The sequence below is a fragment of the Psychrobacter piscatorii genome (genome assembly GCF_904846415.1).
GTDB lineage: Bacteria > Pseudomonadota > Gammaproteobacteria > Pseudomonadales > Moraxellaceae > Psychrobacter > Psychrobacter piscatorii.
The window spans coordinates 1-40,994 of the sequence record NZ_CAJHAR010000032.1 but is presented as its reverse complement, the minus strand read 5'-3'; the positions used below and the strand labels follow the sequence as shown (position 1 = coordinate 40,994).

Here is a 40,994-nt window from a genome sequence, read left to right as displayed (position 1 = left end):
TTTAGACTAAGACTGTGACAGTCGGGGCAATTGATCTGTATTTGTGTCTTCATAACCTCAAATATATCATCTTGCTTTGACTGTCACCCTTCCTTTATTACCCCAGCATACTTTTTGATACACCACCCGTTTTTTTAATATATTAGTGGCTACTGTCGCTATTTTGGGGCAAAGTGTTCAAGGTAGACACAACTCATCCACTGCCTTAGGCAACCCTACGTAGGCGCTTTATATTATATTTCTAATGGGTTTTTAATCGTCCTATAACCAATAGTAATGAGACCTTATACAAATTATGGCTGATGAATCGATAGAAAAGACTAGATTTTTTGTGAATCATTAACTAATATAACTGTGGGCGACGTTCTGTATAGTTATCGTAAAAAACTATTATTAAACAAGCATTTAGTAACAAATCAACGATTTATAAGGTGTGTTGCTAAGGTTTGTTGTCTCAAGCGCGGCTACTTACTGACTATGTTAAAGTGCTTGTAAGTGACGCAACCTCTCTTATTGTCACTCTTTTTAGAGTGGATAAGGCGCTTGAATACAGAGCGTCAGATATTCAAGACGAACCACATGCACGGTTATTAAATGGTTGGATGTCCAGCTCTCATTGCTAGATATAACGACATAACAAACGATGCTTAAACGAACGACATAACGTATTACTGACTAAGCAATTGGCATTTAGGAGTATAAATTACTCTGTTTCAAAGCGCTGCCATTCACTGTCTTTAATATACGACGCATATGTCACGACATTATCTGATGACCAGGAGGGTCAAAGGTTTACTTGCTTTTATAGCATGATGTCGATTGAGCCTCGCACCATTTACTAATTCAACTATCCGAATATCCACTATCAGCCCGTTCTGCTTACGGGTACCAGCTTATGCTCCGCATTGGAGATGTAAGTTGCCCGTCTACTTAAAAGGACAAGCTATGTCAATGATTTCCTCGCAAACACACCTGGCCACGCCAGATGATTTTTCTGATAATTGCGGTTTTGGTTTAATTGCTCATATTAAGGGTGAAGCCAGCCATAATTTGGTAAAAACCGCCATTCATAGTTTAAGTTGCATGACACACCGTGGTGGTGTGGCGGCCGATGGTAGAACTGGTGATGGTTGCGGTCTACTATTAGCGACCCCTACCGACTTCTTTAAACAGATCGCCAATGAGCAGCAATTCGCAATTACAGACAACTTTGCCGTTGGTATGGTGTTCGTCAATTTGGATGATGATAAAGCCAAGCATAGCCAGCAAGTATTGAGCGATGAAATTACCGCCCAAGGATTAGAAGTCGCTGGCTGGCGTGATGTGCCACTTGATTTGAGTATTGTGGGTGAGATCGGCCGTGAGACATTACCAGATTTTAAGCAGGTATTTGTCAATGCGCCAGATGACTTGGCTGCTGAAGATTTCAACCGTAAGCTGTTTGTTGCACGCAAAAAAGCAGAGCAGCGTCTGGTTGATGATGAGTTGTTTTATGTATGTTCATTAAGCTGCCAGACCATTATTTATAAAGGTCTGGTCATGCCATCAGACTTACCAGCATTTTTCTTGGATCTGCAAGACGAGCGCTTGGCGTCACACATCGTGGTTTTCCATCAGCGTTTCTCCACCAATACTTTGCCACGATGGCCATTGGCACAGCCGTTCCGCTATCTGGCTCATAATGGTGAGTTGAACACCATTACAGGTAACCGCAACTGGTCTAAAGCACGTACGCCAAAGCTAAAATCAGACAAATTGCCGAACTTGAATGAATTGACGCCGCTTGTAAACAGCACAGGTTCTGATTCATCAAGCTTAGATAACATGCTTGAAGTGCTAATGTCTGGCGGCATGAACTTGTTCCATGCGATGTCGATTTTGGTTCCACCAGCGTGGCAGAACGTCGATAGCATGGATATGGATTTGCGAGCGTTTTATGAGTTTTACTCACAGCATATGGAAGCGTGGGATGGTCCTGCAGGGCTTGTGATCCAAGATGGACGCTATGCTGTCTGTATGCTTGATAGAAACGGTTTACGCCCATCACGTTGGGTGACGACCAAGAACGGTTATATCACCGTCGCATCAGAAGTTGGTGTTTGGGACTACTCACCACAAGATGTGTTGGCAAAAGGTCGTGTCGGCCCAGGCCAAATGCTGGTTATTGATACGTTGACAGGTCAAGTGATGGATACGACTGCTGTTGCAACGTTGCTGAAAAATGCGCACCCCTATCGAAAGTGGCTGCGTGAAGAAGCGACACGTGTCCGTGATGATGAGCGCTTAGAGGAAACCTTAGCAGCGCAAGCGTGCCGCGGCGATAAGCTAAAAGCCTTACAAAAAATGTATCACATCACCAATGAAGAGCGTACAGAGATCATCCGCCCTAATGCGGAAAACGGTCAAGAGCCAGTAGGCTCGATGGGTGATGACACGCCAATGGCAGTGCTATCGCAGCAAATCCGCCATGTCGGTGATTTTTTCCGTCAGCAATTTGCACAGGTGACCAACCCGCCAATCGATCCATTACGTGAGTCCATTGTGATGTCGTTGCAGACCTGCCTAGGTGCTGAGACTAATGTATTTGCGCCATCTGCGAGAGATGCTCATCGTATTATTTTGTCATCGCCAGTCCTGTCAGCTAGCAAAATGCAGCAGCTTGAAACCTTGGATGATCCAGCATTTAAGATGGCTCGTATCGATCTGAACTATGACCGTACTCTAGAGCTATCTGATGCTATCGTCGCTATTTGTGAGGAAGTGGCAGATAACATCCGCTCGGGCAACACGTTGATTGTACTGTCTGATAAAGATATCGATGCAGAGAAAGTACCCGCCAATGCCATCCTGGTCACAGGAGCCGTGCATCACTATCTAATCGCGCAAGGCATCCGTACCGATGCTAACTTGGTAATTGAGACAGGTCTGGCGCGCGATTCGCATCAAATAGCGGTATTGATTGGCTTTGGTGCGACTTGTGTGTATCCGTATCTGGCATATGATGTGATTGATGATTTGGTGGCTACTGGTGAGTTGCTTGGTGATCCGATCCAAGCTCGCGTTAATTTCCGCAAAGGCTTGGATAAAGGTTTGCTAAAAATCTTATCAAAAATGGGTATCTCTACCATTGTGTCGTATCGCGGGGCGCAGCTTTTTGAAGCGGTTGGTCTCTCTGAAGAAGTCGTGAGCTTATGTTTTAAAGGTGTACAAAGCCGTATTAAAGGCGCTACCTTTGCAGATCTTGCCGCTGACCAAGCGCAACTGGCTGCCAACGCGTTTAAGCGTCGTGCGCCACTAGATCAAGGTGGTTTGCTCAAATTCGTCTTCAACAAAGAGTATCATGCCTTTAACCCTGACGTGATTAACAGCCTGCATACGGCCGTACGTACGGGCGATTATGAGAATTATCAGAATTATGCCAATCTAGTCAATAGTCGCCCAGTTGCGACTTTGCGTGACTTGTTGCAACTAAAGACTGACAACAGTATCGATGTCGATGATGTTGAAGATATCTCTGAGATTTTGACGCGTTTTGACTCAGCTGGCATGTCGCTAGGCGCGCTGTCTCCTGAAGCACACGAGTCGATCGCGATGGCCATGAATACCATCGGTGGTCGTTCAAACTCTGGTGAGGGTGGTGAAGATCCTGCGCGTTATGGAACATTGCGTAACTCAAAGATCAAGCAAGTGGCCTCTGGTCGTTTTGGGGTGACGCCTGCGTATCTACGCTCAGCAGAAGTCATGCAGATTAAGGTCGCTCAAGGCGCCAAGCCTGGTGAAGGTGGACAGCTTCCTGGTGGTAAAGTGAATGCGTTGATTGCGCGCTTGCGTTATTCGGTGCCAGGCGTGACCTTGATTTCACCGCCGCCGCATCATGATATTTATTCTATCGAAGATTTGGCGCAGTTGATTTTTGATTTGAAGCAAGTCAATCCAGATGCATTGGTATCGGTTAAATTGGTTTCACGCCCAGGTGTTGGTACGATCGCCACGGGTGTTGCAAAAGCTTATGCCGATTTGATTACGATCTCAGGTTATGATGGTGGTACAGCAGCATCTCCGCTATCGTCTATCCATCATGCAGGCTCGCCATGGGAACTAGGTCTGGCTGAAACCCATCAGTCTCTACGAGTGAATGGATTACGTGATAAGGTACGTGTTCAGACCGATGGTGGTCTGAAAACAGGACTGGATGTCGTCAAGGCCGCTATTCTTGGTGCAGAAAGCTTTGGCTTTGGTACCACGCCGATGATTGCAGTTGGTTGTAAGTACCTACGTATCTGCCATTTGAACAACTGTCCAACAGGGGTTGCTACCCAAAAAGCCAAGCTACGCGATGAGCATTTCATTGGCGAAGCAGAAATGCTGATTAACTTCTTTAAATTTGTCGCAACTGAAACACGTGAATGGTTAGCAGCGCTAGGTGTTCGTAGTATGGAAGAGCTAGTCGGTCGTACTGACTTGCTAGATATCTTAGAAGGTAACACTGATAAGCAGCGTCATCTTGACTTAACGCCATTGCTATTTAGTCACCCAGCCAGTGTGGGCAAAGCCCAAACGTGTCAGGTGGAGCGTAACGAGCCATTTGATAAAGGCTTGCTCGCTGAGCAAATGATTAGCGATATGCTTGTGAATATTCGCCAAGGCTCAGGCGGCGATTATAGCTATTTCGTTGGCAACTGTGACCGCTCTATTGGTGCTCGTATCTCTGGTGAGATTGCGCAAGTATGGGGCAACCTTGGCATGAGTGATATGCCGATCAAGCTTCGTCTGACAGGTACTGCAGGGCAAAGTTTAGGCGTGTGGAATGCGGGCGGCTTAAATATCGAGCTTGAAGGCGATGCCAATGACTATGTGGGTAAAGGCATGGCTGGCGGTGAGATTGTCATTTATCCACCTAAAGACTCAAACTTTACGGCACAAGAAACCGCTATCATCGGTAATACTTGCCTATATGGTGCAACGGGCGGTAAGTTATATGCTGCCGGTACCGCAGGTGAGCGTTTTGGCGTCCGTAACTCTGGCGCACATGCAGTCATTGAGGGTACAGGCGACCATTGCTGTGAATATATGACTGGCGGTATCGTCACGATTCTTGGCCGTACTGGACTCAACTTCGGTGCTGGTATGACGGGTGGTTTTGCGTATGTACTCGATATGGAAGGCGACTTCTTTGACCGTTGCAACCATGAGCTAATCGATCTAAACCGTATCTCAAGCGAGCAAACAGAAGAGCATCGCATTCACTTACAGCAAGTGATTGAAGCTCATGTAGATAAAACAGGCAGTGCGTGGGGTCAGACGATACTGGACGACTTCGAGCACTATGTTCGTAAATTCTATTTGGTGAAGCCAAAAGCGGCGAACATTGCAAGTCTTCTTAAAACTACCATGGCCGACCCACAATAGCCGATTTGTCATTGTCGGTCGTATCAATGGATTGTATTGAGGAATCGACAATGACTTTGATTAGGGTAGCCAGCGTTCCGTTTTTAGAGACGTTTTAACTCACAGGTTTTCAGCAGGTACGTGACAGCAGCGATATATGTCTTAGATTTTAGACAAACAACACATCGCTTGACTGTCGCCACCCACTGCAAAAGAGCCTTATATAAAAGAGATAGCACCATGGCAAAACGCTTAGAAAATAATTTCCAGTTTTTAGATATACCGAGATTTGATCCAACCAAAAAAGACATTGCAACGCGCTCAACAGAGTTTGTTGAGATTTATAAACCTTTCGAAAACGAAGCTGTTGCCCAGCAAGCGCATCGTTGTCTTGAGTGTGGTAACCCGTACTGCGAGTGGAAATGTCCAGTACACAACTATATCCCTAACTGGCTAAAACTGGCCACCGAAGGACAGATATTTCAAGCGGCTGAATTGTGCCACCGTACCAATACCTTGCCTGAGGTCTGCGGCCGAGTTTGCCCACAAGATCGTTTGTGTGAAGGCGCTTGTACATTGAACGATGGCTTTGGGGCAGTGACGATTGGTAATGTTGAAAAGTACATCAACGATACCGCGTTTGCACTTGGCTGGCGTCCGGATATGTCTGAAGTCGTTTGGACAGACAAAAAAGTCGCTATCATTGGCGCAGGACCAGCAGGTCTAGGTTGTGCGGATATTTTGGTCAGAAATGGTGTCAAGCCTGTCGTCTTTGACAAGCGTCCTGAAATTGGCGGCTTATTAACCTTTGGTATCCCTGAGTTTAAAATGGAAAAAGATGTCATGCGCAATCGCCGTGTGATCTTTGAAGACATGGGTATGGAATTCCGTCTAGAGACAGAGATCGGTACAGACGTTACCATTGATGAGCTGTTGGCTGAGTATGACGCGGTCTTTATGGGTATGGGTACATACACCTATATGCGCGGCGGCTTCGCTGGTGAAGAGTTGACAGGCGTCTATGATGCGCTAGATTACCTGATTGCCAACGTCAACCGTTGTAATGACTGGGAAAAAGACGCTGAAGAGTATATCGACTTTAAAGGCAAAAGAGTTGTCGTACTAGGTGGCGGCGATACGGCGATGGACTGTAACCGTACCAGTATTCGTCAAGGTGCTGAAAAAGTCGTCTGTGCTTATCGCCGTGATGAAGAAAATATGCCTGGCTCACGCCGCGAAGTAGTCAATGCTCGTGAGGAAGGGGTTGAGTTTTTATTCAACCGTCAGCCTACTGAAATCATTGGCTTAAATGGCAAGGTCAATGGAGTAAAAGTAGTCACGACGCACTTGGGTGCGCCAGATAACCGCGGACGTCAGCGTCCTGAGCCGATTCCTAATTCTGAAGAGATTATCCCATGTGATGCCGTGATTATGGCATTTGGCTTTAGACCAAGTCCTGCTGATTGGTTCGAGTCGCAGCAAGTGGCAATGGACAGCTCTGGTCGCGTATTGGCTGCAGAAAAACAGACCTTTAAGTTCCAAACGCAAAATCCCAAAATTTTTGCAGGTGGTGATATGGTGCGTGGCTCTGATTTGGTCGTGACGGCTATTTGGGAAGGCCGCGAAGCAGCGGAAGGTATACTAGACTTTTTAGAGGTTTAGTGAGATTGATTCAAACTTAGCTATTCATCAGCAGGGTTTGAGTTTGAACGTCTTTTGTCTTTTAATAGACAAAAGGCGTTTTTTTGATTAATACTTTGTAAATCGAGGCTCGACTGCTAGCATGTTTGTGCGTAACCTATGTGCGTTACCATTTATCTCGCTTATTAACCAAAAAGAGTAGCCTTGCGTGAAATCAACCCTTTACCAGCGTGTTACTGCTCCATTTACTGAGCCTTATGTTCGCTATCAACATGCCGACGTCTTGCACGCCATTCGCTTAGGAACGGCTGTCATACTGGCGCTACTGGTCAATAAACTCACCAATCTGCCACATGGGGAATGGACGACCATTACGGTTTTTATTATCTTGGGATTATTGCAGTATCAAGGCGCTATCTATACCAAAGCCAAAGAGCGTGTCTTGGGTACGCTATTAGGTATAGGTACGGCCCTTGGGGTGCTGTGGTTCATTCAAAATGCAGGTGCATGGCCATGGGTGGACTACGCGCTCATCGGTCTATTAAGCGGCATCATTGGCTATTTAGCCGTCAGAAAGCTCGGATATACAGGGCTGCTAACGGGTATCACTATGTTGATGATTGTCTCTGATTTGGGACACAACAGCATCGGTCAAGATGGTATCTACCGCGCGCTAAATATTTTACTGGGTACAGGCGTTTCGGTAGCAGTGACGCTGATTTTACCACTCAAATCAACGTTGATGTGGCGGTTTTTATTGAGTAGTAATCTTGACGCTTGTAGCAGTCTCTATGCTGGCGTGGGTCATCATATTGATGCAGCGGATGGGGTAATGGACAATGCTATTCAAAAATCAAACCCAATCGCCTTTCCTATTAAAGAAGTACCCGTTGATAGGAAGTTGGTAACAGCGCTACAACAGATCAATAAACGCCTGCTGGCTGTACGTCCACATATCGCTGCGACAGCAAGTGAGTCAGGAATCGAAAAAGAGACACTAGAGACAATTCAGCGTACCCATCGTAATATCATTGGCACAATTGACTTATTATTAAGTGCTGCTCCGCGTTTGGCGAATATCGAAATCGATGAAGAAAACCATGTGTTGTTGATACATTATCAGCACGAATTGACGCAAGCCATGCAGCATATGGCGGCGGTACTCCGAAGTCCAAGCGATGAAGTATTTCGCCCGATTACTCGTATTGCTGTGTCAGAATATCCAAGCGTGCAGCACTTAGCATTTGAGTGGCAGGGGTATTTTTGGTTAACACAGACGTTGCAAACGCAGTTGCAGCAATTGAGTGATCTGTTACAAACCTCTAAGCTACACTGGTTTGCTGCATCTGGGCTGGGTTATCAGCGCCGTGAGCAGCGCCGGATGAAAGAGCAGGGCGGCGAGACGGATTTGCATTTATAATGCATAAAAAAACGCTGACCATTTAGGATCAGCGTTTTTTTTCTTAAATATCTACTTTATTTTAAAAATATTAAACCATGGCTATTAGCGACCCGTTTTTAGCTTATCCCAGTATTGTTGATACACTTGTAGTGCCTCATCGCCCACATCTTCTTGGAACTCAGCTTTTGCTAACACGTCTTTAGATGGGTAAATCGTTGGGTTGTTGCGAACGCTTTCATCCATTAGCTCTCGTGCTGCCAGATTTGGTGAGGCATAACCAATTTCTTCACTCACGATTTTGGCGTTTTCAGGGCGTAGCAAGTAATCAATAAATTTGTGTGCTGCATCAACTTGTTTGGCATTTTTTGGAATGACAAAGTTGTCCATCCACAAGATAGCGCCTTCAGTTGGATATTTATAAGCTAGGCTCGTTAGACCTTCGTCATTCGCCATGACCGCTTCGCCATTCCACGTCATGCCAAGAGACGTCTCACCTTCGATGTACGGCATACGTGTCGCATCAGAGTTAAACGTTTTGACGTTCGGCATTAACGTTGTAAGCTTGTCGTAAGCCGCTTTGATTTCATCAGGATTGCTACTGTTGCCTGAGTAGCCTAGCGTCAGTAACGCCATACCAAACACTTCACGCACATCGTTGGTAAGCATCACCTGACCTTTATACTTAGGATCCCATAGGTCGTTCCAGCTATTCACAGTTGCAGGATCGACACTATCACCATTGATCGCGAGACCGGTGCTACCCCACATGTACGGTATAGAGTATTTATTGTCAGGGTCGACTTTGGTGTTGGTAAATGACGTATCGAGGTTTTTAAAGTTACTTAATTTAGACTTATCTAACTCTTGCAACAGTCCTTCTTTGGCCATCTTTTCGACATAATAAGTCGATGGAATGGCCAAATCATACTGGCTAGAATCATCGAGCAGTTTGAGCTTGGCGTACATCGCTTCGTTTGAATCAAACGTCGTGTAATTGACCGCGATGCCAGTTTCTTCTTCAAAACCATCCAAAATCTCTTGTGGCATATATTCTGACCAGTTATACAAATTGAGCGTCTCATTGCTCGCCGCAGCGCTGCCATCTGCCGCATTGTCAGAGTTACTACAGCTAGCTAACGCTAGGCCAATAGCTGCCGCTAATAATGCTTTTGGTACCATACGACCGATACGAGCTGGGTTATCTGGATGGGACGATGATAAATGGGTCAAAATATCTCTCCTAAATAAAATAATGCAAATCAAAAAGTTGATAAAAATAATCAGGCAGTCAATGCTTCATGTCGCTAATAAAACTATTATGGTTATTACTTTATACAATTTAAAGGGCTATTATCAAAACGATGCTTAGTTATGCTAATAAAGGTCGCTAATAATACTAATCAAATTAGTAATGAAAATTAGTTTAAAGACAGTCAATGCTGGGTGAGTTTTCTAGAGCATTGATAAGGATGAGGCAAATAATGGCCGTATAGACCTATGCTATTACAAGTATAAGTATAAGAGAAGATTCAAGCGTCGAATAGCGCCAAGCCCTTAGAACTTAAGATAATAATTAGCCATACCAGAATAGCAAAGGATGCGGCGCGATGACTGAGCGCCGCTATCACCGAAGATTCAATGACTGTTGATGGTAGTTCAACGATGCTTTGGTAGAATATTGATAGGTACGTAGTACATGCTCAAATAAGATTTTTATTTGGTTGACGAAGTGGCGTAGAACGGTTCAAGCACTGTCTGTATGCCATACTCTTCGATCGTCCCAGTGACGAAATCAGCACGCGCTATCAGATCAGGCTGCGCATCACCCATCGCCACGGCAAACCCCACCAAATCAAACATTTCTAAGTCATTCATACCATCGCCAAATGCCATACACTCGCTGACATCTACCCCATAGTACTCACAGACATCTTTGATCCCGCGCGCTTTTGATGCTTCTATTGGCAATATATCTGCACCGATTTGATGCCAATGCACCAGTTTTAAATCATACTGCGCAAAGTCGATATCTTGCATTTTTTCTTGTTGATTATTAAAAAATACTGAGCACTGATAGACGGTATTTGACTTGTAATACTCAGAGTCAAGAATAGAGTTGGGTGTGACAGCATTGAATTCACGCAAACGATCATTTTCACCTGACCAAGCGATATGAGTGGCGGAGTCAAACTTGTGAATTAAGTCGCTCTGCTGGCACAGACGCACGATTTTATCTGTTTGCTCACCAGACAATGGATAGTGGCTGATTCGGCCATTTTTATCAAAGCTATACTGTCCATTCATACAAATAATGGCATCCAATATATCTGCATCAAGCAATGCTAAAATATCCTCAGGCAATATGGCCTTGGAGCGCCCAGTTGAAATCACCAACTTGATATCAGTGTCTGCCAGTTGCTCAAGGGTTGCTTTATTATGTTCGGCAATGACGCCGCTGCGGCTCAAGGTATCATCGATATCGAAAAAGATGATTTTAGGTGTAGAAACTTTGGTATTCATACTTTCTTGAGCAATTTTATCTTCGATAAACATGTTTGTCCTTTACATTTTAAGCGCTGCTATTAAAGCTAATAGTAGCTGATTACTAATACCTGAGCGACTTTATTATTTGTTTTATCCTACAGGCTCATCAGCCAAAAACGATGAGAGTTTTGACTAGGTTGTGTAACGCATGGGTCTTACGCTATTAACTTTGATGATTCATAAAATTGCTAACGTATTACCGAAGATACTGTTGATATTTTATGTTTACACTATATATAGACTACACTTGCGTTGAATATTTTTTAGTTTATCTAATGAATTTTATCTAGTGAATTATTATTTTGTTTTCTGAGCTAAGTTCTTGAAAGAGGGTTTATTTATAACGACTTAAGCATTTATAGAGAAAACTGAATAAGCAAAATAATTTATGGGGACAATATTATGACTGCTTCCGCTCAAAACTCAAACGCTAAAGATGTATCAGACGAGGGGCTGCTTGCTCCGACTCCACGCCATTCTGACAGTCGGTTAGAGGCTGATTGGCTATTTTTATACGAGAAGCTACCGCCCAATCAGTGGCTCAGTGCAGACTATATTTATAAGACATCGTTTTGGTTAAGTATTCACGCTGATATACGTAAACGTCAACACGTTCTCACCCAAATCAGTGACGCCTATCATGCCGGTGATATTGAATGGTCAGAATACCGCTCACAAATCTCACCACGGATTAATCAATATATTTTTAAGTTACATCAGCACCATAGTATTGAAGATACAGGCTACTTTCCACAGTTCATTCGCATGTATCCTCAACTAAAAGCAGGTTTTGAGATATTAGATCGTGACCACGTACATTTGGATGCACTACTTAATGAGTTGCAAGTGCTAAACAGTAGGCTAGCATCAAGCAACACTGAAGATAAAGCACTGGGTGAGCAATTGCATCAGCGCCTAATTGATGCCAGTGAGCTACTGTCGCAACACCTCACTGATGAAGAAGACTTGGTGATTCCTATTTTGGGACTGAATTAGTGCTATAAGGAAAAATAGTTCAGCTTTATTTTTTTATTAGATAGGACTACCGCACTGAATGTATCGAAATCTATAGTACTACGATGTGGCGATAGGAGCGGAGTACGCTATCTTATTGAAACTGCAATGTTATCTCTCTAGAAAATAATGATAACGGGTAAAAACCTACTAAAAAATACAAAATGTTGTTGATTGTACTTTAGATTAAAGGGTATCTTAATTTAAAGCGGCTTTTGATCATTGAAATTCTTTATGCACAACGTTATTGATGACATCTTAGAATCTGGTACCGAAGTTTTAGAGGAGGGAGATAAAGACGGTGCAGATATTCTGGTTAGCCTTACATATATCGATAATAATCGTGAGAAAGATAATGGCATAAAGCTGACTCGTGCCTTTGAAGCGGCACGAAAAAATACTAAAAAAGCGATGTCACTCAAGCGCTTGTCATTAATGGTTATTATTTTATTCAAAACATCGAAAACTCGAGATTTTCGATCAAGGAAAGCTTAGTTATTGTTATTTTGGGATTAAACAATAGTAATTATAGTCAAATATAGATTAGGCTTTTAAGCTATTAGAATAATACAATCACACAGTTTTTACCAACATTTGTAGTAAAATTCGCGGCAGTAAATATTGATGTCCTATCTCATCAAAAAGGTCATGTCATAATTTAAAAAAATAATAATAGATGGTAAAAATTCGGTCAAAACGTAACAATTTCATTGATTATATTTTATAATAAAGTGTATCTTAATTTAGACAAGTATTTTGTAAATAGGGTTCTTTATGAACATTACAACGATAAGCCATACTCCTGAACATAAAAAAAGAAATGGTGAGCATATTCTTATTCACATGACATATATCGCCAAAAATGTCGAGCTAAATTCAGGAATCGAGCTGACTCGCGCACTTGAGCATTGGCGCAGATATTTTGAAGAAAACGATATCGTTTCAGCTTTAGTTATTAGTGAAGGTTATTTTGTTCAAAGTTTTCAAGGGACAAGGCCTGCTATCAATACTGCCTTGGCAAAGATATTTGACGAGCATTCAACCATCTTTCCAAATATCGTTAATATAGAGGAAATAGAATCGCGCCAATGGAGTGGTTTTTTAATCAAACATCTCACCTCAAGCGCTGAAGATGAGGAATATACTTTAAAGAGCTTCTCAGCAGGTTCTGACTATAATCCATATCTAATGACAAGTGCGCAGATTGAAAATTTTCTGAAAGCAATTTTTGATGAGAAAAAACCACGAATTCATGATGTTATTTGACTTTGATTTTCTGTAATTAAGGGTTTGTTAGGCAATAGAGCAAGCACTTAATTGATGTGAGTGAGCTGTTATTGTAATTCTGATCGATCAGCAAGATTTGGAGATGAATAACTTGAGTTTAAAATTTGTTTTAGTTTAGAAAAATGTTTTGCAAATAAGGTTGCTTATGCATATAACGACGAGCCATACTTCAAAAAATAATAATAGAAATGGCGAGCATATTCTTCTCAGTCTCACTTATATCGGAAGAAATAGCGAAGAAAATAACGGAATAGAGTTAACTAGAGTTCTTGAGCGATGGCGCAGAAACAATGAGAAAAGTGATATAACCTCTGCACTTGTTATTAATGATAATTACTTAATTCAAAATATTGAAGGCTCAAGGCCTATTATCAATGAAGTCTTAGCAATATTGATTAATGACTATCCTCATTTATTGCCTCATATCATTGGAGTTGAGGAGATAGAGGTGCGAAGATGGAATGGGTTTTTGATCAAATATTTAACATCAAGCACTGAAGATGAGGAATATACCTTAAAGAGCTTCTCAGCAGGTGCTGACTTCAATCCTTACCTCATGAAAAGTACTCAGATTACAAGCTTCCTAAAAACGATCTTTGAAGATACTGAATTTAATAAGTTTTAAGTAAGTTCTCTATTTTGATTAGCGTAAAAAAGCCGCCTATACATTTGTGTAGGCGGCTTTTTTATACATTGGTGTGTGAAATAAACTTTCTTGCTTATTGATAAGAAAGAATATGATACTTTCAATTATTATTTCAGGAGTTACTCACCTGATAGTAGGTAGAACGCACTCTAGGTCAATCAATTGTGCTTCTTAATCACTTTGACAAAGTCGCTTATATAAACGCTTATCTACTGCATCAGTAAATTCAAGAGGGCGAGTAGATTTATCATTTGTTTCCAACTCAAACGTATCGAATATGTCAGCGAAAGATCCTGAAGGTTCAGTCTTTGCGAAAAGTCGTTGAGAGTGAGTAGTGACCGTTTGTTCTGTACACTCAATAATATAAGAAGCAGTTATATAAGGTTCATAAAGTGCAATTGAATAATTAGAGAAATGACTCTGAGGCCAAGTACTGGTCTTCATAGGTACTTGGTATTGCGAATCACTTAAATTCTTAGCCTCATGAAAATCAACATAGATTTCAACAGGATCAGTTGGATCATTTTCATTTACTAGTTGCCATTCAGCAAAGCTTGATTGTGAAAGGATCAATACAAACAATAATGAGGTTGATTTTTTCATTACTCACCCAACCTCAACACTCGTTACATTCTGAAAGCCTCGTGGCAACTGCCCACCGCGATTACCACGACTGCCCGTATAGTTTGCCAGATCATTCGGTTTTAGCGTCACATGACGTTTGCCAGCAGTAATGACGAGGCTGTTTTGCTGACTAAGTGGCGTGATGGCGAGCACTTCTTCATCGTCTTTTAATTTGATCAGTTTGTTACCTTTACCGCGAGCCTGTTCAGGCAAATCATCAAGGGAAAATATCAATAAATATCCCGCATTGGTCACCACAGCGACATGGTCAGGCGCTACATTTGTATTAGTCGTTTCACCGTCGGCATTGACAGTCGTATCTATTGGAGCATCAATGCGCGCAACAGGAAGTAGACGACCATCAGCTGCCAGGTTAATGATATTTTTCCCTGCTTTTTGGTTGCTATCAAGATTACCTAGTGTATTGATAAAACCATAACCGGCGGAGCTAGCGAGGATGATGCGCTGATTGTTGTCACCCGTTAATAACTGCTCAAAGCTCGCACCGGCTGACGGTTTCAACACACTGGTCAGTGGATCGCCTTGACCACGCGCGGAGGCGAGATTGTGCGCATCGATACTATAGCTACGTCCCGTACTGTCGAGTACATAGATTTTTTCATTAGATTTACCGCGCACGTGCGCCTGATAACTGTCGCCTGAGCGATAACTCATACCAGCGGCATCGACGTCATGACCTTTGGCCGCGCGAATCCAGCCTGCTTTGGACAGGATAGCGGTGACTGGCTCACTCGGCACCAGATCAGATTCTTTTAATGCTTGTGCTTCTTCGCGTTCTGCCAATGGTGATACGCGCTCGTTGCCGTGCTCTTTCATATCGGCAGTGAGCTCTTCAATCATCAAGTTGGTCAGACTATCTGGATTGTCCAAGTATTCTTGAATAATGGCGCGTTCGGCAGCCAGTTCGTCCTGCTCGCGGCGTAGCTCAATTTCCTCTAACTTTGCCAACTGACGCAGACGAATATCCAAGATAGCATTGGCCTGAATGTCAGTCAGGTCATAATCCTGCATCAATGTTGCTTTTGGATCGTCTTCTTCACGAATGATGCGTATCACTTCATCGATATTGAGATACGCAATCAATAAGCCTGCAAGGATGTGCAAGCGCTTATTAATTTTATCAAGGCGATATTGCAGACGACGCGTGACGACTGAGCGGCGACAAATGAGCCATTCCTCTAAGATTTCTTTTAGGTTTTTGACCTGCGGCTTACCATTTAGGCCAATCATATTCATATTGACGCGATAGTTGCTCTCAAGATCAGTACTAGCAAACAGATGACTCATAACCCGATCGACATCGACGCGCGTTGATCGCAATTCTAATACGATACGACAAGCGTTCTCATGATCTGACTCATCATGAATATCGGTAATCCAAGGCAGTTTTTTGTCCGTCATGAGCTTGGCGATTTGCTCTTGGATTTTGTTGCCTGAGACTTGATAGGGCAGCGCGTCGATAATGACTAAATTCTTCTCTTTGGGGTCGATATGAAAAGTCGCGCGCATTTTGTAACTACCACGTCCCGTCTCATACATCGCTTGTAAGTCTTTTTTGCTAGTGATGATTTCAGCTGGTGTTGGCAGGTCAGGTGCTGGTATCGACTGAGTGAGCTGCTTCACTGACAGCTCTGGGTTCTTGAGCAAGCGAATGGCCGCGCGTACCACTTCGTTAAGATTATGTGGTGGGATATCGGTTGCCATGCCAACCGCGATACCTGTGGTACCGTTCAATAAAATATTGGGCAAGCGGGCGGGTAGAGTGGTTGGCTCCTGCATCGTACCGTCAAAGTTGTCTTGCCAATCCACTGTACCTTGTCCTAGTTCTGCGAGCAATGTATTGGCATAAGCAGACATTTTGGCTTCGGTATAACGCATGGCCGCAAAGGACTTAGGATCATCAGGGCTACCCCAGTTACCTTGACCCGTGATGAGTGGATAGCGATAGCTGAACGGCTGTGCCATCAGCACCATAGCTTCATAACACGCGCTGTCACCATGTGGGTGGTATTTACCGAGTACATCACCGACCGTACGCGCAGATTTTTTCGCCTTAGCAGAGGATTTTAGCCCAAGCTCGCTCATGGCGTAGACGATACGGCGCTGAACAGGTTTGAGGCCATCAGCGATATTTGGCAATGCCCGATCCATGATGACGTACATGGCATAATTGAGATAGGCCTGCTCAGTGAACTCTGCCACTGAGCGAGTATCCATCGGCTCATTAGGAATGATTGGGGCAATAGTAGGATCAATAACATCAGACATAAAATAGACTTCGCTTATGAGTTTTAATTAGTATGGTTTATATAGTCAGGCATAGTATGAATGTGAATCGCACCGTATGTTCATTTAGGTTCGGCGCGATATTCACGTAAAAATAAGATAGTGCTATCGTAAAGGATATTGATCCAATTAAAAAGACATGTATCAGAATATACGACAGCTCATGACGTGCTTATGCTGGCTTTTATAGACTTTACTTACTATGTCCTCGTACGTGGCTTTTATAGATGAAATTAAGTATAGTAAACCTAACATTTGTTTTTTATTTTTAATGAATATCTCAGAGTGACGGTGCCGAATTGGTGACAAGAACCAGCGCAGCTAAACCAAGCAGTGACAAAGATATAGCTTGCCGTAACTTTATGCTGCTCACTAAGCCAGTCGATGCCCTTGAGAACACGCGCGAAGGCAGTTTTATTATGTAAATGTTGTGACTAAAATAAAAGAGATACCGTGGGTAAAATTCCGTGACACGGCCAGTTTTTGTTAATATAAATAATTGATATTAATGAAAATATCAGTCGTCAAGCCAGTTTGAGAACTCGTGTAACAATCTTTTGTATTGAGTAGTCTATATAAAGTGTGTATGTTAATGAACAAAGGGCTATTTACCACTGCATTGTTTGCTCATCACCTTACGACTATATCGCAGCCTTACTTACCATCACAATGGTGAGACTGCGCTCTGATTTTTCGTCTGTTTATCACACTGTGATTTGTATGAGTTAACGGTAATGTATTATTACTAGGAGAGAAAAGATTATGGAAAATCAAGGTAACCTTATTCGTCGCAACGACAAAGTATGGCTTAAAACATACGAAAAACTTGGCATTCAGTATGATATCGATATGCCACCAGCCAACACCTCATTGATTGATATCATTGAGCAAAACTTTATCAATCATGCAGGCAAAACGGCGTTTGTCTGTATGGATGTTAAGCTATCTTTCGAAGAGTTGGATATCTATAGTAAACAAGTTGCCGCTTACCTTCAGTCATTAGGACTACAAAAAGGCGATAAAGTGGCAGTGATGATGCCTAATATTTTACAGCTACCAGTTGCGGTGCTAGGGGTGCTACGTGCTGGCATGACATTGGTCAACGTCAACCCACTTTATACCACCAAAGAGCTGTCACACCAGTTAAAAGATTCAGATACCAAAGTTTTGATTTTACTTGAGAACTTTGCCAAAACTTATGAAGATATTGGTCAAGACCTCGTCGATCATGTCGTAGTTGCCTCAATGGGTGACATGATGAGTCCGCTCAAGGGTTTTATCGTCAATGCCGTGGTACGTCACGTCAAAAAAATGGTGCCTGATTATCATATCAAAGGCAGTGTTAAGTTCAAAAAAGCAATGAACCGCTTTTCTGCTAAAAGCTATAAACGTCCTAACAACATCAGCCTCGATGATGTCGCTGTACTTCAGTACACGGGCGGTACGACAGGGGTAGCCAAAGGCGCTATGCTAACGCATGGTAACTTGGTGGCTAACTTGATCCAAAGCGATACCTATCTAGGCGATGCTTTTGATAAGTTTGAGAAGAGTAATGAGCAGCCAGTGATTATGACGGCTCTGCCGCTATATCATATTTTCTCGTTTACGGTCTGCGGTATGTTTGGCCTATACCGTGGTTGTATCGGTCTGCTAGTACCAAACCCACGTGACCTACCAAGCCTTATCAAAGCATATAAAGACTACCCACCTGCGTTTTTCCCAGCAGTAAATACCTTGTTTACCGCGCTTGCCAATAACGAAGAGTTCCAATCGCTAGATCATAGCAAGCTTGAGATGTCTATGGGCGGCGGTATGGCAGTACTCAAAGACACAGCGACCAAATGGGAACAAGTAACAGGCAATATCATCGTTCAGGGTTATGGTCTGTCAGAGACCTCGCCGGTTGCCTCAGCGAACCCACATGGTACGGGCGAGTTTTCAGGAAACATCGGTCTGCCAATGCCTGCCACTGATATGGCTATCTTGGATGAAGAAGGCAATGAAGTGGCCTTGGGTGAGCGTGGTGAGATTAGTATCCGTGGCCCGCAGGTGATGAAAGGCTACTGGAAGCGTGAAGATGCGACCGCTGAAGTCATGACTTCGGATGGTTACTTCCGTACTGGCGATATTGGCGTGATGGATGAAGACGGTTACTTTAAGATTGTCGATCGCAAAAAAGACATGATCTTGGTATCTGGCTTTAACGTCTATCCAAACGAAGTAGAAGACGCCATGTCGACACATCCAAAGATTTTGGAATGTGGTGTGATCGGTATTGATGATGAGAAGAGCGGTGAAGTACCGAAGATTTACGTGGTACGTAGTGACGCCAGTCTGACTGCTGATGAAGTCATTGCTTACGGTAAAGAAAATTTAACTGGCTACAAACGTCCTCGCCACGTTGAGTTTATTGACGAGCTACCAAAATCTAACGTCGGTAAAATCTTACGTAAAGACCTACGAGCGCTCGAAGAAAAAAACCACGGTTAATCTACGAAGGCTTATCTTTAGATAGGGTTTTATCACTGGCTATTTATAAATACCTCTATGATTGATTGGTACTTGTAATATGCTGAGTAAATAGATTTAGTTATTGTTATAACCAAAATGATAAGGTTGCCTCGTGCTGCCTTATCATTTTTTGTCTTTGTGCTTGTTGTGAATAGTGGGGCATAAGGAGTATAGATAGAGAATTTTTAGTAAAACTGCTATAGTGCCAGCCAAGAGGTTTTTGCATTTATTTATAATAGAGTGATGATTTTACTCAATATGACTTGCAAAGCGATTATGATAAAAACGATATAGCTACGTTGACCTGTGAGCTTATTTAATACGATTTCACTATGCTGCATCAAACATTACACAATCAAAAAAACAGAGTTTTTATATAAAGTATTCTATGTTTTTAACAGTAATATTTAGGGAAAATTATGACGGACAATATCAATAAAGAGACAACAGACAACAACGCTGGCACCAGTGATAAAGGCAATGCATCTGAATACATTTATCAAGACAATGCATTCCCTACTATGCCGACCATCGCCAGTGACAGCCCATGGTTGAGCGCTTATGAGCGTTATAGCATCGATGCTACGATTGAGATGCCAGAGGACAGTACCTCTTTACTTGATGTGTTTGAGCGTAATTTTAGCCGTTATGGCCAAAAAACGGCCTATATCTGCATGGGCGCTTCGATTAGTTTTAAGCAATTAGACCTATATAGCCGCCAGATTGCCAGCTATTTGCAGTCGCTAGGGTTGGTTAAAGGCGATAAAGTTGGGGTCATGATGCCCAACCTCTTGCAGTATCCGATCATCGCGTTAGGTGTCATTCGCGCTGGTATGATACTCGTCAATGTAAACCCTTTATATACCAGTCGCGAATTGTCTCATCAGCTCCATGACAGTGGTGCCAAAGCCTTATTCATCGTTGAGAATTTTGCGAAAACCTATCAAGATGCCGAAGACAAAGGACAGATTGAGCATGTTGTCGTCTGTAAGATTGGCGATATGCTGGGTGCGGTCAAAGGGGTTGTGGTCAACCTCGTCGCTCGTCATATCAAAAAAATGATTCCTCCTTATCGAATCCCAAATAGCGTGAGCTTTAAGGAGGCATTGGGCGCAGTCTCTGCCAGTAATTATGAGCGTCCTGAGTTGAACTTGAGTGATGTGGCATTACTACAATATACAGGCGGGACGACAGGCGTGGCCAAAGGAGCAATGCTGTCTCATGGTAACTTAGTCGCCAATATGCTACAGGTTAGTGCACTGATGAATAGTGCGTTTGAAGATGATATAGACAGCAGAGATGTCATCTTGACGGCACTGCCGTTGTATCATGTGTTCTCATTTATGGTATGCGGTATATGTAGTATGTATCAGGGTTATACAGGCTTGCTTATTCCTAATCCGCGCGATCTCGATGGGCTTATTAAAGAGATGGGTAAATATAAACCTTCTTTTATCCCAGCTGTGAATACGCTATTTAACGGTTTGGTACACAAAGACAGCTTTGCAGACCTAGACTTCTCTAATCTAAAAGCCTCTATCGGCGGTGGTATGTCCGTATTGCCGAGCGTTGCCAAAGAGTGGCATAAGATCACAGGTCTACCTATCGTTGAAGGCTATGGTTTATCTGAGACGTCACCAGTCGTCGCTTTCAACCCAATGACCATCGCAGAGTTTACTGGCAAGATTGGTATTCCTGCACCTAGCACCGATGTCGTGCTCATTGATGAAGAAGAAAACGTCGTAGCGCTGGGTGATCGCGGTGAGATATGCGTCAAAGGTCCACAGGTGATGATCGGTTATCAAAACCGTCCAGAAGAAACGACCGAGTCCTTTACCGCTAGTGGCTACCTAAAAACCGGTGACATTGGCATCATGGACGAAAAAGGCTTTATCAAAATTGTTGACCGCAAAAAAGACATGATTTTGGTATCTGGTTTTAATGTGTATCCAAATGAAATCGAAGAAGCCATGAGCGAGCATCCAGCTGTGGTAGAGTGCGGTGCTATTGGTGTGCCTAATGATGAGCGCGGTGAGGAGCCAAAACTATTTGTGGTCAAAAAAGGCGACGTCACCGAAAAAGAGCTGCTTGAGTACGGCAAAAAACAACTGACTGGCTATAAGCGTCCACGTCACATACAGTTCGTCGACGAATTACCAAAGTCGAACGTTGGCAAAATCCTACGTAAAGAATTGCGTAAGATGGAAGGCTTAGAATAGATTACATCGTCCATTATTGCCTAACTGACGGCGCGATGGCGGGTGTGAATATTGCTATTGCGCCGCTGCCACGTTAGGATATCTTAAGATTTTAGTCTACCAAATACCTGTCGGTCTGCTCATTAGCCACTGATAGCGTACTTTTATGACACTGCTTTTATAACATTGTACTAGGAATTTTTATGCGTATTGACAATCGTGAGCTTGACCAACTTCGCTCTATCAGCTTTGAGCGCCACTATACTAAGCATGCTGAAGGGTCAGTATTGGTCAGTTTCGGCGATACCAAAGTGCTATGTACGGCCAGTGTCGAATCTGGTGTACCGCGCTGGCTCAAAGGTAAAGGTAAAGGCTGGATAACCGCCGAATACGGTATGCTGCCACGTGCGACTAATACCCGCAATCAACGCGAAGCAGCTCGCGGTAAACAGTCAGGTCGTACGCAAGAGATTCAGCGTCTGATCGGTCGTAGCTTACGTGCCATGATTGACTTAAGTAAACTTGGTGAAAACACCATCTATCTTGATTGCGATGTGTTGCAAGCGGATGGCGGTACTCGTACGGCCAGTATCACTGGTGCGGCAATTGCACTGATCGATGCATTAGAGACTATCCAAAAGAGCAAAAAACTCAAAGCAGATCCACTGATTGGATTGGTTGCTGCGGTTTCTGTTGGTATGAAAGATGGTGAAGCCTATCTGGATCTGAACTACGAAGAAGACTCTAGCTGTGATACCGACCTAAACGTTGTGATGACTCAAAAAGGTGAGTTTATTGAGCTTCAAGGTACTGCTGAAGAAAAGCCGTTCACTCGCGCTCAAGCAGACGCTATGCTGTCATTGGCTGAAACAGGCATTGCTGAATTGATTAAAATGCAGCAGACTGCACTTGGCTGGTAGTCTGGTATTTAGATAAAACTTGCTGTCTTTATTTTTAGTTTTAATAACTGCCTGTTAGTCTCTGATAGGCAGTTTTTTCATAAAAAACACTTTTTACATCTCGCAATAGGTAATAATGCATGCTCAAGCTGACTGATGATGGCGCTAAAATCACCTTACAGGGTCAGCCAAATAATGCTGACAACGGTATGTTTTGGTTTGGATCTGCATTACTGATAGGGGCGGTGGCAGTCGCTATGGCAATGAGCTTATTGTCTGAGCGGTTGGCTATTGGTGCGTTGGCACTACTTATCATTGGTAGTTTTATTTTTAATAAAAAGCGCCAGCAGCATAAAAAAGCCATGAGTGGCATGATTAGTAGCGGTACATTATGGGTGCGAGCTGATGAATTGGTACATGACAATCTAGGCAAACGTGAACACATTCATTTGACTGACGACGATAAAGTTGTGCTTATCGGTGATGGGCTGCAGATTGTCGGTAGTAGTGAGGCACGCAAATATCATATTACTGGTTTTGAGAGTGCCCAAGAGGCGAAAGTAACTAAAGCCATATTAGAAGGGCAAGCACTGACAAAACGCCACGTAAACATCAAAATGAGTAGTGACTAGTATTTTTACGCCCCAATCGCTTTATTCATCAAAAATTCACACCAGTCTCTATCCTATCTAGTATCACCGCGCTTTATCTTATTTGACCCTTCTTAACGCTCTTCTTTATTATGACCATTCGTCATGATTTTTATACCGTCTATCGCCTATCTAAGGTGAATAGTTCTTGCAGATGCCTGTCTAAATGGTTTATAAGTAAGATTACAAAATTCAGTCTTTACTATTATCCATACTGTCATTGATACTTTTTTGATCAGGAGTTAGTCATGTCGCGTTTGCCTATGTCGTCAGTCGCAGCGTCGTGCAGTTTATTATTATTCACTTGCAGCATCATCGGACAAGCCCATGCAGATAGTATGAGTGCACTCATCGCTCAAAAGTCTGTCCAGTCTAACTCTAGTGCTCACTATACATCTGCTTATCCAGCAGTTCCCTCCGTCAAAGTCAGTACACACTCTACCATTCAACGTGCTAACTCATCTCGAAGCTATGCAGCAGTTTCGCCAACGTATAACAATTACTCTAATATAAGTAATGATGGCAATCAGTCAACGATGAACAGCGCCTATCGTTACCCTGAAGTGCAGCGTCAATCACCTGCCGTGTTACCAGCATTTTTATCAGGGAGTTACGACAATGTCGATAGCGAGTATTTACCGCTACTGAGTAGTGCGGAGACGCAAAGCAGTATGGCTGCCCGCGAAGTGGTCAGCACAGCACGTAAAATGGCACTGAACGAGCGGACGATTATCAAAGGCGGCTGCTGGGATTATTTGAATGCCGTGTTTAATCGGGCGGGAGTTTCGCGTAATACCATACATAAAGGCACGTATGCGCAAGGCCCTTATGCTAGTAGCAGTGAGATTGAGGCAGGTGATTGGCTTTACTATATCAATCATGGCTACAATGGCATTGAGCACAGTGGACTGTTTGTCGGTTGGGTCGATGAGCGTGCGAAGCAAGCATTGATATTAAGCTATGCTGGTGAAAACCGCCGTGAGCCGGCGCGTTATCGTGTTTATGATTTGAGCAATGTCTATCAAATCATGCGCCCTAGTGTTTGATCTATAATATTTGGTAGAAAGTCCAAGAAACAAATAAAAAAGCGTCCGTCACTTATGGAAGTGGCGGACGCTTTTTATTGGTAGGTCATCAGTCATAAGCATTTCGACTAAATTTTAGAATGGTTTAACGACCACTAAAATGACGATAATCACCAAGGCAAAAACAGGTACTTCATTAAACCAGCGCCAAAACTTATGGGATTTGTAGTGAGGGTTATCAATCAGTTTTTTGCGATAAAAGCCGCAAGCGCCATGATAGCCTGATAGCAGTACGACCAGTAATAGCTTGACATGTAGCCAGCCTTGGGTTTTGTAAACATCCCAGCCCAGTCCTAACATCCATAGACCGAATATCCATGTCGCTATCATCGATGGCGTCATAATACCTCGATACAGCTTGCGCTCCATAATAGTAAAGCGCTCTTGGCTGATGCTATCGTCACTCATCGCATGATAGACAAACAGACGCGGCAAATAAAATATCGCCGCAAACCAGCAGACCATCGAGATGATGTGTGCAGCTTTAATCCAGTTAAAATAATCTGCCATTACTTAATCTCTTATTATCAGCCGTATGATATCAGGCTTATTTTCATACATTTTTGTTAGCCGCACACAGTCAAACTAATCGGCCAATACCACCTGCGATTGATGACCACTCATCGCATCCATCACAGGCAATACTTTTGGCGCTCTTGGTGCGGCAAACTGCTTGGTGAGACCAAGCTCACGCATGAGTCTGTCGTCGCCTGATTGACTGGCATTTCCCGTCGTCAATAACTTATCGCCATAAAAGAAAGAGTTAGCACCCGCCATAAATGCCAAGGCTTGCTCTGAATCTGATAAGCTTTCACGGCCAGCAGACAACCGCACATAACTAGTCGGGCAGCAAATACGTGCCACAGCAATGGTGCGAATCCACTCTAGCACTGATAACTGGCCTTCTGCCAATACTTTATCACCAATCGGTGTGCCCTTAATCGGGACTAGCAGATTGACAGGAATCGACTCAGGGGCTTTAGGCATTTTTAGAAGCTCATGCACCCAATCAATACGATCATCACGGCTCTCACCCATACCAACGATGTTACCACTACAAACATTGATACCAGAGTTGCGCACGTTTTCGATGGTATCTAAGCGCTCATCATAGCTACGCGTGCTGACGACTTGCTCGTAATAGCTGCGTGAGGTGTCTAGGTTATGATTGTAATAATCCAGTCCTGCATCCGCGAGTTGCGTCGCTTGATTGGTATCGAGCATACCTAACGTCATGCAAGTCTCAAGTCCTAACGCTTTTACTTCTTTGATGAGCTCGACCACATAAGGCATGTCTTTGGCGCTTGGGTGTTTCCATGCAGCACCCATACAGAATCGAGATGAACCGGTTGCCTTGGCACGTTTGGCCGCAGCGATGACTTTATCCACTTCTATGCGTTTTTCTGCCTGCAGTTTCGTCGTATCGCGATGATGACCTGATTGTGAGCAATAGCCACAATCCTCAGGACAGTTACCTGTCTTAATAGACAGTAGCGTACTGATTTGTATTTCGTTGGCGACAAAGTGCTCTCTATGAATGGTTTGGGCTTTTAACAACAAGTCCATCAAGGGCAAATCGAACAACTGAGCGATGTCGTCACGACTGTATGTGTGAGCGGCTGTGTGAGGATCAGGCTGGTTGAGTAGGTCAGTTGTGCTATCGGCGTTTGGTTCAGAGATGCTAAGCAATCCTGCCATAAGGTAAATCCTTTTATAAAATTAAATGGTATCAGGTTATATCAATGTATGTGTCTATTGTCATTTATAAGGTAATAAAAAAGGTTGCCGTATAGTATACCGCAACCTTTTTAGAAAATCAGAACACTGCTAGAGAGTATGTATAAATGTCACAGTAGCGCACATAAATAGTAACTATCTATTTGATCCTATTTCAGCCATTTTACCAGTGAATATCATGCAATGCATTACTCGTTTATAAGAAAGGGTCAGCTATTTACTTGCCCAATTTATGCTTAGCAAAACCTACCCAGTGCTCAGCAAACTTCTGTGCTTTATACGCATAAGGCTTGGCTTTTTGGAGGTATGGCTTACACTCTTCTGGTACGGCTGGCACGATATGCTTAGCAAGTTTATTAAACCACATCATTAGGCTGTAGTCACCCTCGATGCTTAATTTGCCTTCTTGCACGGCAGTCATAAATGCAGGTAGGCTGCCTTTGGTCAATAGCTTGACGCCTGTCATAGAATCTTTGAAAGTAATGGTCAAATCTGCTGCTTTTGCATGACCACTTTGTTGACTAAACTGTCCGTTATCAAAACGAAAAGAACGCGCGATATCAGATTCGGTGCTGGCAAATTCAATCGTAACATTACGATCAGCAAAGAGTGCTTTGACGTCTTCGTTTTCGCTATCAGCGAGCATAGACAGACGATAGCCAACCACGGCCAACAACGCATCTAATGGGTCAGATTTGATATCTAATACAGGAATAGTAAACATAGTGGAACTCCTAAAGGTAGGGCATAAGAATAAAGCGTACTTTATACCAGTTTTTATGATAAATATATAACTAGATTATAAACTACTGAGTGGTTTCAACTCTTTAGGAGTTAAGTAGAGAGCGTTAAGTATCTTGTAACATTAAATGTCACTATTATGGGTAGGGTATTCATATCAATATGGCAGTATCAATGAAAGCGCGGCTTATAATCATCATCGTAAACAGGCGTATGTTCGACATAGCGAGCCGCTTCCAATTCGCGCTGCCGACTGACTGCATGACTCACATCCTCGTAGCGCAATGCTCGGTATAGTACCCAGCCTGCCAAAGGTAACCAGCTGATTCCCATCGCGATGACATAACGGTGCCATTCCGAAAGCGCAGACAGCATCGGACGACCTACCAATATATTCTGTATCATCTCAACAGCCAACCAGTAGACCATACCACCAAACAGATATAGCAACAGCCAACGCTGCGATGATAGAGCGAGCGCCACGATCATACCTGCTAGCAAGCTATAGCCTATCCATGCCGAGCTGCTCCACGTTTCTACGCCAATAAAAGAAAAAATAGTCATTGCCATCATTCATCTCGCTATTCATAAGGTGAATTCCAATGAGACTATTATGAAAGGTTGCTGAGCAAAGCTAAAGAGGCGCTAGGCGACTTTGCGACAACCGTTGACGTTTGATTTTTTAGATTAAAGTTGCTTTTTTTTGGATAGCTTTTACGATTTTTAATCGTTAGTTGGTAGGCTAAGCGCCGCAAGAAAGGGCGCTTATATTGGGGAGGGTAGGAGCCGTTGTAATGGTTTACACAGAGGCTTTTTAATCAGGTATTTAAACGAGGATAACCAACAGCTAAGCCTTATTGGTACGTCTGCCCCACCAAGACAGTAACGACACCAAAATAGCACCGAGTAGCATAAGACCAATTGTGGTCAGCCAGTGCGGACCAGTAGGATACTGCCATGGCATGACGTTATTGACCGCTTCGCTGTTAAGAGCACCTAATACATCTACTTTCCACGGCCATACCTTGACTAAAGAGCCGGCAATAAAACCGGTCAGCAATGCCAAGGTGGCTTGATAGTAGCGGGCTAATAACCATTTTAGAGCACGGGTGAACAATAACAATCCAGTTGCCATGCCCGCCATTACAGTTAATAGTACCGTAAAGTTAAGAGTATGCACGGCTTCCAATACAGTGTCATATGCACCTAGTAACAGCAATATAAAAGATCCTGAGACCCCAGGCAGTATCATGGCGCAAATCGCAATTGCGCCTGCAAAAAATAAGTACGGTAAGCTAGGTGTCGCCGCGAGTAATGGCAGACTACTGATGACCACGGCAGCAATGAGTCCTGCAGCAAACAACGCCACACGTCCTATATTCCAGCGTTTAATCTCACTTAATAAGATAAATACTGTTGCGACGACCAATCCAAAAAAGAATGACCAAATAAGCAGAGGCTGATTGTCCAGCAAGTACTTGATGATACCGGCCAAGGTAGCAAAACTCGTCGCAATACCAAGTATCAAACACAATAAAAATGTCGCATCAACCTGCCGCCAAACCGCAATCAGTCCTTTGATTCCGCCGTCTTGTCGAAATATCTGCCAAAGGTTGGGGCCAATGCTACCGAGTGCATTAATCAGGCGTTCATAAATCCCCGCAATCAATGCAATAGTGCCACCAGAGACACCAGGGACGATATCAGCAGCGCCCATTGCCATGCCTTTGACATAAACCCCAAGCAGCTCTTTTGGGTTATCCGTATGCACAGGGACAGAGACAGGGACCGTGCTTGCGTCTAATGGCTGCGCTGCTGACGGCTGGTTTGGCCGTGGAGATTGTGGTGCCGTCATGAACAGTCCTTTATTATCTGAGAATAAGTGTTATCTAAAAATAAATATCTGGCGTTATTGCAACTAAACGTACTTAGAAATCAAAGCAACATCATCCTATGAAACATGTGCTAACGCATAAAAGCTGGATTAATGAGACAGACATTAACCCAGCTTAGCGGATAATCTAGAATACTTAGCGATTACTGAGTAGGAGCGAGGGCTGGATAGCCAAGTGCATAAAGCGTCCCTTCAAGTCCTGTCACATTGACCGCCGCATCGGCACGTGCTTGCACGATGGGCTTGGCGTGATAGGCAATACCTAAATCGGCAAGCGCCATCATCGGTAAGTCATTGGCACCATCACCGACACAGACCACTTGAGACATCTCGATACCTAAGCGCTCAGCAGTGTGCTCGACGATAGCGGCTTTTTTGGCACCATTGATGATGGGCAGCTGTATGTGCCCGGTCACTTCGCCTTCTTCAATGTCTAAGGCATTGGCATGAACTTCGTCGATGCCCAATTGCTCAGCGATATAACGGGCAAAATAAGTGAAACCACCTGACACCAGTACAGTATGATAGCCTAATGCTTTTAACGCACTGATGGTGGTACGCGCACCGACTGATAACGTCAAACGGCTGCAAATATCATCAAGCACATCGGTAGAGATACCTTTTAATAAAGCCACACGCTGAGCAAATGATTCATCAAAGTCAATTTCACCGCGCATCGCCGCTTCAGTAATGGCCTCAACTTGCTCACCAATACCAGCCGTTTTTGCCAGCTCTACAATGACTTCTTGTTCAATCAACGTCGAATCCATGTCAAAACAGGCAAGCTTGTGAGTACGTAGCATATGACCGACCGATAGGATGTGACAATCGACGATGTCTAGATTGCCTGTACTGTCCTTGCTGCGTGTGCGGTTGTATTCTTCAGACAAATCATGGCGCAGACGAGTGGTCAGCTGATCATCAATGATGTGAGCGGCGGCGGTTTTTTTGCCAGGGTGCATCAGCGTGTCTGTCACGGGCACCAACAAATAGCGGTATACTTGAGCATTGGTAAAGGGTAGACGCTGTGCATCGGCTGCCGTTGGCTCTGTATCAGAAACCGTAATATTAACAAAGCTCGCCTCAGTATCCTCAGCGACCGTCACCAAATGCCAGCTTGGCTGTTCATCGACCCAAGACTGAACATATTGATGAATGTCCATCGCTGATACTTGAGTCGGTAGCACGACGATGAGCGCAAAAACAGGCAGCGACTGTAGCGCATCAAAATCTCGCAGATTGGTATCATCAGGTAATAATTCTGCAATAGAGTCGACGGCTTGTTGCCATGCTTTGCTGTCTTTTGGTAACGAATAAGATGTATTTTTTGGCATGGCTCAATTGTCCCTTGTATGCTCATATAAGATTGGGAATAATAACAGTTTTACTGAGTATCGCCTATAGATGACGCGCAAAGTATCATGGGTGTCAAAAAATGCTTATCAGCGCTTAAAATCTGCTGAAATGCAACAAAGTTATTATGATAAATTTATAAACCGACTAACGCTATAAGACTTATTATGGTGATATAGTAGATGACCTAAACTGACCACTTGGTAACGATGCTGTGGCAAAAATAGCAGCGATAATCATGAGGCAGAGCGCGATAGTATCATCATTAAAATTTAGCTCAACGAATGGATGTCATTTTACGTAGTAGCATTTTATATGATGACTGATTTCGATGAAATACTATCGATTTTCCGTGAATATCGATCAATATTCGCGCATTACAATTGTTTAAAAATTAGCCAAAAAATGAGCAACAGACTCGTTTTTTAATTTCTTTTCTCCAAAAAAGTTTAACATATCATGACGTATTTAGCGCCGCGGCAAGGGTTGTTTGCCATTATTCTTCTGGTTAGTTTTTGTTTGCAGACGCTGTTATTGGTCATCAGTACCGACCAACAGCTGAGCAAAAGTCGTGCGTTAAAAGGCGAGCAGATGGTCGCCCAGCTGATTGATGAAGCAAGGTTGTCTTTAGAAAACAAAGACCGTGTCAGTCTCAGCGTGATTGCCAATCGCTATACTAGCGAGCAAGACGTGACACGGATACTGATCAAAGACAACAAAGATGATATTTTGGTGCCTGTAGGCAATGCGCCGATGCAGCAAGGCGATACAATTCGCCAAATCGCAACCAACGGCGATGCGGTGATTGGTAGCGTTGCCCTGACGTTGAAAGACGTTAGTAAAGGTGAAATCATCGCGATGCAGTGGCCGTTTGTGATTGGCACTATGCTGCTGCATTTATTGCTTTGGCTAATCTACGGTTATCTTGCTCGTCCTACCAAAGAGCAAATCAGTGCGCTGAGCCGTAATATTCAGGATTTGTATCGTGAGCAGTACAATCAGGGCGATCAGCGCGGCTACAGCCGTGACCTTGAGCGCGACACAGCTGGTAATCCAGCTGATGGTCAACTATCTGGTGGTGCTTCTGAAAGCGTTACAGAGGACAAAGTAACGAACGCGCGCACATTCAACGTACACAACGAAGTGAACGAATATCTTAGAAATCAACAGAACCAAGAGACTGGTGACGAAACCGGTAGTCTAGCGGCTGCATCTGAAGGAGATACCGAAGACAAGGTTGTTAGTACCGCGAAGCGTCATAGTTCGCAGTCTAGTGGTCAGACGTCTAAATTGTCTGCCACACGCGCAGTCGATAGCGTGAGAGTGCAAATCGTCTTTCATGATGAGTTCAACATGCTTGAGCGCCTTGCACCGGCGCAGCGCCTGCCTTATCTAGCCCTATGTACGCAACTGCTCAATCAAGCCGTGACCGAACTACTCAAACAGCCATTATTACTGGGTGTTAGTGCGACTAATGAAGCACACTTTGAGGACGATGGTGCAAGCGTGGTGCTAAAAGCAGATAATAGCCATGCAAAAGTGGCGCTGGCAGGGGTGATGCTTGCCAAGCTGTACTTGATGCTTAATAAAATCATTCATGATAAGCATATTGAGTTGTCGCGCTTTGCACTACCAGCAAAAGCAGGCGTGAGCGATGACGCACAGTCAGAGCCAATGACTCATCTGCTACAGAGCATCGGTAAAAAAGAGCAACTGCTCATATTACTGCCAACTGCTGGTCTCAAACAAATCAGTAACCATGTACAAGTACACAGCATCATGCGTCCAACCACTGTCTACGAGCGCGAGTGTGCGATATTCGATGGTGGTAATGATTCGCTCATCCAGCGTTTAGCTGATGTCCGTAATGCCGTTCTTATGATTGAAGACGAAGATGAGTCGCTTATTTAATAGTGCTGTTTTTAATGATACTATTTTGGATAATTTATACTACAATTGTCCGCTAGATAATTCATATCTTCGTCTTGGCACTTTGGGCTAAATGTGACATATTAAGAAAAAGGATTGACAACTTTCAACAGAGACTTTATAAGGCATATATATATTGATGTATTTTTAATACCCATGCCTAAAAATGATAGGAGTTTGTCATGAGTGACGCTGATATTGACGACGATTTTGATGATGATTTTGTCGACGATGACGATGCAAAGATGGTTGAAGAAGCTGAGACAAGTGTACGTACGCGTTTAAGTAGTCTTGAGAAGCGTCGGCTAATCGATAATTTGCTAGAAGAAAAGCGTTTGGCTAAAGAGTTAAAAGACGATCTAGATGATATAGACAATTTCGATGAAGACGGTGACGATTGGGATGATGATGATTTTTAATTGATAGGCTTCAGTCATCTCAGCTGACTAAAGTGCTTTAATAATTGATAATTATCTACTCAGTTGTACCGATTGCTCGCTGTTTGTTATTTTTGACAATGGTTCGCAATCTGCTCTATTCAATAATACTTACTTTATAAAGGCTGCTTGGTTACGGTTATTCAAGCAGCCTTTTTTTAAAACAACATAATATCTTGCCATTAACCAATCGATCACTGTGATTGACAATAGCTATCTTTCAAGGAATACCAAGCCATGAGTAACCAACTAAGTTTTGATGAATTACTAGATTATTTGGATAACCAAGAGAGCCAGTTCGTGCTCGATAGTGTCGCGGCGCATGGTTTTTTGACAGCGACGGTCATTGGTCGCCCACTACCTAACTGGATGGATGCGCTGTTTGAAGGTCATGTGAGTGAAATTCCAGAAAACGTCATCGATGGTATCAAGCGCTGGCGTGACTCGATTATGGCTGAGCTAAAAAACGAGACACCGATTGAATTGCCATTTGGTGAAGATGCTGGTGACGAAGAAGTCGCGGTTGATTTCTCAGATGAGTCAGATATCGTGGCTTGGTCGATTGGTTTTGTTGATGCTATGTATGGCGATGAAGCAAGTGATTGGTTTGAAGACGAAGAGACAGCAGAAGACGTGGCTGTATTGACCTTGCCAATGATTGTGCTGAGCGGCATTGATGATGAAGATCCAGAGCTAGAAGTAATGCGTCGCGATGAAGATAAGATGGTACAAATGGCCAACAGCATCGAAGGCAATTTGACCGAGCTGTTTTTATTATTTCATACCAATGACTAGTCATTCTAAAAGACAGTACTGCTAGTAGTACTGTCTTTTATTTATACTGCATCACGCAGCTCTGGTCATTCTTTTAGATACTTTATAAGTCACCGATAAGGTCTTACTATGGCTGTGCAACTCTCCAATCTTGAACACTTACCTAATTATCAAATTACCGAGCGCTTAGATGTTGTGTATGGCAGTACGGTGCGCTCAAAGCATGTGGGCAAAGACTTGTTTGCTGGGCTAAAAAACATCGTTGGCGGCGAGCTGACCGCCTATACCGAGCTGTTAGAAGAGTCACGCCAAGAAGCGATCGATCGCATGATTGTCAAGGCGGAAGCGCTTGGTGCCGATGCTGTCGTCGGTTTGCGTTTCTCTACCTCTAGTATCGCCCAAGGGGCCTCTGAGCTGTTTGTTTATGGGACAGCGGTCAAAGCAGTACCGATGTCGCAGCAGCAGTTTCAAAACCCACCAAGCGATAATCACTATTCGTCCGGTCAAACACCAAATCCTCAAGCCCAAACTTCGCCAGATGATCTACCGCGTTTTAATCCTTTTGGTTGATTTTAGTGCTTTAAAAGCTGTAGCACTAAAAACCACAATGCTAAAAACCGTAATACTTTTTATGATGAGAAACGTGCCATGAATGACTCACTCACGCAAGTGCTTATCAATTATGGGCCGTTTATCTTTTTATTCGCCGCTGGTTGGTTTTTTGGTTCACGTCATGAGCGTCAGCATTTGGCACAGTTAAAAGTAGCAGAGCAGGCGCTAGGGGATGTTACGGTTTCAAGCGAGCGTTTCTACCGTCCTGAGCTGGCTGTTGGTAGTGAGGGCGCGCTAGTTCTTGGCAGCGTGGTTATTGCTCAAGATTACTTTAAGATGATCATTGCTCGCGTGCTTAGTCTCTTTGGCAAAAACCTAACCACCTATGAGACCCTGCTTGATCGCGCGCGCCGTGAGGCAATCGTCCGTATGCGTGCACAAGCAAAAGCTGAAGGCTACACCCATATTTATGGTGTACGTCTAGAAGTCACTAACATCAACCAATTGGGCAGTATGGTAGAAGCCATTGCTTATGGCACGGCAGTCATCAGTACTGATCATACACCTATCGTCTCTGCGACACACACATCGCCTGCACGTGTACCTTCTGCACTTCCTAGCATCTCTTAATGCTTTGTAGCACTACTATTTAGATTCTCCTCTGTGGTTGTCGCAGCACAAAACCCAACGCTGACTGACCAGTAGTCAGAAAAATCAAATACATACACTTTTACAACGATATACTGACTTTCAATGTTTCGACATTTTTTGGGTGTATGTCAGTAGTGATGATTCCAAAAAGTGTTGTGTACAAAGTGTCGTATAAAAACGCTGACAATGTCGGTGGCTTTTACCCAAGATATCAGCAGGATTGGCTGATTGAGCATCACAACGTTGTCATAAACCTGCCCGTGTAAGGGTTCTATCTACAAGGATGTAGTTATGGAAGGTGTGGAGTTAGTCACGTTTGTAAATTCAAAAGTCATTCCCATTAGTATTTTTTTGATCATGATGGGAATGGGGTTGTCCTTAGTTATCAATGACTTTAAAAGAGTCGTCAAATATCCCAAAGCAGTCGCGATCGGACTGACCAATCAGCTACTATTCTTGCCACTGGTCGGTTTTGCCTTGGCAACTTTCATGTCACTCGAGCCTGAGTATGCCGTCGGGGTCATGCTACTAGTACTGTGTCCTGGTGGCACCACATCAAATCTATTTACCTATCTAGCCAAAGGCGATGTCGCACTCTCAGTCACGATGACTGCGATTGCCAGTGTTATCACCGTATTTACCATTCCTATCGTACTGAGTTTTTCGCTCGTGTATTTCATGGGTGCCGGTAGTGAGTTTCAGTTGCCAGTCGCCAAGACCATGATCAGCTTGATTGCTCTAACGATACTGCCAGTTAGTATTGGTATGCTCATCAAACGCTATGCGGCGAGCTTCGCAGATAAAGCACAAGTTATGGTGTCTCGTTTTGGTGTGATATTTTTGAGCTTCTTGGTTATTTTCTTAGGATATGTGCAAAGAGATATTCTGGTCGAGGCCTTAGTTGCCACTGGCCCTGTGTCGCTCATATTGAACGTATCAACGATGGCGCTTGGTTATTACACCAGTAAATGGTTCGGTCTAAATCCTGCGCAGAGAAGATCAATCACCATGGAAGTCGGTCTACAAAACAGTACGCTATCGATGTTCATGGCATTGACGCTGCTCGCTAACTATAAGATGTCGTTGACTCCAGCTATTTATACATTAATCATGTTCTTAACCGCAGGTATCATGGTCAGAGTATTTACCGCGCAACATAATAAAGCGAATAGAGTAGAAAGAGAAAATAGTGTGTTGGCCGCACGGAGAATGTAATTTAATCAAAAGATTAGCCATAGTGCATTGCTAAATAAGGAATGCATTACTCAATAAAACAAGCCCACAATATACTTTCTATGATGAGAGTTATTGTGGGCTTTTATGTTTATCACGGTTTCTTAGAATGGGTAAGTCGATTCAATACGGATAGCATTGCTCAACGCTAAAATCTGCGCCTGTCTACTTCTGCTCTTGCCTCGGCTGCTTGTTCTTTGACTCTTTCAATTTCAAACAAGAACGTGCGGTTTTTGAGCACCGCGACAAATACTACGCCACCTACCGTATTACCCACCAAGACCACGACTAAAAATATCAAATAGTGCCATAGGCTGACCGTATTGCCATACAGCAATGCTGAAAACACTTCGATATTGCCAACGATACTGTGGTGTAAGCCCAAAAACCCGATACTACCAGTGATAATGGAAACCAAAACAATACGGCTAAGGGTATCGCGTGCAGAAGTTACTAGCCATGCCGCCACGCCCATCATCCAACCCGCTAGTACCGCGCTGCCAAAGATAACCCACCACTCAAACCCTAAGATATGCTCAGCGTAAGCATCGATAGCATGGTCGGTAAATAGATGCATATGCAGCCCTAAGCCAACCATCAAGGCGGCAAACAGGCAGCCACCGACGATATTACCAGCAATGACGATGCCCCATAGCCGCAGCAGCTTATGCAGTGGTTCAATCTTGTTTAATACAGGCAGGCTGAGCAGGGAGGTCTGTTCAGTGAATAATAACGACTGACCAATCACCACGATAATAAAACCAATCGGATAGAGCAGGGAGGACAGTACCATCGCGTAGCGACTCGGCAGCACATCATTGAGCAGGGCAAATGCGGATAAAATCACAAAAAAGCTGATACCAATCTCAAGCCCCGCCGTAAAGGCGCTGGTAAACAAAGAGCCAAGCGAGCGCTCAAACGTTTCTTTGGCATGGATAACTTGCTCGACCAAGATACTGGCGTAGCTTTTTGCTTGGCTTAGATTGTCATCACCGGCGACCTTTTTAATGGTTTCCTTGTCTTCTTCGCTGATTTCTTCTGGCAGGTCATCATTATCCAGCTCTTCGGTGGCTTTTATATGGCTGTCTGGATGATGGCTATCCACATGAGGGTTGGCGTGACTGTCTTCTGGAGAGTGGCTGTGCTGTAGCGTATGACTGTGCTCCGTGTTGTCTTTTTCATGGTTACCATTCAGCGTATCGTTCGCATCATCATTGTGCTGGACATGATTTGTGGTACTCGCGGGCAAGCGCTCGCTGTCTGATAGGGTATCCTGAGCGTTGTCGCTATGCTTTTGGCTATGTTGTTGGTTGTGTTTGGTATCTTGGGACAAGGTCGGCTCACTGTTGATTAGATAACATTTTTAGTATTTTTAATATAAAGATATCAGCGCTATTTTAGCGCATGACAGGGGCAGGTTCTGTTGAGCATTTAACCGATTGGGGTTATTAATTGTTCGATAACGGCATGAAAAATGACCTTCAGGCTTTATAAATTGCCTTACCATCTAACAAAATCTGCCCATCTGCGTTAAAATCACTCTATTCATTATTTTCCTAATTTTTATATTCTCTTTAATTCAATTAACTTTGATCACATTCAATCAATAAAAGATAATGCCATTATGAGTAACCACAACCTAACTGCCTCTATTCAAGCGGCACTAAATCAATTAGAAAACGCCTATAACCCTGCACAAGTCGAGGCAGGTATGTATCAAGGCTGGGAAGAAAGCGGCTATTTTCAGCCGACGTTTGATAAAGACGAGTCGTTCTCTATCGCGCTGCCACCGCCAAATGTCACCGGCTCTCTGCATATGGGACATGGTTTTAACAATGCCATCATGGATGCGCTCACGCGCTATCATCGCATGGATGGTGATAATACGCTGTGGCAACCAGGTACGGATCATGCGGGTATCGCAACCCAAATGGTCGTTGAGCGTCGTTTAGAAGCGCAAGGTATCAAGCGCCGTGATATGACCCGTGAAGACTTCATCGATAAAGTATGGGAATGGAAAGAAGAGTCGGGCGGTAACATCACCAGCCAAATTCGTCGTTTGGGTAGCTCGGTTGACTGGTCGCGTGAGCGCTTTACCATGGATGATGGTCTGTCCAACGCGGTAAAAGAAGTGTTTGTGCGTCTGTTCGACGATGGTCTTATTTATCGTGGTAAGCGTCTGGTCAACTGGGATCCAAAGTTCCAAACCGCGCTTTCTGACTTAGAAGTCGAAAACCACGACGAAAAAGGCAGCTTGTGGCATTTCCGCTATCATTTCACTGATACAGAGCTACTAACTCAAGATGGCAAAAACTATCTGGTCGTCGCTACCACGCGTCCTGAGACATTGCTTGGTGATACCGCTGTCGCTGTTAATCCGAGCGATGAGCGTTATGCACACTTGGTCGGCAAAACCATTACCTTACCAATCACGGGTCGTGTCGTACCTATCGTCGCTGATGATTATGTCGAAAAAGACTTCGGTACAGGCTGCGTAAAAATCACTCCAGCTCATGATTTTAACGATTATGAATTGGGTCGTCGTCATAGCTTGCCACTCATCAATATCCTTGATGAGCGCGCCAATATTTTGCCAGCGATGGAAGTTTATCCTGACTTACAAACGCGTGAGCCAGAGCTAGAGACCACGCCGAGCGAATACGCAGGGCTTGAGCGTTTTGCTGCGCGTAAATTCCTTGTAGAGCAAGCAGGCGAGCAAGGCTGGCTAGAAGATATCGAAGACTACGCGCTAAAAGCCCCACGTGCTGAGCGTGGCGGTACGATCGTTGAGCCATGGTTGACCGATCAATGGTATGTCGCGGTCAAAGAGCTTGCCAAGCCTGCGATTGACGCGGTAGAAGACGGCAGCATTGAGTTCGTCCCTGCACAGTACAAAAACATGTATATGGCGTGGATGACCGATCTACAAGACTGGTGCATCAGCCGTCAACTATGGTGGGGTCATCGTATCCCTGCATGGTATGACGATGCGACGGGTGAAATCTATGTCGCCCGTGACGAAGCGGAAGTACGTAGCAAATACAACCTAAGCGACGATGTAAAACTGCGCCAAGACGATGACGTGCTCGATACGTGGTTCAGCTCAGGTCTATGGACATTTAGTACGCTTGACTGGGCAGACGTCAACGCCGATCCACGCGTGATGGACACCTTTCACCCAACCAGCGTGCTGGTGACTGGTTTTGACATTATCTTCTTTTGGGTTGCGCGCATGATCATGATGACCATGCACTTCGTGAAAAACGAAGATGGCACGCCGCAAGTACCGTTTAAGACCGTCTATGTGCATGGTCTGGTACGTGATGGCAATGGTCAAAAAATGTCAAAATCAAAAGGTAATGTCTTAGATCCGATTGACTTGATCGACGGTATCGAGCTAGAAGCGCTGGTCGAAAAACGCACCAGCAATATGATGAATCCAAAAGACGCGGCCAAGATTGAGAAGCAAACGCGTAAAGAGTTTCCAGAAGGCATCCCAGCGTATGGCACCGATGCACTGCGCTTTACCTTTACCTCATTAGCCAGTACGGGTCGCGATATTAACTTTGATCTAAAGCGTGTCGAGGGCTATCGTAACTTCTGTAATAAAATTTGGAACGCTAGTCGTTTTGTCCTCATGAACTGCGTCGATGGTGACAGCAACGCCAAGCCTATCGACCAAGTGGCGAATCCCGACGTGTGGGAATTACCAGAAAAATGGATCATGAGTCGCCTAAACTCTAGCATCAAAGACATTCATCAGCATTTTGCTCAGTATCGTCTCGATATGGTCAGCCAAGATATCTATGAATTCATCTGGAATGAGTACTGTGATTGGTACGTTGAGCTTGCCAAAGCCAGCCTAAATGATGACTCGGTATCAGACGAGCGTAAAGCGCAAATCCGCTATGTACTACTGCACGTACTAGAGACTGCGCTACGTTTCACCCATCCAATCATGCCGTATCTGACTGAGCAAATCTGGCAGACCATCGCGCCGCTACTGGGTCGCAAAAACACCGACAGCATCGTGGTCGCTGACTATCCACAGACCGATGCCAGCCAAATCAGTGAGCAGACCGAAGCCGATATGGCATGGCTACAAGAGCTAATCGCGAGCGTCCGTAACATCCGTGGTGAGATGAAACTGGGTAACGCGGTACGTCTGCCAGTGCTACTACAAAATATCTCTGCCGATGAAGAAGCGCGTCTGTCACGTATCAAAAACCAGTTCAAAGCGCTTGCCAAAGTCGAGAGCTTAGAGATCGTCAAAGAAGGCGATGAAGTGCCACTATCGTCATCAAGTATGGTCGGTCAACTACGGGTACTCGTACCGATGAAAGGGCTGATCGACCCAACGGCTGAGCTGGCACGTTTAGGTAAGTCATATGATAAGTTGAAAGGTCAAGCCGACGGTATCTCGCGTAAGCTGAGCAATGAAGGCTTTGTCAGTAAAGCACCTGCGGAAGTAGTCGATGCTGAGAAGGCGAAATTGGCTGAGCTAGAAGGGCAGTTGACTACGATGACGGCGCAGATGGAGCAGTTAAAAGCGTTGTAAATAAAGCAAAAGCTTAAAGAGCATGGCCTCAGCATCGGAGTCCTTTAATAATAGGCTAATATGCGATGCATGAGGCGGTGTCCTTTAATCACTTAGCTCGGCGCTCGTCCCTCGCGTAAAATAAGTGACGTATTATGAGGACAGAAAATGTTGGATTTGTTTCTTAATTTTTTTAGAGCTTTGGCTGATGCCATCCCAAAACTATATGAATTATATAGAGACAATCAGCAAGAGGAAAAAATCGTCGAGCTACTCGAAAGCTATTTTATTCTAGGTGATTTAATCTATTCTGCAGAAGAGCTATTATTGATTGTTCGCAACAAGGATAAGGTGGATTTATCAGGTTTGTCTTTGCCTGAGTTAAAAGCAGAACTACATAGAATAGAGTCAGTAGTTAGTCTTCAAAAATTAAGGCTAAAAAGGCTAGGTAATATTTATTTAACTAACCCTACGCTAGATTTATTAGATTCCAATATTCAGTTCGAACTTAAGAAAGCCCTTGGTAGTAAATTGAAAGGTGGACTCCACGGACTTGCATCTAATTTAGTATTTCATCAATATTTTGATTTTTCAGGGTTTGCTGATGAAGACGAGAGAGGTTGGGCGACTAGAGCAAATGGTGTAGCAACTGATTTCATAATAGAAATAACAGATTCAGATAAAATTTCTATTAATGAGCAAGACGAAGTCCTACAGAAACTAAAAGCGCTAAGAGAAGCTTATCTTGACAAAATGAATGCAATTTTAGATAAGAAAGATAAGACTATACTTGCTAAAAAAGCTAAAGAACTTGCTAACAAATATATTGAAGAAACCCCACTCTCAACTTGAAATAAGCAAATCAAACTGAAGAGGCGGGTTACCAAGTTTTTTATTGAGTACAAAGCACAGATTGTGTGACAGGATTTTACGAATCAATCGATGAGACAAATGCCATAA

The 40,994-nt window shown here is 43.8% G+C and carries 32 protein-coding genes and 1 pseudogene; 21 read left to right on the top strand and 12 right to left on the bottom strand.

The annotated features are described in order from the left end of the window. The first annotated feature begins 945 nt into the window (after window positions 1-945). The 3 genes from gltB (at window position 946) to JMX83_RS12630 (ending at window position 8,449) form a co-directional block, all read left to right on the top strand. Window positions 946-5,409: a glutamate synthase large subunit gene (gene gltB, locus JMX83_RS12640; protein ID WP_201602380.1), complete on the top strand. Its 4,464-nt coding sequence runs from the start codon at window positions 946-948 to the stop codon at window positions 5,407-5,409. Between the two features lie 219 nt (window positions 5,410-5,628). After that, on the top strand, window positions 5,629-7,050 hold the full coding sequence (locus JMX83_RS12635; RefSeq protein ID WP_201602377.1) for a glutamate synthase subunit beta: 1,422 nt from the start codon (window positions 5,629-5,631) through the stop codon (window positions 7,048-7,050). A 187-nt stretch (window positions 7,051-7,237) separates the two neighbouring features. Continuing rightward, complete coding sequence (locus JMX83_RS12630) at window positions 7,238-8,449, top strand: FUSC family protein (protein ID WP_201602374.1); 1,212 nt, start codon at window positions 7,238-7,240, stop codon at window positions 8,447-8,449. 84 nt (window positions 8,450-8,533) lie between these two features. Here JMX83_RS12630 and JMX83_RS12625 read toward each other — a convergent pair whose 3' ends face one another. Then, window positions 8,534-9,661, bottom strand: coding sequence for an ABC transporter substrate-binding protein (locus JMX83_RS12625; protein ID WP_201602371.1), 1,128 nt, complete (start codon window positions 9,659-9,661; stop codon window positions 8,534-8,536). A gap of 483 nt (window positions 9,662-10,144) precedes the next feature. Then, window positions 10,145-10,984: an HAD family hydrolase gene (locus JMX83_RS12620; RefSeq protein WP_227675858.1), complete on the bottom strand. Its 840-nt coding sequence runs from the start codon at window positions 10,982-10,984 to the stop codon at window positions 10,145-10,147. A 393-nt stretch (window positions 10,985-11,377) separates the two neighbouring features. Here JMX83_RS12620 and JMX83_RS12615 point away from each other — a divergent pair, with 393 nt between their 5' ends. The 4 genes from JMX83_RS12615 to JMX83_RS12600 all read left to right on the top strand — a co-directional run bounded on the left by JMX83_RS12615 (window position 11,378) and on the right by JMX83_RS12600 (window position 13,901). Further along, window positions 11,378-11,971: a hemerythrin domain-containing protein gene (locus JMX83_RS12615; RefSeq protein WP_201602369.1), complete on the top strand. Its 594-nt coding sequence runs from the start codon at window positions 11,378-11,380 to the stop codon at window positions 11,969-11,971. A 252-nt stretch (window positions 11,972-12,223) separates the two neighbouring features. Beyond that, window positions 12,224-12,484, top strand: coding sequence for a hypothetical protein (locus tag JMX83_RS12610; RefSeq protein ID WP_201602367.1), 261 nt, complete (start codon window positions 12,224-12,226; stop codon window positions 12,482-12,484). 279 nt (window positions 12,485-12,763) lie between these two features. Then, window positions 12,764-13,255 (top strand): BLUF domain-containing protein, encoded by a 492-nt coding sequence (locus JMX83_RS12605; RefSeq protein WP_201602365.1) that lies wholly within the window; start codon window positions 12,764-12,766, stop codon window positions 13,253-13,255. A 166-nt stretch (window positions 13,256-13,421) separates the two neighbouring features. Further along, the gene (locus JMX83_RS12600; RefSeq protein ID WP_201602363.1) at window positions 13,422-13,901 is read left to right on the top strand and encodes a BLUF domain-containing protein; all 480 of its coding nucleotides are present in this window, start codon (window positions 13,422-13,424) and stop codon (window positions 13,899-13,901) included. 192 nt (window positions 13,902-14,093) lie between these two features. Here the strand turns inward: JMX83_RS12600 and JMX83_RS12595 are convergent, their stop codons facing one another. Both JMX83_RS12595 and parC read right to left on the bottom strand, forming a co-directional pair. Beyond that, window positions 14,094-14,525 (bottom strand): hypothetical protein, encoded by a 432-nt coding sequence (locus JMX83_RS12595; protein WP_201602361.1) that lies wholly within the window; start codon window positions 14,523-14,525, stop codon window positions 14,094-14,096. Between the two features lie 3 nt (window positions 14,526-14,528). Continuing rightward, window positions 14,529-16,835 carry a DNA topoisomerase IV subunit A gene (gene parC / locus JMX83_RS12590; protein WP_201602359.1) on the bottom strand — a complete coding sequence of 769 codons (2,307 nt, stop codon included), beginning with the start codon at window positions 16,833-16,835 and terminating at the stop codon, window positions 14,529-14,531. Window positions 16,836-17,155: 320 nt separating this feature from the next. Here parC and JMX83_RS15390 point away from each other — a divergent pair, with 320 nt between their 5' ends. The 6 genes from JMX83_RS15390 to JMX83_RS12565 all read left to right on the top strand — a co-directional run bounded on the left by JMX83_RS15390 (window position 17,156) and on the right by JMX83_RS12565 (window position 24,157). Next, window positions 17,156-17,278, top strand: a complete 123-nt coding sequence (locus JMX83_RS15390; RefSeq protein ID WP_265089550.1) for a hypothetical protein — start codon at window positions 17,156-17,158, stop codon at window positions 17,276-17,278. A 337-nt stretch (window positions 17,279-17,615) separates the two neighbouring features. After that, entirely contained in the window at window positions 17,616-19,343 is a 1,728-nt protein-coding gene (locus tag JMX83_RS12585) for an AMP-binding protein (protein WP_201602356.1), read from the top strand. Between the two features lie 440 nt (window positions 19,344-19,783). After that, window positions 19,784-21,583 carry an AMP-binding protein gene (locus tag JMX83_RS12580; protein ID WP_201602353.1) on the top strand — a complete coding sequence of 600 codons (1,800 nt, stop codon included), beginning with the start codon at window positions 19,784-19,786 and terminating at the stop codon, window positions 21,581-21,583. A 182-nt stretch (window positions 21,584-21,765) separates the two neighbouring features. Continuing rightward, window positions 21,766-22,482: a ribonuclease PH gene (rph, locus tag JMX83_RS12575; RefSeq protein ID WP_201602350.1), complete on the top strand. Its 717-nt coding sequence runs from the start codon at window positions 21,766-21,768 to the stop codon at window positions 22,480-22,482. A gap of 119 nt (window positions 22,483-22,601) precedes the next feature. Then, entirely contained in the window at window positions 22,602-23,093 is a 492-nt protein-coding gene (locus JMX83_RS12570; protein ID WP_201602347.1) for a hypothetical protein, read from the top strand. Between the two features lie 266 nt (window positions 23,094-23,359). Continuing rightward, entirely contained in the window at window positions 23,360-24,157 is a 798-nt protein-coding gene (locus tag JMX83_RS12565) for a hypothetical protein (RefSeq protein WP_201602344.1), read from the top strand. Window positions 24,158-24,271: 114 nt separating this feature from the next. Here the strand turns inward: JMX83_RS12565 and hemJ are convergent, their stop codons facing one another. The 6 genes from hemJ to serB form a co-directional block, all read right to left on the bottom strand. Beyond that, window positions 24,272-24,706 (bottom strand): protoporphyrinogen oxidase HemJ, encoded by a 435-nt coding sequence (gene hemJ, locus JMX83_RS12560; protein ID WP_201602341.1) that lies wholly within the window; start codon window positions 24,704-24,706, stop codon window positions 24,272-24,274. Between the two features lie 75 nt (window positions 24,707-24,781). After that, window positions 24,782-25,894 carry a biotin synthase BioB gene (gene bioB / locus JMX83_RS12555; protein ID WP_201602338.1) on the bottom strand — a complete coding sequence of 371 codons (1,113 nt, stop codon included), beginning with the start codon at window positions 25,892-25,894 and terminating at the stop codon, window positions 24,782-24,784. Between the two features lie 256 nt (window positions 25,895-26,150). Further along, on the bottom strand, window positions 26,151-26,657 hold the full coding sequence (locus JMX83_RS12550; RefSeq protein ID WP_201602335.1) for an SCP2 sterol-binding domain-containing protein: 507 nt from the start codon (window positions 26,655-26,657) through the stop codon (window positions 26,151-26,153). Window positions 26,658-26,845: 188 nt separating this feature from the next. After that, on the bottom strand, window positions 26,846-27,238 hold the full coding sequence (gene aciT / locus JMX83_RS12545; RefSeq protein ID WP_227675857.1) for an AciT family ciprofloxacin tolerance protein: 393 nt from the start codon (window positions 27,236-27,238) through the stop codon (window positions 26,846-26,848). A gap of 283 nt (window positions 27,239-27,521) precedes the next feature. Then, window positions 27,522-28,529 carry a DUF368 domain-containing protein gene (locus JMX83_RS12540; RefSeq protein ID WP_201602330.1) on the bottom strand — a complete coding sequence of 336 codons (1,008 nt, stop codon included), beginning with the start codon at window positions 28,527-28,529 and terminating at the stop codon, window positions 27,522-27,524. 182 nt (window positions 28,530-28,711) lie between these two features. Then, complete coding sequence (serB, locus tag JMX83_RS12535) at window positions 28,712-29,902, bottom strand: phosphoserine phosphatase SerB (protein WP_201602328.1); 1,191 nt, start codon at window positions 29,900-29,902, stop codon at window positions 28,712-28,714. Window positions 29,903-30,380: 478 nt separating this feature from the next. Between serB and JMX83_RS12530 the strand changes: the two genes are divergently transcribed. The 6 genes from JMX83_RS12530 to JMX83_RS12505 all read left to right on the top strand — a co-directional run bounded on the left by JMX83_RS12530 (window position 30,381) and on the right by JMX83_RS12505 (window position 35,479). Next, window positions 30,381-31,832, top strand: a complete 1,452-nt coding sequence (locus JMX83_RS12530) for a hypothetical protein (protein ID WP_201602326.1) — start codon at window positions 30,381-30,383, stop codon at window positions 31,830-31,832. 200 nt (window positions 31,833-32,032) lie between these two features. Further along, window positions 32,033-32,269, top strand: coding sequence for a PA3496 family putative envelope integrity protein (locus tag JMX83_RS12525; protein WP_057761656.1), 237 nt, complete (start codon window positions 32,033-32,035; stop codon window positions 32,267-32,269). A 255-nt stretch (window positions 32,270-32,524) separates the two neighbouring features. Beyond that, complete coding sequence (locus tag JMX83_RS12520; RefSeq protein ID WP_201602324.1) at window positions 32,525-33,082, top strand: UPF0149 family protein; 558 nt, start codon at window positions 32,525-32,527, stop codon at window positions 33,080-33,082. 108 nt (window positions 33,083-33,190) lie between these two features. Beyond that, on the top strand, window positions 33,191-33,631 hold the full coding sequence (locus JMX83_RS12515; protein ID WP_201602322.1) for a YbjQ family protein: 441 nt from the start codon (window positions 33,191-33,193) through the stop codon (window positions 33,629-33,631). Between the two features lie 78 nt (window positions 33,632-33,709). Then, window positions 33,710-34,243 carry a YbjQ family protein gene (locus tag JMX83_RS12510; RefSeq protein ID WP_201602319.1) on the top strand — a complete coding sequence of 178 codons (534 nt, stop codon included), beginning with the start codon at window positions 33,710-33,712 and terminating at the stop codon, window positions 34,241-34,243. A gap of 312 nt (window positions 34,244-34,555) precedes the next feature. Beyond that, entirely contained in the window at window positions 34,556-35,479 is a 924-nt protein-coding gene (locus tag JMX83_RS12505) for a bile acid:sodium symporter family protein (RefSeq protein ID WP_201602317.1), read from the top strand. 166 nt (window positions 35,480-35,645) lie between these two features. Here the strand turns inward: JMX83_RS12505 and JMX83_RS12500 are convergent, their stop codons facing one another. Further along, entirely contained in the window at window positions 35,646-36,830 is a 1,185-nt protein-coding gene (locus tag JMX83_RS12500) for a formate/nitrite transporter family protein (RefSeq protein ID WP_227675856.1), read from the bottom strand. Window positions 36,831-37,121: 291 nt separating this feature from the next. Here JMX83_RS12500 and JMX83_RS12495 point away from each other — a divergent pair, with 291 nt between their 5' ends. Both JMX83_RS12495 and JMX83_RS12490 read left to right on the top strand, forming a co-directional pair. Then, window positions 37,122-40,055 carry a valine--tRNA ligase gene (locus tag JMX83_RS12495; protein WP_201602315.1) on the top strand — a complete coding sequence of 978 codons (2,934 nt, stop codon included), beginning with the start codon at window positions 37,122-37,124 and terminating at the stop codon, window positions 40,053-40,055. A 147-nt stretch (window positions 40,056-40,202) separates the two neighbouring features. Beyond that, window positions 40,203-40,886 (top strand): hypothetical protein, encoded by a 684-nt coding sequence (locus JMX83_RS12490; protein WP_201602313.1) that lies wholly within the window; start codon window positions 40,203-40,205, stop codon window positions 40,884-40,886. On the opposite strand, the pseudogene JMX83_RS12485 reads toward JMX83_RS12490, so the two are convergent. Continuing rightward, a pseudogene (locus tag JMX83_RS12485) lies at window positions 40,878-40,994 on the bottom strand (IS982 family transposase); the annotation flags it as partial. The gene JMX83_RS12490 and the pseudogene JMX83_RS12485 overlap by 9 nt on opposite strands.

Coding starts and splice junctions, on each gene's coding strand:
- gltB (WP_201602380.1), top strand. CDS start 946: ATGTCAATGATTTCCTCGCAAACACACCTGGCCACGCCAGATGATTTT.
- JMX83_RS12635 (WP_201602377.1), top strand. CDS start 5,629: ATGGCAAAACGCTTAGAAAATAATTTCCAGTTTTTAGATATACCGAGA.
- JMX83_RS12620 (WP_227675858.1), bottom strand. CDS start 10,984: ATGTTTATCGAAGATAAAATTGCTCAAGAAAGTATGAATACCAAAGTT.
- JMX83_RS12615 (WP_201602369.1), top strand. CDS start 11,378: ATGACTGCTTCCGCTCAAAACTCAAACGCTAAAGATGTATCAGACGAG.
- JMX83_RS12610 (WP_201602367.1), top strand. CDS start 12,224: ATGCACAACGTTATTGATGACATCTTAGAATCTGGTACCGAAGTTTTA.
- JMX83_RS12605 (WP_201602365.1), top strand. CDS start 12,764: ATGAACATTACAACGATAAGCCATACTCCTGAACATAAAAAAAGAAAT.
- JMX83_RS12600 (WP_201602363.1), top strand. CDS start 13,422: ATGCATATAACGACGAGCCATACTTCAAAAAATAATAATAGAAATGGC.
- JMX83_RS12595 (WP_201602361.1), bottom strand. CDS start 14,525: ATGAAAAAATCAACCTCATTATTGTTTGTATTGATCCTTTCACAATCA.
- parC (WP_201602359.1), bottom strand. CDS start 16,835: ATGTCTGATGTTATTGATCCTACTATTGCCCCAATCATTCCTAATGAG.
- JMX83_RS12585 (WP_201602356.1), top strand. CDS start 17,616: ATGGAAAATCAAGGTAACCTTATTCGTCGCAACGACAAAGTATGGCTT.
- JMX83_RS12580 (WP_201602353.1), top strand. CDS start 19,784: ATGACGGACAATATCAATAAAGAGACAACAGACAACAACGCTGGCACC.
- rph (WP_201602350.1), top strand. CDS start 21,766: ATGCGTATTGACAATCGTGAGCTTGACCAACTTCGCTCTATCAGCTTT.
- JMX83_RS12570 (WP_201602347.1), top strand. CDS start 22,602: ATGCTCAAGCTGACTGATGATGGCGCTAAAATCACCTTACAGGGTCAG.
- JMX83_RS12565 (WP_201602344.1), top strand. CDS start 23,360: ATGTCGCGTTTGCCTATGTCGTCAGTCGCAGCGTCGTGCAGTTTATTA.
- hemJ (WP_201602341.1), bottom strand. CDS start 24,706: ATGGCAGATTATTTTAACTGGATTAAAGCTGCACACATCATCTCGATG.
- bioB (WP_201602338.1), bottom strand. CDS start 25,894: ATGGCAGGATTGCTTAGCATCTCTGAACCAAACGCCGATAGCACAACT.
- JMX83_RS12550 (WP_201602335.1), bottom strand. CDS start 26,657: ATGTTTACTATTCCTGTATTAGATATCAAATCTGACCCATTAGATGCG.
- aciT (WP_227675857.1), bottom strand. CDS start 27,238: ATGACTATTTTTTCTTTTATTGGCGTAGAAACGTGGAGCAGCTCGGCA.
- JMX83_RS12540 (WP_201602330.1), bottom strand. CDS start 28,529: ATGACGGCACCACAATCTCCACGGCCAAACCAGCCGTCAGCAGCGCAG.
- serB (WP_201602328.1), bottom strand. CDS start 29,902: ATGCCAAAAAATACATCTTATTCGTTACCAAAAGACAGCAAAGCATGG.
- JMX83_RS12530 (WP_201602326.1), top strand. CDS start 30,381: ATGACGTATTTAGCGCCGCGGCAAGGGTTGTTTGCCATTATTCTTCTG.
- JMX83_RS12525 (WP_057761656.1), top strand. CDS start 32,033: ATGAGTGACGCTGATATTGACGACGATTTTGATGATGATTTTGTCGAC.
- JMX83_RS12520 (WP_201602324.1), top strand. CDS start 32,525: ATGAGTAACCAACTAAGTTTTGATGAATTACTAGATTATTTGGATAAC.
- JMX83_RS12515 (WP_201602322.1), top strand. CDS start 33,191: ATGGCTGTGCAACTCTCCAATCTTGAACACTTACCTAATTATCAAATT.
- JMX83_RS12510 (WP_201602319.1), top strand. CDS start 33,710: ATGAATGACTCACTCACGCAAGTGCTTATCAATTATGGGCCGTTTATC.
- JMX83_RS12505 (WP_201602317.1), top strand. CDS start 34,556: ATGGAAGGTGTGGAGTTAGTCACGTTTGTAAATTCAAAAGTCATTCCC.
- JMX83_RS12495 (WP_201602315.1), top strand. CDS start 37,122: ATGAGTAACCACAACCTAACTGCCTCTATTCAAGCGGCACTAAATCAA.
- JMX83_RS12490 (WP_201602313.1), top strand. CDS start 40,203: ATGTTGGATTTGTTTCTTAATTTTTTTAGAGCTTTGGCTGATGCCATC.